This is a genomic window from Candidatus Accumulibacter meliphilus, from assembly GCF_036625345.1.
Lineage (GTDB): Bacteria > Pseudomonadota > Gammaproteobacteria > Burkholderiales > Rhodocyclaceae > Accumulibacter > Accumulibacter meliphilus.
In genome coordinates, this window is the sequence record NZ_JAZKTZ010000013.1 from 1 (window position 1) to 57671 (window position 57671).

At 64.0% G+C, this 57671-nt stretch carries 41 protein-coding genes and 4 pseudogenes; 15 read left to right on the top strand and 30 right to left on the bottom strand.

Annotation, left to right across the window (positions count from 1 at the left end):
- A partial coding sequence (gene recB, locus V5B40_RS21090; RefSeq protein WP_332356402.1) for an exodeoxyribonuclease V subunit beta occupies nt 1–2880 on the top strand: 2880 nt, incomplete at its 5' end.
- On the top strand, nt 2877–5018 hold the full coding sequence (recD, locus tag V5B40_RS21095; protein ID WP_332356404.1) for an exodeoxyribonuclease V subunit alpha: 2142 nt from the start codon (nt 2877–2879) through the stop codon (nt 5016–5018). The genes recB and recD, both read left to right, overlap by 4 nt.
- A gap of 35 nt (nt 5019–5053) precedes the next feature.
- On the opposite strand, the gene V5B40_RS21100 is transcribed toward recD, so the two are convergent.
- From V5B40_RS21100 to V5B40_RS21110, 3 genes are all read right to left on the bottom strand, one after another.
- Nucleotides 5054–6955, bottom strand: a complete 1902-nt coding sequence (locus tag V5B40_RS21100) for an acyltransferase family protein (RefSeq protein WP_332356406.1) — start codon at nt 6953–6955, stop codon at nt 5054–5056.
- 80 nt (nt 6956–7035) lie between these two features.
- Nucleotides 7036–7449 carry a type II toxin-antitoxin system VapC family toxin gene (locus V5B40_RS21105; protein ID WP_332356408.1) on the bottom strand — a complete coding sequence of 138 codons (414 nt, stop codon included), beginning with the start codon at nt 7447–7449 and terminating at the stop codon, nt 7036–7038.
- The gene (locus V5B40_RS21110; RefSeq protein ID WP_332356409.1) at nt 7446–7688 is read right to left on the bottom strand and encodes an antitoxin; all 243 of its coding nucleotides are present in this window, start codon (nt 7686–7688) and stop codon (nt 7446–7448) included. The genes V5B40_RS21105 and V5B40_RS21110 overlap by 4 nt, the downstream gene beginning before the upstream one ends.
- Before the next feature lie 312 nt (nt 7689–8000).
- Between V5B40_RS21110 and V5B40_RS21115 the strand changes: the two genes are divergently transcribed.
- The 4 genes and pseudogenes from V5B40_RS21115 to V5B40_RS21130 all read left to right on the top strand — a co-directional run bounded on the left by V5B40_RS21115 (nt 8001) and on the right by V5B40_RS21130 (nt 12792).
- Nucleotides 8001–10568 (top strand): DUF6600 domain-containing protein, encoded by a 2568-nt coding sequence (locus V5B40_RS21115; RefSeq protein ID WP_332356410.1) that lies wholly within the window; start codon nt 8001–8003, stop codon nt 10566–10568.
- A gap of 101 nt (nt 10569–10669) precedes the next feature.
- The gene (locus V5B40_RS21120) at nt 10670–11044 is read left to right on the top strand and encodes a PIN domain-containing protein (RefSeq protein ID WP_332356411.1); all 375 of its coding nucleotides are present in this window, start codon (nt 10670–10672) and stop codon (nt 11042–11044) included.
- 64 nt (nt 11045–11108) lie between these two features.
- Nucleotides 11109–12021, top strand: a pseudogene (locus tag V5B40_RS21125) (ABC transporter ATP-binding protein); the annotation flags it as partial.
- A 21-nt stretch (nt 12022–12042) separates the two neighbouring features.
- Nucleotides 12043–12792 (top strand): annotated as a pseudogene (locus V5B40_RS21130) (ABC transporter permease).
- On the opposite strand, the gene V5B40_RS21135 reads toward V5B40_RS21130, so the two are convergent.
- The 4 genes from V5B40_RS21135 to V5B40_RS21150 all read right to left on the bottom strand — a co-directional run bounded on the left by V5B40_RS21135 (nt 12789) and on the right by V5B40_RS21150 (nt 15448).
- Entirely contained in the window at nt 12789–13175 is a 387-nt protein-coding gene (locus tag V5B40_RS21135) for a putative toxin-antitoxin system toxin component, PIN family (RefSeq protein ID WP_332356412.1), read from the bottom strand. The pseudogene V5B40_RS21130 and the gene V5B40_RS21135 overlap by 4 nt on opposite strands.
- A 5-nt stretch (nt 13176–13180) precedes the next feature.
- On the bottom strand, nt 13181–13453 hold the full coding sequence (locus tag V5B40_RS21140; protein WP_169065687.1) for a ribbon-helix-helix domain-containing protein: 273 nt from the start codon (nt 13451–13453) through the stop codon (nt 13181–13183).
- 164 nt (nt 13454–13617) lie between these two features.
- Nucleotides 13618–14787, bottom strand: coding sequence for an aminopeptidase (locus V5B40_RS21145; RefSeq protein ID WP_332356413.1), 1170 nt, complete (start codon nt 14785–14787; stop codon nt 13618–13620).
- Nucleotides 14768–15448: an alpha/beta fold hydrolase gene (locus V5B40_RS21150; protein ID WP_332356414.1), complete on the bottom strand. Its 681-nt coding sequence runs from the start codon at nt 15446–15448 to the stop codon at nt 14768–14770. The genes V5B40_RS21145 and V5B40_RS21150 overlap by 20 nt, the downstream gene beginning before the upstream one ends.
- Before the next feature lie 197 nt (nt 15449–15645).
- Here V5B40_RS21150 and V5B40_RS21155 point away from each other — a divergent pair, with 197 nt between their 5' ends.
- Together V5B40_RS21155 and V5B40_RS21160 are read left to right on the top strand one after the other, a co-directional pair.
- The gene (locus tag V5B40_RS21155; RefSeq protein ID WP_332356415.1) at nt 15646–17124 is read left to right on the top strand and encodes an aminoacyl-histidine dipeptidase; all 1479 of its coding nucleotides are present in this window, start codon (nt 15646–15648) and stop codon (nt 17122–17124) included.
- Nucleotides 17121–17333: a DUF3820 family protein gene (locus tag V5B40_RS21160; protein ID WP_332356416.1), complete on the top strand. Its 213-nt coding sequence runs from the start codon at nt 17121–17123 to the stop codon at nt 17331–17333. The genes V5B40_RS21155 and V5B40_RS21160 overlap by 4 nt, the downstream gene beginning before the upstream one ends.
- Before the next feature lie 45 nt (nt 17334–17378).
- On the opposite strand, the gene V5B40_RS21165 is transcribed toward V5B40_RS21160, so the two are convergent.
- Nucleotides 17379–19760: a 2OG-Fe(II) oxygenase gene (locus V5B40_RS21165; RefSeq protein ID WP_332356417.1), complete on the bottom strand. Its 2382-nt coding sequence runs from the start codon at nt 19758–19760 to the stop codon at nt 17379–17381.
- A 151-nt stretch (nt 19761–19911) separates the two neighbouring features.
- Between V5B40_RS21165 and V5B40_RS21170 the strand changes: the two genes are divergently transcribed.
- From V5B40_RS21170 to V5B40_RS21190, 5 genes are all read left to right on the top strand, one after another.
- Nucleotides 19912–20304 carry a hypothetical protein gene (locus V5B40_RS21170; RefSeq protein WP_332356418.1) on the top strand — a complete coding sequence of 131 codons (393 nt, stop codon included), beginning with the start codon at nt 19912–19914 and terminating at the stop codon, nt 20302–20304.
- Nucleotides 20305–20379: 75 nt separating this feature from the next.
- Nucleotides 20380–21558: an MFS transporter gene (locus V5B40_RS21175; RefSeq protein ID WP_332356419.1), complete on the top strand. Its 1179-nt coding sequence runs from the start codon at nt 20380–20382 to the stop codon at nt 21556–21558.
- A gap of 202 nt (nt 21559–21760) precedes the next feature.
- Entirely contained in the window at nt 21761–22222 is a 462-nt protein-coding gene (locus tag V5B40_RS21180) for a hypothetical protein (protein ID WP_332356420.1), read from the top strand.
- Between the two features lie 114 nt (nt 22223–22336).
- Nucleotides 22337–23110 (top strand): hypothetical protein, encoded by a 774-nt coding sequence (locus V5B40_RS21185; protein ID WP_332356421.1) that lies wholly within the window; start codon nt 22337–22339, stop codon nt 23108–23110.
- A 37-nt stretch (nt 23111–23147) separates the two neighbouring features.
- Complete coding sequence (locus V5B40_RS21190) at nt 23148–24164, top strand: phospholipase D-like domain-containing protein (RefSeq protein WP_332356422.1); 1017 nt, start codon at nt 23148–23150, stop codon at nt 24162–24164.
- Nucleotides 24165–24245: 81 nt separating this feature from the next.
- Here V5B40_RS21190 and V5B40_RS21195 read toward each other — a convergent pair whose 3' ends face one another.
- Entirely contained in the window at nt 24246–25415 is a 1170-nt protein-coding gene (locus V5B40_RS21195) for an NnrS family protein (RefSeq protein ID WP_332356423.1), read from the bottom strand.
- 247 nt (nt 25416–25662) lie between these two features.
- Nucleotides 25663–26373: an RluA family pseudouridine synthase gene (locus tag V5B40_RS21200; RefSeq protein ID WP_332356424.1), complete on the bottom strand. Its 711-nt coding sequence runs from the start codon at nt 26371–26373 to the stop codon at nt 25663–25665.
- Nucleotides 26374–26612: 239 nt separating this feature from the next.
- Here V5B40_RS21200 and V5B40_RS21205 point away from each other — a divergent pair, with 239 nt between their 5' ends.
- Together V5B40_RS21205 and V5B40_RS21210 are read left to right on the top strand one after the other, a co-directional pair.
- Nucleotides 26613–27440: a crotonase/enoyl-CoA hydratase family protein gene (locus tag V5B40_RS21205; RefSeq protein ID WP_332356425.1), complete on the top strand. Its 828-nt coding sequence runs from the start codon at nt 26613–26615 to the stop codon at nt 27438–27440.
- Between the two features lie 22 nt (nt 27441–27462).
- A complete protein-coding gene (locus tag V5B40_RS21210; RefSeq protein WP_332356426.1) occupies nt 27463–28401 on the top strand; it encodes an AEC family transporter in 939 nt (312 codons plus the stop codon).
- Between the two features lie 336 nt (nt 28402–28737).
- Here V5B40_RS21210 and V5B40_RS21215 read toward each other — a convergent pair.
- The 20 genes and pseudogenes from V5B40_RS21215 to V5B40_RS21310 form a co-directional block, all read right to left on the bottom strand.
- Nucleotides 28738–29499: pseudogene (locus tag V5B40_RS21215) on the bottom strand (ISNCY family transposase); the annotation flags it as partial.
- 78 nt (nt 29500–29577) lie between these two features.
- A complete protein-coding gene (locus tag V5B40_RS21220; protein ID WP_332356427.1) occupies nt 29578–30156 on the bottom strand; it encodes a hypothetical protein in 579 nt (192 codons plus the stop codon).
- 29 nt (nt 30157–30185) lie between these two features.
- Entirely contained in the window at nt 30186–34367 is a 4182-nt protein-coding gene (locus V5B40_RS21225) for an eCIS core domain-containing protein (protein WP_332356428.1), read from the bottom strand.
- 327 nt (nt 34368–34694) lie between these two features.
- On the bottom strand, nt 34695–38351 hold the full coding sequence (locus tag V5B40_RS21230) for a DUF6519 domain-containing protein (protein WP_332356429.1): 3657 nt from the start codon (nt 38349–38351) through the stop codon (nt 34695–34697).
- Nucleotides 38348–40516, bottom strand: a complete 2169-nt coding sequence (locus V5B40_RS21235; protein ID WP_332356430.1) for a hypothetical protein — start codon at nt 40514–40516, stop codon at nt 38348–38350. The genes V5B40_RS21230 and V5B40_RS21235 overlap by 4 nt, the downstream gene beginning before the upstream one ends.
- Nucleotides 40513–44007: a baseplate J/gp47 family protein gene (locus V5B40_RS21240; RefSeq protein WP_332356431.1), complete on the bottom strand. Its 3495-nt coding sequence runs from the start codon at nt 44005–44007 to the stop codon at nt 40513–40515. Before V5B40_RS21240 ends, V5B40_RS21235 begins: the two co-directional genes overlap by 4 nt.
- 104 nt (nt 44008–44111) lie before the next feature.
- Nucleotides 44112–45302 (bottom strand): hypothetical protein, encoded by a 1191-nt coding sequence (locus V5B40_RS21245; protein WP_332356432.1) that lies wholly within the window; start codon nt 45300–45302, stop codon nt 44112–44114.
- Nucleotides 45295–45687, bottom strand: a complete 393-nt coding sequence (locus V5B40_RS21250) for a GPW/gp25 family protein (protein ID WP_332356433.1) — start codon at nt 45685–45687, stop codon at nt 45295–45297. The genes V5B40_RS21245 and V5B40_RS21250 overlap by 8 nt, the downstream gene beginning before the upstream one ends.
- Nucleotides 45688–45697: 10 nt before the next feature.
- Complete coding sequence (locus V5B40_RS21255) at nt 45698–46519, bottom strand: phage baseplate assembly protein V (RefSeq protein ID WP_332356434.1); 822 nt, start codon at nt 46517–46519, stop codon at nt 45698–45700.
- A 2-nt stretch (nt 46520–46521) separates the two neighbouring features.
- Nucleotides 46522–47640, bottom strand: coding sequence for a phage late control D family protein (locus V5B40_RS21260; RefSeq protein ID WP_332356435.1), 1119 nt, complete (start codon nt 47638–47640; stop codon nt 46522–46524).
- Nucleotides 47637–47942, bottom strand: coding sequence for a hypothetical protein (locus V5B40_RS21265; RefSeq protein ID WP_332356436.1), 306 nt, complete (start codon nt 47940–47942; stop codon nt 47637–47639). Before V5B40_RS21265 ends, V5B40_RS21260 begins: the two co-directional genes overlap by 4 nt.
- A 33-nt stretch (nt 47943–47975) precedes the next feature.
- Complete coding sequence (locus V5B40_RS21270) at nt 47976–48644, bottom strand: hypothetical protein (protein WP_332356437.1); 669 nt, start codon at nt 48642–48644, stop codon at nt 47976–47978.
- Nucleotides 48641–48874 carry a hypothetical protein gene (locus V5B40_RS21275; RefSeq protein WP_332356438.1) on the bottom strand — a complete coding sequence of 78 codons (234 nt, stop codon included), beginning with the start codon at nt 48872–48874 and terminating at the stop codon, nt 48641–48643. Before V5B40_RS21275 ends, V5B40_RS21270 begins: the two co-directional genes overlap by 4 nt.
- Nucleotides 48871–50190, bottom strand: coding sequence for an ATP-binding protein (locus V5B40_RS21280; protein ID WP_332356439.1), 1320 nt, complete (start codon nt 50188–50190; stop codon nt 48871–48873). Before V5B40_RS21280 ends, V5B40_RS21275 begins: the two co-directional genes overlap by 4 nt.
- Nucleotides 50187–51335: a DUF4255 domain-containing protein gene (locus V5B40_RS21285; RefSeq protein ID WP_332356440.1), complete on the bottom strand. Its 1149-nt coding sequence runs from the start codon at nt 51333–51335 to the stop codon at nt 50187–50189. The genes V5B40_RS21280 and V5B40_RS21285 overlap by 4 nt, the downstream gene beginning before the upstream one ends.
- A complete protein-coding gene (locus V5B40_RS21290; protein WP_332356441.1) occupies nt 51335–51613 on the bottom strand; it encodes a hypothetical protein in 279 nt (92 codons plus the stop codon). The genes V5B40_RS21285 and V5B40_RS21290 overlap by 1 nt, the downstream gene beginning before the upstream one ends.
- An 866-nt stretch (nt 51614–52479) precedes the next feature.
- Nucleotides 52480–53295: a hypothetical protein gene (locus tag V5B40_RS21295; protein WP_332356442.1), complete on the bottom strand. Its 816-nt coding sequence runs from the start codon at nt 53293–53295 to the stop codon at nt 52480–52482.
- A gap of 22 nt (nt 53296–53317) precedes the next feature.
- Nucleotides 53318–53827, bottom strand: a complete 510-nt coding sequence (locus V5B40_RS21300) for a phage tail protein (protein ID WP_332356443.1) — start codon at nt 53825–53827, stop codon at nt 53318–53320.
- Nucleotides 53828–53839: 12 nt separating this feature from the next.
- Nucleotides 53840–56296, bottom strand: coding sequence for a phage tail sheath family protein (locus V5B40_RS21305; protein ID WP_332356444.1), 2457 nt, complete (start codon nt 56294–56296; stop codon nt 53840–53842).
- Nucleotides 56297–56742: 446 nt separating this feature from the next.
- Nucleotides 56743–57544 (bottom strand): annotated as a pseudogene (locus tag V5B40_RS21310) (IS5 family transposase); the annotation flags it as partial.
- Between the last annotated feature and the right edge of the window lie 127 nt (nt 57545–57671).

A 57671-nucleotide genomic window follows, 5' to 3' on the forward strand; every position in this document is an offset into this window, starting at 1 on the left:
GTGCTCGCTGCCGAGCTCTCGGCACTCCCCAGTGCGCGCGAAGAGCTGCTCTGCCATGCTGCGCGTTGGGTCGCCGAACGTTTTTCGGTCGAGCAGGCGCGGCGCGCGCAGATGGGTTTCAACGACCTCCTGACCCGCCTCGACGCCGCTTTGCACGGTGCCAATGCGGCGCGCCTCGCGGAGATCATCCGTCGCCAGTTCCCGGCCGCGTTGATCGACGAGTTCCAGGACACCGACCCGGTGCAGTACCGTATTTTCGACGCCGTCTATCGCGTCGCGCAGAACGCTCCGGACACCGTGCTGGTCCTCATCGGCGACCCCAAGCAGGCGATCTATGCCTTCCGCGGTGCCGACATCCACACCTATCTGGCCGCCCGACGCGCCTGTGCCGACCGGCTGCACACGCTGCAGAAGAACTTCCGCTCGACCGGGGCCCTGCTTGCGGCGACCAATCACTGCTTTGCGGTCGCTGAAGCAGGCGCGGCGGGAAGCGGGGCTTTCCTGTTCCGCCGCGACGACGACAATCCGGTGCCTTTCGTCGCCGCCGAGGCCAACGGCCGCCAGGAGGAATGGCAGCTGGCCGGCCAGCCGCTGCCGGCGCTGATCGCCTGGTGCTTGCCAGCGAAGGCGGACGGCAAGCCCTTGAGCAAGACCGACTATCTCGAGCAAATGGCGGCCGCCTGCGCCAGCGAGATGGTGACCCTGCTCAATCTCGGCCAGGCCGGGCGGGCGGGTTTTGTCTGCGAACTGGGGGCGAAATGGCTGCGCCCGGCGGACATGGCGGTGTTGGTCAACAACCGCGGCGAAGCCGATGCCATGCGTGGCGCGCTGGCGCAGCGTGGCGTGCGCAGCGTCTATCTGTCGGACCAGGATTCGGTTTTCGAGAGCGCCGAAGCGGTCGAGTTGCTGCACTGGCTCGCCGCCTGCGCCGAGCCCGACGATGTGCGTCTCTTACGTGCCGCGCTGGCCACGGCGACGCTCGACCTGAGCTGGCAGGAACTCGATTGCCTGAACCATGACGAGCTCGCCTGGGAGGCGCGTGTCCTGCAGTTTCGCGCCTACCGCGACTGCTGGCGTCGCCAGGGCGTGCTGCCGATGCTGCGCCGGCTGCTCAACGATTTCCATCTGCCAGCGCGGCTGCTTGGCCAGGGCAGGGCGAGCGATGACGGCTCGCGAGGATCGAGCGAGGCCAATAAGGCCATCAACGCCAACAACGGCGAGCGCACCCTGACCAATGTGCTGCATCTCGCGGAATTGCTGCAACAGGCGAGCACGCTGCTCGACGGCGAGCACGCGCTGATCCGCTATCTGGCCGAGCAACAGCAGGACGCCGCGAGCGCTGGCGGCGATGCCCGGCAGCTGCGCCTGGAAAGCGATGCCGACCTGGTGCAGGTGGTGACTGTGCACAAGTCCAAGGGACTGGAGTATCCACTGGTTTTCCTGCCCTTTGCCTGCAACTATCGGCTCACCAAAGGCAGCGATCTGCCGCTGAAATGGCACGACGAAGACGGCTGCCTGCGCCTCTCGCTGGCCGCTGATGCGGACATCGTCGAGCGCGCCGACGGCGAGCGCCTTGGCGAAGATCTGCGCAAGCTCTATGTCGCGCTGACGCGCGCCCGTTACGCGACCTGGGTCGGGGTCGCGCCTTTGAAGGAGCTGGAGCGCAGCGCCCTGGCCTATCTCCTCGGCGGCGGGCAGGCGATCGCCGCCAGCGCCTTGCCGCAGGCGCTGCAGGACTGGGGCGATGGCTGTCCGGATATCCTCGTCGAACCGGCGCCGGAGCCCGGCAATGAACGCTTCGAGCTGAACGGAGTGACCCCGTTTGTGGGTGCGGCAAGGCAGTCGCAGCGCGTCGCGGGTGAGCACTGGTGGATCGCCAGTTATTCGGCGCTGAAAACCGAGGGCGAGAGCGGCGCTGCGCCAGCTGCGGCCGCGCCCGCGGCCGAGACAGCCAGCGAAGCGGTTTTTCAGGAGGCCATGGTGGCACAGCTGGCACAGCTGCCTCTGCTGGCTTTGGCGACGCAGGCTGGCATGCCGGAATCCGGGCTGTCGCCGCTGTCTGGCGCCCGGACAGCGCTTCCTGCGCTGGCCGTCGCCAGCGGCCTCGGCTCGCTGCACGGCTTCCCGCGCGGCGCCGAGGCGGGCACTTTTCTGCACGATCTGCTTGAAGCAGTGGCCAGGCAGGGCTTCGCTACGGGCGCCGGCGATCAGGCGCTGCAGCGCGACATGATCGCGCGCCGCTGCCAGGCCCGCGGCTGGGTGCACTGGATCGAGCCGCTGACGGCCTGGTTACAGTACTTCCTGAACACGCCGCTGCGGCTGAACGCCATGCCTGGTGCGCCGGAAACCTCGATCCGCCTGTCCGAACTGAATGCGGCCATGGCCGAGATGGAGTTCTGGCTGGCCGTGCACAGCGTTCCCACCACCCGCATCGACGCGCTGGTCTGCGCGCACACGCTCGCTGGCGCGGCACGCCCGGCATTGCTGCCGGCGCAGTTGAACGGCATGCTCAAGGGCTTCATGGACCTCGTTTTCGAACATCAGGGCCGCTACTACGTTGCCGACTACAAGTCGAACTGGCTGGGGCCCGACGATGCCGCTTACACGCCGGTGGCGATGCGCGCCGCGATTCTGCACGCGCGCTACGAGTTGCAGTACGTCCTCTACCTGCTCGCCCTGCATCGCCTGCTCAAGTCGCGCCTGCCCGATTACGACTACGACCGCCACGTCGGCGGGGCGGTCTACATCTTCCTGCGCGGGGTGTACGCGCCCAGTCAGGGTTTGCACGTCGAGCGACCGCCGCGGGCATTGATCGAAGCGCTCGATGCGCTGTTCAGGCGTCGTGGCGCGAGGACAAGAATGGCCGGAGAGCGGCCATGAATGCCCGCAGCTTCGACGCCCGCGAGCCAATGCAGGCGCTGTTGGCGAGCTGGGCAGCGCGGCAATGGCTGCGCCCGCTCGATACCGCCTTTGCCGATTTTCTGTGGCGCGAAGTTCCCGACGCGCCGCCGTTCCTGATCCTCGCCGCTGCCCTGGCCAGCCATCAGCTTGGGCGTGGCCATGCCTGCCTCGATCTCGAGGCGACGCTGAAAGCGCCGGCATTCGCCTTGTCGCTGCCACCCGAAGGGGACAGCGCAGGAAGCAGCCCGGCCGAGGCACTCGAGCCGCCACCGCTGCCCGCCGAAGTCCTCGCCGGCTTGAGCCTCAGCCAGTGGCAGCAGGCGCTTGCGCAGCCGCTGCTGGTCGGTGCCGGCGCCGGCAATACGCCGCTGCTGCGTGTCGGCGGGCGCCTCTACCTGCGCCGCTACTGGCAGTACGAGCAGGACGTGCGCGGCGCGCTCGAGCGCCGCCTGGCAATGTCGAGCAGTTTGCAGGCAGCGCTGCCGATTGCCGCGCTGCGCCAGACGCTCGACCTGCTCTTTGCGCCGGCTGCGGCTGCGGGTGGCGCCACTGACTGGCAGAAGATCGCCTGCGCGCTCGCCGCGCGCAGTGGCTTCAGCATTATCACCGGTGGCCCGGGTACCGGAAAGACGACGACCGTGGTCAGCTTGCTGGCGCTGCTGCAGGCGGTGGCCCTGAAACCGGCACTGGGCACGCAATCACCCGAGCAGCCGCCGCGACCCTTGCGCATCCGCCTGGCGGCGCCGACCGGCAAGGCTGCGGCCCGCCTCAACGAGTCGATCGCCAACGCCGTTGCCCGCCTGCCGCTGGCCGCGTTGCCGCACGGCGAAGCGGTGCGTGCGACGATCCCGGTGACCGTGAGCACCCTGCATCGCCTGCTCGGCAGCCGGCCCGATAGCCGCCGCTTTCGCCACCATGCCGGCAATCCGCTGGCGCTCGACGTGCTGGTGATCGACGAAGCGTCGATGGTCGACCTGGAAATGATGGCCGCCGTACTCGCCGCCCTGCCGCCTTCGGCGCGCTTGATCCTGCTCGGCGACAAGGACCAACTGGCCTCGGTCGAGGCCGGAGCGGTGCTTGGCGAGCTGTGCCAGCGTGCTCGCGACGGCCACTACACGCCGGCCACCTGCGACTGGCTGGAGCAGGCGAGCGGCGAGCGCGTGGCGCCGGAGCTGCTTGATGTTGCGGGCAGTGTCCTCGATCAGGCGGTGGTGATGCTGCGCCACAGCCACCGCTTTTCTGCGCGCAGCGGCATCGGGCAACTGGCCGAGGCGGTCAATGCCGGCGATACCGTCAGGGTCGGCCGGCTCTGGCAGCAGGCCCATGCCGATCTCGCCCTGTTGCCGCTTGGCGGCGGCGACGATGACGACGAGGCTGGCTTCAGCGCCTTGATCGTCGATGGCGGCCCGGCGAGGGCAGCAACAGCAAGCACCGTCGACGCTGACCGCGACCCAACCGCCGTGGCCTCGCCGCCGCAGCGCAATGGCTATCGCCACTACCTCGAAACCCTGCGCGAGCAGCAGCCCGCGCCCGCCGCCAGCCAGGAAGCGTTTGACGACTGGGCGCGTGCAGTGTTGCGCGCACACGGCCAGTTCCAGGTGCTGTGCGCGCTGCGGCGCGGGCCCTGGGGCGTCGCCGGGCTCAACCAGCGTATCGCGCGCGTATTACACGAGGCCGGTCTGATTCCGGCCAGCGACGGCTGGTACCCTGGTCGCCCGGTGCTGATCACGCACAACGACTACGGCCTGGGACTGATGAACGGCGACATCGGCATCACCCTGGCGCTGCCCGGCGCGAGCGATGATGAGTGGATTCTGCGCGTCGCCTTTCCTGCCGGCGACGCCAGCCAGGGCATCAAATGGGTCCTGCCGAGCCGCCTGCAGGCCGTGGAAACAGCGTACGCGCTCACCGTTCACAAAGCGCAGGGCTCGGAATTCACCCACGCCGCGCTGCTCCTGCCCGAAACGCTGAGTCCGATCCTGACCCGTGAGTTGCTGTACACCGGCATCACCCGCGCTCGCGCTTTCCTGACCGTGGCCATGCCGGGAACGGTGAAGCTCCTGGAAGAAGCGGCGCAAAGGCAGGTGCTGCGTGCGAGCGGCTTGTTGGCGGACTGACGGTGGGGTTTTTTGAGCAGTGCCAGACTTCCGATTTACAAGGGGCGAAGAATCCCTTTAAACAAACCTCTTAGCTGCACGTTACCATGATCAACCAAATGGTTGTCATCGTAATACAGGGATTCGCCGTTTTTTGAGCCCATGCATTGACCGTTTGGACAGAGGTAGGGTATCGGATCAATGATCTGTGCCTTACATTTTGCGGCCGCGGCATCAATGGCAAGATTGGCGACCCTGGTGCGTTTTTCATGGCGTTCCAGAGGGCTGGATATATCTGAACTGCTTTGAAACAGTCTCGCTTTCAGGCTTAGGCCCTTGTATGTGCTAAAAGGCATTTCCGGAATGGGTCTGACGATGTAGACCGGATGGTTTTCAGATATTTCACAAACTGTGTTGACGTACTCTTTTGAGAACTCGCTTTCCAATGACTGTCCATTTTCATTGGTTTTTCCATTGAAGTAGACGCGAAAGCGATTCTCCCTGCTGGGGTCCAAATAGATTCCTGAACGACTAAATAGAATGACTGGTGCTCCAGAGTATTTATTTTTCAATATATCCAGTTTTTCCTTGATGAAGCTGTGGCATTTCTTTTCCTGCTTTTTATCGTCCATTGCAAAGTTTTTCAGGGTTGGGCAGCCGGCAAGAGCCCAGCCTAATGCGGCATTCCGGTTTTCCAGCTGGACGGCAGCTGCCGTAGACTGTGCGTGACTATCGCCGAACAGAATGACAGAGATCTCGCCGGAATCGAGCTTGCAATCAGCTGCGCCAAACTCGTTCGGAAAACAGTCTTGCGTATAGAGTTTGCTGGTGTATTCGGGCTGACCCTGCTCAAGGGAAGCAAACCGGATGCCGGGATGATCTTTGGCTACTGCTGCAGTGATTGCCGCCGTTGATACGGTAGCGGCAGTCAGAGCCGCGTACCGCAAGACAACTTTTGCGGTCTCCCGAGGTTTCTTCCTGCGCTTCTCCACGAGGTGGAAAGAAAGCGCTCCCAAGGCGAAAGTGAGAAGAACTGCTGGGGCTACGTATGCCCAATTTTCGAGCAGCCCACAGAAGTAAAGGAGGACGACGATCGGCCAGTGCCAGAGGTATGTAGAATATGAAATCTTGCCAACGAACTGCAGGAAGCGATTGCGGCTGAAAACGGAGTTGGTGTTTCCGTAGATAAAAAGGAGAGCGCCAAGAACAGGGAGCGTTGCCAGATAACCGGGCCAATGGTTTTGCTCGGAAAGAAAAAACAAGCTGGCCATGATCACGGCCATACCCAAAAATTCGAGTGCATATCCTGCGCGTCTTGTTGTTCTCAGGGGGAAGAGGTATCCCAGCCCGCCGGCAATCAACTCCCATGCGCGTGTGGGAAGCATATAGAAGCAAAAGACCGAATGTGTCTTTGTGAAATATATAGAGGCTGCCAGCGAGGCTATCGCCAGCAGCACCAGCGTGGCTCTGACCTTTTTTTCTCCGAGGACTCTGAATATAGCCATCAGCAGGACGGGGTAAAGAATGTAGAATTGCCATTCCAGCGAAAGGGACCATGTGTGCAGCAGCCAATTCTCATGCACGGGGGCGTCAAAGTAGCTCCCTTCGCTGGCGAACAGGAAATTGGAACTGAACAACATGCTGCTTTTTACAGTTCTCAGCAGGCTTCGGTAATCCTGAATGGGCAAGTAGATGAATCCGAAGATCATCAGTGCCATGCACAAAACGAACAGTGCCGGGATGATTCTGTTTGCTCTGGATGCATAAAAACCGAGCAGTGAAAATCGGTTTTCCTGTAAGCCGCTGAAGATGATGCCAGTCATCAGAAACCCGGAGATAACGAAGAATATATCGACTCCTGTAAATCCGCCCTTGAAACCGTCAATCTTGAAGTGGAACAAGACTACCGCCAGGACCGCAACCGCCCGCAGAGCATTGATATTATTTTTGAATTGCATTTTTTTGGCTGTTCTCTAATCAGGTCGGGGAGTGAAACCGGGGAAGATCGTGAAACCGGGGACGGATCACGGTTTCCTGCTCACAGCTCACGGACCCAGTTCTCGACCTGAAGCCCCTGCACGCGCTCGAACTCGCGACTGTTGTTGCTGACCAGGATCAGGGCGTCGGCCGCGGCATGGGCGGCGATCCACAGGTCGTTGTTGCCGATGGGTGTCCCTGCTGCGGTCAGGGCGGCGCGTATGCGTCCATAGTGACGGCCCGCCGATTCGGGCAGGCCGAGGACCGGTATCAGCTCGACCAGCCGCGCCAGATTCCCAATGGCCTGCGCACTGGCCTGACTGCGCTCGGCCCCGAACACCAACTCGCCCAAGGTCACGACCGACATGGCCACCGAGCCGGGGGTCAGGTTGCGCAAGCGTTGGGCCACTTCCGGCGGCCGGGCTTTAGCCGTGTAAATACAGATGTCCGTATCCAGCAGATAACGGGCGCTCATGCCAGGGGCTCCCGATCCTGCGGCGGCGCGTCGTCGCGGCCTTCGGCGAAGAAGTCGTCCGGCATGGTGGCCAGCAGATCGAAAGCCTCGGACAGGTTCTGACGTGGCTTGCGCAGGATGACCTCGTCGCCGCGGCGGAGGATCTCGACCTCGTCCACATCGAACTGGAAAGACTTCGGAAGCCGTACGGCCTGGGAGTTGCCATTCTTGAAGATCTTGGCGGTCGCGGAGGTAGTCATGGGTGAGCTCTCATGTTTGTACATCCGTCTAGTCTATATTTCTGTGGCGATGCGCGCAACGCTCGCTCGTGCCTCCGTAAGGCGCGCGCGGCGACGCGGTGGAAACTACGCCGCTCCACTGCAATTTGGCCGGCGCCGAAGCGACGGCAGAACGGTCGGCGCGCGTGCGGACGAGAATGCCGCCACGCGAGCAGTCGCCAGGAATCGTGTAACAAACTGTTGCGCGTGTCCGACCAAGCACCTGCTCGCGCGTTAAGCTCCCATCCGTGCCCATCCGCGGTTGTCCACGCAGCGCTTTTCGAGACCGAAGCCATGTTCTTGTCGCTTGCCCCCTCGTGTCACCGTGCGGCCTTGCGCCGTGCGCTCCTCATGCCTCTCCTGCTCGTCGCGCTGCTATTGGCGGCGCCTGCTGCGGCCGACCCGACGGGTCGCGTCGGGCGTATCGCCTGGTTGTCAGGCTCGGTTCACCTGCATCGTGCGGACAGTGGCGAATCGACCAATGCCCTGCTCAACTGGCCGATTACCAGTGGCGATATCCTGTCGACCGCGGCTGGTGCACGCAGCGAAGTGCAGCTCGGGTCGACCTCGGTGCAGTTTGATTCGAGCAGCATCCTGGAGTTTGTCACGGTCGATGATCAGCGCGTTCGCCTGCGCTTGCTTGCAGGTAGCGTGATCATTCGCCTCCGCTCACCGGAAGCGGCCGCCGAATTCGAGCTCAGCAGTCGCGATGGCAGCTTCAGCTTTCCCGAGGCGGGCAGCTACCGTTTCGATACCGAGCCTGCCGCCACCGTGGCCACGGTTCATGACGGCAGCCTGCGCTTCGCAGCCAGCGACGGCGCGCTCGATCTGCGCGCCGGCCAGCGTGCGCAACTCTGGGACGATGGCGGGATCCGCTACCAGGTGTCAGCGCCCTTGGAGGACGCGTTTGTCCTGTGGAGTGCCGCGCGAGAGCAGGGGCCTGCCAGTGTCGCGTACGGTCGCTACGTGTCTCCTGAAATGACCGGCGCAGCCGACCTTGACGCACACGGGCGCTGGTACGACAGCCCGGAGTACGGTGCGGTCTGGTTCCCGCAAGCGGTTGCCGCCGATTGGGCGCCTTATCGGCACGGTCGCTGGATGTGGGTCGCCCCCTGGGGCTGGACCTGGGTCGGCGACGAGCCCTGGGGTTTTGCGCCTTTCCACTACGGCCGCTGGGTGTTCCACGCAGGTGCCTGGGGATGGGTGCCCGGCAAGCGTGTGGCGCGACCGGTGTACGCACCGGCGCTGGTCGCCTGGGTCGGCTCGCCGGGCGCCAGTGTCTCGGTACAGGTCGGCGCGCGGCCCGCCGTCGGTTGGTTTCCCCTCGCGCCACGTGAAGTCTATGTGCCGCCCTACCGGTCCAGCGCAAAACATGTCCGTGCGGTCAACGTCAGCCATGTCACCCAGATCAACAACATCACGACGATCACCAGCAATCCGCAGGCGGCGGTCGAACGCATGCCCTACGCGCATCGGCAAATGCCGCGCGCGGTGACCATGGTGCCGGCCGATGTCGTCGCCCAGCAGCGGCCGATCGATCGCGCCGCGATGCTGCCGCGCGACGGCAAGTCACTTGGCGCTCGGTCGGTGCAGGTGCAGGCGCCGGTTGCCGTACCGCCGGTAGAAGCCGGGCGCGGCGGCGAAGGGCGTCGACCGATGGCGCAGGATGGCCGTGAGCGCGGGCCGGTTGCGGAAAGGAGGGAGCCGTCAACGGGCGGCCTTCCCAGACAGGCACAGCCGCAGCCGCAGCCACAGCCACAGCCACAGCCACAGCCGCAGCCACAGCAGCGTCCGGCGGCCAGGCCGAACGACGTGGCGATCGGTCAGCCGCAGCACGCGCCAGCAACGGCAGCCGCGCCCGCAATAGCACCTGCAACCGCAACGGCACCTGCAGCCGCAGCAGTGCCTGCAGGTGCGCCACCACGGCAGCTGGGAGCACTGCCGGCGGCCGGATCGCCTTCGTCACTGCCTGCTGCCGGGCAGCGGCCCGATGCAGGGCAGGCGTCGGAGCGGGCGCGGCCTGAGCGGGAATCTGGTCGCGTTCCGCTCAGTGAGCCTTTGGCTGGGCGTGGCGAGCCGCCGCGGCTGAGCCCATTGCCTGGCGTAGCCTCGCCAATCGATCGCGGGTCACCGGCAGTACCGCTGGCGCCACCAGCCGTGTCGATGCCGCCCTCATCTCTGGGCGCGGCGAGCACAGCTGCTCCAGCGGAACGCCCTGATCGCTTGCCAGCGGCAACTGCTGGTCGCCGACCGCAGAGCGCGGAGCGACCGGTCACGGCTGTAGAGCGCTCGGTAAGCGGCGCCGCTTCGGGAAGACCTGAAGAACACGCCAAGCCGCCCGCTCCGCCTGTAGCGGCGCCACCGCTATCGCCGACGCTTCCGAGATTTCCCGAGCGGCCCACTGTAGCCGCGCCTGCCCCGGTGCAAGCGCCACGGTCGGCACCAGCGCAGGCTCCAGCGCAGGCTCCAGTGCAACCGCAACCGCAACCGCAACCGCAAGTGCAAGTGCAAGTGCAACCGCAACCGCAACCGCAACCGCAAGTGCAAGCGTCACGGCCACCGCAAGCGCCCGGCCTGGAAAGGTCTGCTAGCCGTGTCGAGCCGCGTCGCGCCGATGATGTTGCGCGTCGCGGCGAGGCGTTCGCTCGGCAACAGAAGCCAGAAGCGTCAGTCGATGCGCGGCCCGCGGCGATGCCACAGCGCTCAGTGGCACCCTCCGGCGATGCCAAGTCGCCGCCGCCGTCGCCCGATGGGCGTCAGTCGCGCCCTGAACGCTCGCGCGAGGCGGGTGGGCAGCCGCGCGAGGGGCGCGGCGGTGGCGGTGGACGGGGCGAGCAGTTGCCGCGTGGGGCGGACGGATGAGGGACAGCGCAGAAAGCGGGGAAGCCGTGACCGTCCCGAGAGGTACGGCCAGGAGCGCTCCACCCAGCGGTACAAGCTTTCAAGGGTCGGCTGCATGACGCGTGTACCTCGTCGATACCAATGTGATTAGCGAGGCGCGCACGGGAAAGAGGGCCAACCGTGGCGTGCAGAACTTCTTTCAGGCATCCGACGCCACAGAACTCTACGTCGCGGTGCAGACAATCGGCGAGATTCGGCGGGACCTGGAGAACATACGGCAGCGTGGCGACCTGCCCCAAGCAAAGAGGCTCGAGAGCTGGTTCGATCTTCTCGTCCCGGATTACGCGGACAGGATATTGAGTTTTGATGAAGGCTGTGCGCAGGTGTGGGGACGACTGATGTCGCCCCATCATGAACATCCGATTGATAAACAGATTGCAGCGATCGCATTCTATCGGAGCCTCGATCTTCGCGGGCGCGAGAGACATATGACGTGACGAGGGGGACGAAGGTCCTGCTGCGTTTTTGGATGAATCGCCGCGATCTGTTATCGTCGCACGGATGCAGACAATCATCTCCGTATCCGAACTTTCCAAGACCTACGAGTCACGCTTCCAGGCGCTCAAGGGCATCAATCTGGATATTCGCCGTGGCGAAATCTTCGCCTTGCTGGGCCCCAATGGCGCCGGGAAAACGACGCTGATCAGCATCATCTGCGGGATCGTCAATGCCAGCGAGGGCAGCGTTCGCGTGGATGGCCACGACATCGTCGCCGACTACCGTGCCGCCCGTGCCATGATCGGCCTGGTGCCGCAGGAACTGACCACCGATGCCTTCGAATCGGTGTGGGCGACGGTGTCGTTCAGCCGCGGCCTGTTCGGCAAGCCGGCGAATCCCGACTACATCGAAAAAGTGCTGCGCGATCTCTCGCTGTGGGACAAGAAAGACAACAAGATCATCACCCTGTCGGGCGGCATGAAGCGTCGCCTGCTGATCGCCAAGGCGCTGTCGCACGAGCCGCAGATTCTCTTTCTCGACGAACCGACGGCGGGCGTGGACGTCAACCTGCGGCGCGACATGTGGCAACTGGTGCGCTCGCTGCAGGCCACCGGGGTGACCATCATCCTGACCACCCATTACATCGACGAGGCCGAAGAAATGGCCGACCGCATCGGGGTGATCAGCAAGGGCGAGATCATTCTGGTCGACGACAAGGCGGAGCTGATGCGCAAGCTGGGCAAGAAGCAGATGACGCTGCAGCTGCAGACCCCGCTGGAGCATCCCGCCCGCGCTGGCCGCCTACCAGCTGGAACTGTCGAGCGATGGCAGCGAGCTGATCTACACCTACGACGCACAAGGCGAGCGCACCGGCATCGTCGCGCTGCTCAAGGATCTCAACGACGCGGCCATCGCCTTCAAGGACCTGCACACCACGCAAAGTTCGCTGGAAGATATTTTCGTCAGCCTGGTGAAGGAGAGCAATGAACTGCACGCCATGCGCGCGATTTACCTGCTTCGAGATGGCGCGTACCCGCCGCACGCTGCTGCAGAGCGTCGTCTCGCCGGTGATTTCGACTTCCCTGTACTTTGTCGTCTTCGGCGCGGCGATCGGCTCGCGCATCGACGAGATCGACGGCATCAGCTATGGCGCTTTCATCGTGCCGGGGCTGATCATGTTGTCGCTGCTGACGCAGAGCGTTTCCAACGCTTCGTTCGGCATCTATTTCCCGAAATTCACCGGCACGATCTACGAGCTGCTGTCGGCACCGGTTTCGTATCTCGAAATCGCAGCCAGCCTATGTCGGGCGCCGCGGCGAGCAAGTCGATCATTCTCGGCCTGATCATCCTGGCGACGGCAGGGCTGTTCGTTCCGCTCCAGGTCGCGCATCCGGTCTGGATGATCCTTTTTCTGGTGCTGACGGCGGTGACCTTCAGTCTGTTCGGTTTCATCATCGGCATCTGGGCCGACAATTTCGAGAAACTGCAACTGGTGCCGCTGCTGATCATCACGCCGCTGACCTTCCTCGGCGGCAGCTTCTACTCGATCAACATGCTGCCGCCGATCTGGCAGACGATCACCCTGTTCAACCCGGTGGTCTATCTGGTGAGCGGTTTCCGCTGGAGTTTCTATGACGTCGCCGACGTCAGTGTCGGCATCAGCCTGGCCATGACGCTACTGTTCCTGGCGGTGTTTCTGGCCATCGTGGCGTGGATCTTCAAGACCGGGTATCGGCTGAAGACCTAGGCCGCTGGCATGTGCGTCCGCTGATGGCGTGAGAGGGCGAGCAGGTCGCGCTTGTCACCGGAGACCAGAACGTCGACTTGTCCTGCCTGGGCCATCGCCAACAGAAAATTGTCGTAGGGGTCTGGTGAAATGTCTATGGTCGGCAGGTTCTCGATGGTCGCTGCCAAGCGGCGGAGATCGTTGACCAAGCGGCCTGCCTCTGCAGGGTGAATTCGGAATCGGATTCCGTCGCGACGCGTGACGCGGCGGATTTCTTCGATTTGCAGCTCTGAGGTAATTAGGGTGAACTGGCCGTCCCGCCATGCCTTATACAGCTGATCGGGTGGCGTACCGCGCGTGATCAGTGCTGCGATAAGTATGTTGGTGTCGAGAATCAAGCGCATTCCAACTACGAATCCTTCACTGGGGTCGGCCACATTTCTTCGCGTACTGTGGCGCAGGCCTCGTCAATCGCTGCTTGCAGGTCGTCAGGGTCGATATCAGCGTTGCGAGCTTTCATGCCTTGAACCGCCTGGTCGAACATTCGCCAGCGCACGGCGTCCTCGATGAACTTGGAAAGGTCGCCCTTGCGCATTCCCTGAGCCCCGAGAAAAGCCCGCAAGGCGAGGTCCGTTTCTCGCGAGAAGGTAACGGTTAGCCGCGTAGTGTCTTCGTTGGCCATTGGCTCTCATCCGTGTATAAGCATCTATCCGCTTAAGAGGATAGCACCCTGTCTGGCTATCGGGAAGCCTCTGCCTCGGTCGCTCCACTCCGAAAGGCTCGCCTGTTGCGTGTAACGGTGGACAGGGAGGTCGCGCCAAGGACTGCCGCGGATCAATGCTCTATTCACTGCGCAGCGCTCTTGCCTCTGCTGATGCCTGTTGTGGCGGGAACGATGACCGTTACGCGGCCTTGTGCCTGCCTGGCTTCATTGGCTGCCGGCAGGAGCTGCATCAGCGCCTCATGCCGCGCCGCCTTGTCGAGCGCTGCCAGGCTGGCGACGCGTTGGTAGAACTGCGGCAGATCGTAATCCTGCTGCGCGAGCAGGGCCTCGAAAGCCGGCACCAGTTCGTTGTAGAGGGCGAGCGATACCAGTTTGGCGTTGTTCAGGTCGTCGGCAAAGAACCGGTCATAGCCGGCATAGCCGCCCCAGCCGGCTTTCAGTTCGGCGTAGTCGCGCCGCAGGTCGTGGAACAGCGCCGCCTTGGCCGCGCGCTGCTCGACGGTCGGACGAGTGCTGTCAGCACCGTCAGCGTCATACAGCGCGCGAAATCTTTCGCGATACGCCTGCATCAACGCCGCAAAGGCCGCCTTGCGTGCCCGCTGCGTCTCGAAAACGGCGCGCTGCTCGGGTGCGGCGTTTGCCGCCAGCCAGCGGCGCATGCCTTCATTTTCCACGGCGGTGGCGAAGGACTCGTTGAACAGTGAGTCGTCCTTCACGAAGAGCTGCTGGTGGGCCAGTTCGTGAAAGATGATGCGTGCCACTTCCGGCGTGCCGAAGCGCAGGAAAGTGTTGAGCAGCGGGTCGTCGAAATAGCCGAGCGTGGAGTAGGCGGGGACGCCGGCGACATAGGTGTCGTAACCTTGCTCGCGCAGCTCGACGGCGAGCTCTTCCGCTTCGCGCTGCTCGTAGTAGCCGCGGTAGCTGACGCAGCCGACCATCCACAGGCACCAGGTCTTGGCCTGCAGCGACAGTTCGGGCGCGGCGAATACGTTCCATACCACGTAAGGGCGACCGAGGTCGGCGTAGCTGCGATAGCTGTGGTTCTCGGGCAGTGCCAGTTCGCGGCTGGCGAAGTCGCGTATCGCTTGCGCCTCCTGCAACTGGTTTTTCAGGCGTGGGTCGTCGGCCGGGTCGTGCAACAGCGCGTCGATCGGTGTGCTGGCACGCATCACGGCCAGGTGTCCGCCGACCGCCTGCGCGTAGTAGCCGGCGTTGCCGCAGCCCACCAGCAAGGCTGCCAGCAGTGGTAGCAGCGGCAGCCAGTGTGCGTTTCTACGTAGCCTGTTGAGCATGCCGAAAGCGACCCGTCTCCAGAAAAGACACGATCTGTGCCGCACAGGCGCGTGAGGCGAGCATCTCCGAATGCGCGACCGGCAGGGTGATGAAGTCGGCCGCACCGGGCAGGCGTGTTTCCGCCACGCTGACGACGCCATCATTGGGCTGTGGCAGGCTGGGGACGATGCGCCCCAGGCCGACGCTGCGCGTGCCGGCAAGTATGCCGACCGGGACCGCCGACGGCGGCAAGACTCTTGTCGTCGTCGGCCGCGACAACCATTCCATGATCGAGCGGCCAAGCAGCGTCGGCATTCCGGCGACCCTGGCCAGCCGCCGCGCGCAGTGACTGTCGAGGCTGGGCGTGCCGAGCAAGACCGCCCGGCGCAGGCGCGGGTCGGGCGCCTGCGCCAGGAGGTCGAGGATGATCAGGCCGCCCATGCTGTGGCCGACGAGGTGGATCTCGCTGGCGCTCGTCGCCGCGATAAAGGTCTTGAGCGCCTGCGCGTTCTGCGCCAGTGTCGCGCGCACGCTGGGGTAGCCGAAGCGTCGCGTGCGGTAACCGTGGCGCTGTAGCCAATGGCTATGCAGACTGAACACGGCGGCTGGCGTCCACAGGCCGTGCACCAGGATGACCGTGGCCTGCGTGTGTTGATCTCGAGACGGCGTGCTGTGCTCCAATCCTGGCTCCTGTGGGGCGTCGCTGTTTGCCAATTCTACGGCTTCGGCAGGGGGGCGTCCTTGAACAGCGAGCTTCGGGCAGGGCGCGGACGTGAATTCGGAGGCAAGCATCAGGCTTCAGGCTTCTGGAAGCGCAGGCCAGGAGCGCGTATCCTGCACACCACACATTTCCTGGCGCCAAGACGTGCGCATCCGCCATGACCAACACCCTCCCTGGAAGTATCGACCCCGTTTTCTCCACCCTCGAGCCGGCAGCCGTCTGGGCGCATTTCGCGACGCTGTGCCGTATTCCGCGCCAGTCGAAAGCGGAAGGGGGCTTGCGCGACGAGATTCAGGCCTGGGCGCTGGCCAGGGGACTGTCGGCGACGGTCGATTCGGCCGGCAATCTCCTGCTCCGCAAAGCGGCCAGCCGCGGCATGGAAGAGGCGCCGGGCGTCGTTCTGCAGGCGCATCTGGATATGGTCTGCCAGAAGAATAGCGACACCGTGCACGACTTCTCCCGCGATCCGATTCAGCCGCTGTGCCGCGATGGCTGGCTGCTGGCCGAGGATACGACGCTGGGAGCCGACAACGGCATTGGCGTGGCCCTGATCCTGGCCGTCTTCGCGGATGACTCGCTGACGCATGGAGCGCTCGAAGCGCTGCTGACCGTCGACGAGGAAGCGGGCATGGGTGGGGCGCACGGCCTGGAGGGCGGCTTGCTGCAGGGGCAGCTGCTGCTCAACCTGGATACCGAGGAGTGGGGCGAGTTCTACCTCGGCTGCGCGGGTGGTATGGATGTCAATGTGCATCGCGAGGGTCGCGCGGAAGCTCTGCCGGCCGGTTTCACGGCTTGGCGCATCGATCTGCGCGGCTTGCGCGGTGGGCATTCGGGTATCGATATCGACGCCGAGCGCGGCAACGCCATCAAACTGCTGGTGCGCGTGCTGCGTGATCTGGAGAGCCGCTTTCCGCTTCGCCTGGCAGCACTGAATGGGGGGTCGGCTCGCAATGCTCTGCCCAGGGAAGCCTCGGCGACGCTGGTCGTGCCGGTCGGGGATGGCGATGCCCTGGCAGCCCGCCTGGTGGCGTGGCAGTCCTTGCTGCGCGATGAATTGCGGGGCGTCGACGAGGCGCTGGAAATCGATCTCGCCGCGGCCTCGGTTGCGGAAGTGATGTCGTCTGACGATCAGTTCATCTGGCTGGCGTCGCTCGCTGCCGCGCCGCACGGAGTGCGCCGCCGGAGCCTGAGCGTTGCCGGAGTGGTCGAGACCTCGAACAACCTCGGCATGGTCAGCATCACGCCGAGCGGTGGCGGCTGCAATTTCATGGTCCGCTCGCTGATCGAGAGCGGCAGCACCGCCCTCGCTGACGAGATCGTGGCGCTTTTCGCCCTGTCGGGAACGGCCGTCGAGAAAGCCGGCCACTATCCGGGCTGGACGCCGAATCCGGCTTCGCCGCTACTGGCGCTCTGCCAGTCGGTCTACCGGCGGCAGTTCGGCGCCGAATCGACGGTGCAGGTGATTCACGCCGGTCTCGAGTGCGGCCTCATTGCTGCCCGCTACCCGGGTCTGGATATGGTCTCCTTCGGGCCGACCATCCGCGGCGCGCATGCGCCGGGCGAGCGTGTCGAGATCGCTTCCGTCGGACGCGCCTGGCAACTCCTGACGGCAATCCTGGCGGCTATCGGCGAGTGAACGCCGACGACCTGCAACTGCTGCTGACCTGGAGCATGCCCTACGGCAAGTACAAAGGCCGTTTGATCGCCGACCTGCCGGGCAATTACCTGAACTGGTTCGCCCGCGAAGGATTCCCGCCGGGCAAGCTCGGCCAGCTCCTGGCGCTGATGCACGAGCTCGACCACAACGGCCTCTCCGGATTGCTCGACCCCTTGCGCCAGCGCTGAGGCGACGGGGCCGGGCTGCGGGCGGGGCAGTCGAGGCAGAGGACTTCAGGATTCGGGCGGCGCACTGCGCAGGCGAGCCTGGTGTTCGAAATCCTTCTGGCGCTGCGTTCGCCGCCGTTCGTAGCTCGCCTGGTTCTTGGTGCACAGCAGACCATGCGGACTACCCTGGCGCCGCGTTTCGCGGTCCAGGTCGCAGCCATGAGTGCGAATCGAATTTTCCACGTGCTGGCGGTGCGTTTGGGCGGCCTTGAAAAGCCAGAGCTGACGGACGGGGTCGGCCAGAAAGGCAGAGAGCTCGGCGCAATACTCGCAGCGGCACGCAATATGACTCGCGCGGGTGAAATCCGTCGGTGCTGCCAGCGGTTCGGCGATGCGTTTTTCGAGATGCGCCAGGCAGGCCGCCTTGAGGCGTCGTGTCGGAGGCCAATCAACGGTGGCGGCTTCCTGGTTGAGCTGCAGGGCAGCGGGTACGAGGGTGGTGTCGAGAGCAAAAACCTGGGGCCAGGCGAGCAGGTGGTCGACGGCACGCTCGCCCATCGCCAGCATGCCAAGACGGCACATGGCGGTAAGCAGCTTGGTGACCAGCGCCGTGGTGATAGGCTCGGGTCGTGGCCAGACTTCCGGTCCGGGTGTCAGGGCCGGGTCGCCCGGCAGTGCGGCGAGCAGGGCTGCCGCTGCAGATTCGAGGAGCACGCCGGGCTCGTGGCCCGCGGCGGAGCTCGAACAGCCGGCGGAACTCTCGGCAGGAGAAAGGCGGATGGACACGCGTTCGAGCAGTTCAGCGCAAGCGTCGGCGTGGTAGGCCGTGTTACGGGCAAGGATAGGTTCGAGTAGTTCGCCGACTTGCCACGCTGGCAGCAGGCTGCTGGCTTCGGCGATTGCATCATTGTCGTCACGGCCGTAGTGGCCATTGGCGGTGACGCTGGCCAGGAAGGAGGCGATGGCATTGCTGTCGTGTAGCTGGCTCAGGCTGGCGAGCATACTTGCTGCCCGCGCCGGAGCATCGCTGGGGGGCCAGCGGCGCTTGCGCCAGTCGTCGCTGTTGGCGATCAGCAGGGTCGCCAGCTGGTGTGCCTCGTTCCAGAGAGCGGAGCCGATCTCCTCGGCGCCTGCGGCCCAGCGCTGCGCCAGATCTGCCAGGTAGGGCAGCGAGACGTCCAGGCCGCCGCCAACGATGACCTGCAGCCGCCCGGCTTGCGGCCAGAGCACGAAAGCGGCCCGCCGATAGCTGCGTTCGAAGCTGGCGCCTTCGTTGCCGGTGGCTTCCAGGAACATCTGCTCGTCGGGCTCTTCGTCCTGCAGTGCATCCGGTGGGCTGAGTTCCTCGTCCGTGAAGCTCAGGCTGGCGAGCGGCGGCCGGCTACCGTCGGGCGCCTGCCAGTCGGAAAGCGTCAGCGAGCGCTCGAACACTTCGCCGACCTCGAAGTTGTCCTCGTCTGCACTCTCGTAGTCGCCATAACGGCTGTATCGTGACGACCGGCTGGGATAGGTGAACTCGGCGCTGCCGCTTTCTTCGATGGTGAGCAAGGCCAGATAAAGCTCACAAGCAGCACTTCGGGCCGCGGCGGCAAGCACTGTCGCCATCGCCGCATCGGCGTTCTTCAGGCGTGCGAAACCGATCTCGGCGGGAGTGTAGGCATGCTCCAGCGGATAGACCAGTTTGTCGAGGGGATAGTCTGATGGGTCAGTTTCCGGCGCCGACGTGTTGGCGGCCTTGGCCCAGCGATGGAGCAGGTCGCTGATGCCCTCCTGCTCCGCGTCGTAGGCCGGCGGCTCGGGCAGGCGGCCTGGCCCCTGGCGAACAAGGTTGTAGATCAGGACCAGGCGGCAGCCAGAGGTGACGGGACGCACTTCGTGTTGGCAGTCGGCGTAGAAGGCGACAAAGCCCACCTCGGCGCTGTCCGCGCAGGCCAGGTCGAGGCAGACTTCGCGACCGCGATGGCGGATGAGCAACTCGCCGCCGGTGTAGATCGACGGCAGGACGATGGCCAGGGTGGCGAACATCCCCGGCACTTTTTCCGTATCCCGGTGGCTGAGGAAAAAGCTGCCCGTGTCATAGACCAGCATCTTGTAGAGTTCGGCCGAGACGGGCTCGCTCACTCCCAGGCCGGCGGTGCAGCGGGCAACGATGGCCGACAGGCTCTGCTGCCAGTGGCGCCCGTCGATGCGTATATGATCCGGACCGATCTGCCAGGTGCGCCGGACGTCGGTGTCGATCAGCGTGTCTGTGCCGCGACCGTAGGGGGCTTGCTCGGCGACGGCGGCAAGCTGCTCGGCCTGTGCCCGGAGGAGCGGCAATGAGATGAGTCCGACACCGGCGACCGCGATCTGCGGGGCAAAGATTTCACTCCTGCCAGTGACATGAAAGTCGCCCGGGCGGCGCACGGTTTGCAGGATTCTGGCGAGATCAACGGTGATTGGTGTCATTGAAGTCAGGCCCTCGAGTGGGTTCTTGGGGTTTTCGCGGCCAGCGCGCAACGAAGGCTTGCCGCTGGCCGCCGTGTCTTGTTCGCGGAGGGGGATTCCCGTAGATTCCGCACAGGTCCCTCCACTAATCTCGCTACAGCAGGGGAGTGTCGTGATGCTTGCCTACCTTGAAAGTGTTGTTCAGACCTTGTCCCAGTTGGGGCCTTCCTGGCAAGCGTATTTCGAGCTGCACGAGAAATGGATGGTCAGTGCCGTTTTCGCGGCGTTCACTCTAGTCAATTCCCTCCGCATTCTCGCCTACATCCCTCAGATCCTCAAAGCGGCCCGTGACGAGAACGGCGCCACGGCAGTTTCCTGTCTGACCTGGGGACTTTTTCTGTTGTCGCATTTAACCACTGTCGCCTATTCGGTCGCTTGTCTTGGCGACCTGGTCATGGCGGTGATTTTTTTCGGCAACGCGCTTGCCTGTCTTGCTATCGTCGCTGCCACAGTGCTGACCAGGCGTCGATATCGGAAGGGCCAGCTTTCCGGAGCCAGCGCTTGAGAGGCGCTGCTCCAGGCCCGGCACACAGCACATGGCGCTTCCCCGAGCACGGATTTTCATGCCACGATTGCCGCCATGACTACCGCATCCCCCCTGGGCGATACCCGCGCTGCCTGGTTATTGGCAGGAGTGGAGTTTTTCTTTGCGCTGAGTTGGGTGGTCTACGTCATTTTTCTTCCCGAACTACTGGCGCGCGGTGGTATCGACAAGCACTATCTGCCGTGGATCATTGCCGCTGACCAGTTGATCTTTGCGCTGGCCGACTGGTGGATGGGGGTGGCCGTCGATCGGGCGCGTGCAGCGTTGCGCAGGATCGGGCCGATGCTGGTGCTGCTGTCGGCGATTTCGGCGCTGGCGATGCTGCTGATGCCCTGGCTGGCCGCAACGCCGGTGTTTTTCCTGTTGGCCATCGGCGTCTGGGTGGCGACGTCGTCGGCCTTGCGGGCACCGCCGTACGTGCTGTTGTCGCGCTACGCCGGGCGGGTGACGCTGCCGCGCCTGGCCGGCATCCAGTTGCTCGGGCTGGCGCTGGCGTCGGCGTTGGCGCCTTACCTGGCAATCCTTCTCAAGGGAGTGGATGCGGCGCTGCCGTTCCTGCTCAGCGCCCTGGCAGTGGCTGCTTCCGCGCTGGCGCTGGTCTATGTCGAGCGGCGCTTGCCGGCTGCGGCGCCGACGCTGGCGGCAGCAGAGGCCTTTCCGACAGCGGGCGGCGCGGTGAAAGCCTCGTGGGCCTTCCTGCTGTTGCTGGCCTTGTTGCTCGCCTTCGGCCAACAGGTGCACTCGGTGCTCAACTCGGCGGCACAGTTCAAGCGGCTGGCGGACCCGGCGCTGCTGCCCTGGCTGATGCCGGTCTTCTGGATCGGCTTCAGCTTCGGTCTGCTCGGTGTCGGCCGCCTGGTGCGTGCGCGTGGCCCGCTGCAGGTGTTGCGGGTGGCGTGTCCACTCGGTGCGCTGGCGTTGGCCGGCACGGCGCTTGCCGTTTCGCTGGCGGCCTTGCTGCTGAGTCAGTTCGTCACCGGGATCTTCTGGGCCGCCATCCTCTGCGCTTCCATCGGTCTGGCCGCCGAGAGCGGCAATCCGCTGCACACCGGCCGCCATACCGGCGCCTTGATGGCGACACTGGCGGTGGCGGCTTTTTCACGCATCGGGCTGGCGGCTTCTGGCGGCGCAGCCGCTGCCGGGGCGCAGGTGCTCGACTGGTTGCCGGTGGCCCTGTGGTGTGTGGTCGCGGTGCTTGTACGCCGCATGCGTTAATGTGAAAGTTGCGTACCTGAGGGTACCAGAGCGTGCCGGAGAGGCGGAAAAGTAGCGCCGGCCGGGCGCTGGAAAAACCTGTCGTTCTCCTGCCGGGAAAGCAACAGGACAACAGGATGATCCCGCGCTCGTCGGGCTGTGTATAATTTTCCGGCAGTGCGTCACTGCAGAATGCAGCAGGGGAAAGGCCGAACCAAGTACGATGGAAGAGACTTTGTTGGAGTTGTGGGCTCTCCACTTCATCTACCTGAAGCAAAGCGCCAGCGCCCTCGTTCCGGTGACCATCTGCGTCGTCATTCATGCCCTTGGAATCGGTCTCGCCCGTTCCTTCTACCGACGCTTCGAATTGTTGGGGCGCCATTTCCGTGCCTTTGGTCGTTGGCTGGTTGTCGTGGGCGTCGTCGCCATCATGCTGGTGACCCACTGGGTAGAGGTACTGGCGTGGGGATGGTTTTATCTGCTGATGGGCATACTGCCGAAAGGCAGGGAGGCCGTGCTCTTTTCGGTCAATGCCTACACCACCCTGGGCAGTTCGGGCATCACCCTACCGCACGAATGGCAGGGCGTGTCGGCATTTGAAGCGATGACGGCGATGCTGATGTTCGGCTGGTCGACGGCGATATTGGCGGTCATCGTGCAGAAGCTCCACAGCGTGGACGAATAAACGAGTAGGCGAGTAGGCGGTGATCCCGGCGCGCACGAAATCCCGCGCTACCGGTCGAGTGAAGTCAATATAATCGGCAGATCAGCTTCTCGAACATTCCGGAGGAAACACGATATGTCAAAAGAAAGACCAAGCGTCGGCGTCGATGGCACCGCCTTACCGATTCTTCCCCCCGACCGTGATCCTCGCTTGTGGACCCGGCTGGTACGGGTGATGTTCTTCACCCCGGGCTTTGTCGCATTGCTGTTGATCAAGGCCGGCGAGCCCGCCGCATTCGGGGTCACCATCGAACTGCTGTTGCTTTCCTGTGCAACGGCGGTCGTTGCAGGACTCTTCATCGCTACGCAGGCAGCGAGTGGAGGGGCCGACACGCAGTCGCAGATCAGTCTGTGGTGTGGGGAACTGGTCATCGCATTCCTGTCTGTCGTTCCCTTTCTCTGCGCATTGCCAGCCTTGTTTCACCAGCTGGCGAACAGCACGCTGCTGCACGCCAAGGCACCCGGTGCCGCGGATATTGCGCTTGGAGCCTCCGAACTCATCCCCTTTGCTGCCATCCTGCCGTTCATGATCTACCAGCTGTCCGGCTTCGGCGTTCTTAGCTATCTGGTGTCCAAGACGACCAACTGGCTACTCAACCTGACCATGCTCGCAACCATTCTCGCCGCATATGTGGCCAATCGCACGGCGCACTTCCACGCCGAAGAAATGTTCACCGGCTTCCTCGTCATTTTCATGTCGATCACCGTGTTTTTCGGGATTCGCAAGCTGACGAGCATGCAGGAGGAATTCTCGGCAAATGCCCCAGCCAAGGAGCCCAAGGAGCCCAAGGAGCCCAAGGAGCCCAAGGAAGCCAAAGAACAAGCGATCTCCGACGCTTCGCCAAGCTGAGGATTCGCCGCACATCATCTGAATTCGAGGAGGTTTCATGGCTGCACGCTCGCTAATCGTAATGCCCGACGACACGGGCAAGCCCATCCTGGACGCCATCGAGGCGGCGCAGGAATCGATTCGCATCAAGATATTTCTGTTTTCCGAGCCGACGCTGCTGGCGGCGGTGATTGCCGCACATCAGCGTGGCGTCATGGTTCGTGTGATGCTGAATCCGGCCCGGCGCAGTGGCGAACCCGAGAACCAGAAAACGCGTGAGCTACTGGAGGAGGCGGGTGTCGCGGTGCTCGACAGCAACCCGGCAATCGACGTGACCCACGAAAAGTCGATGGTCGTCGATGGCGAGCTGGCATTCATCCAGTCGCTCAACTGGGAAACGCGGAATTTCACCGAAACCCGCGACTACGCGATTGTCACGACGCATCGCCACGAGGTGGACGAGGTCGTGCAGTGTTTCGATGCCGATTGGGAGCGCCAGCCCTTCGATCCGGGCCAGGACTCGCATCTTATCTGGTGCAACATCAATGGGCGAAACCGGGTCGCGCAGTTCATCGACGAAACGAAGGAAACCCTGTTTTTGCAGAACGAGCGCTATCAGGACGAAGTGATCATCGAGCGTCTGGTGCGGGCGCTTCGCCGCGGCGTCAAGCTGCACATCCTGGCACGCCCGGCGCACACGCTGAAGAAAGGAAAACTGGTGGAAGGCGTCGAAGGCCTGCGCATCCTGCAGGATATCGGGGCCAAGGTGCACAAGCTCAAAGGGCTCAAACTGCACGGCAAGATGGCCTTCGCCGATAGTGCGCGCGCGCTGATCGGTTCGATCAACCTGGCGCCGGGCAGCTTCGACAGCCGCCGCGAACTGGCCATCGCTGTGCATGATGAGGATGTCGCGAAGCCTTTGCGCCAGGTCGTTCATCATGACTGGGAGCATTCCACGCCGGTGGATTTGTCCGATGAAGGTTTGCTCGCCGATCTCAAGGACATCGAAGAAGAAGCGAGCAGGGAACTGGCGCTGAATCACCACGTTAACGGTGCTCATCACAAGCACGGATGAGCGTTACATCGTCACCGCCGCAGAAGTCCTGCGGCTGACGGCCGGCAAGCCTACAGCACGCACGATGTCGGCGCGCTTCGCTCAGTGTTCCCTGCCGTCGACCCGTGCTTGCAGCAGGTAGGGGATGTAACGCCAGCCGAGAATCGCGAAGCAGCTGAACCAGCACGCGGCGGCGAGATCGATCCAGCGCAGGTAGTTGGCCGGATCGATCTGCGGGATGACGATGCGGATCACGAAGCCGGCAATCATGATCCACAGTACGGCCTTGTCGAGACCATCGAAAACGACTTTCCGGCCGGTGTGACCGTTGACGATGCGGATCAACATGGCCGGGATGACCAGACCCATGGCGCCGAAAGTGAAGACGTGCATCGGTAGCGAGCCGACCCAGGCCGGCTGCGCAACCAGCGCCACGAACTCGAGCAGCAGTTGCGCGACGATCGCCAGGTAGCCGAGATACATGATGCCGATGTCCAGCCGGCGCAGCGCCAGCTGCGGCTTCCAGAAGGCGAAGCGGACGAGCAGCAGCAGCGCCAGCAAGAGGCCACTCCATGCCGAAACGGGGGCAGGCAGCAGGCTGGCAAAAACCAGTACCACGGCGAGCATCTTGATGCCGGTGTCGAGCACTGCCTTGCGCAGGATTTCGGCCTGCATCGCGTTCTTCATGAACTGCGTCAGCGTCCTCTCGAGCATGACCAGAAACGCCACCCGGAAGAGGGCCAGGGCCATGCTCGCGCCGGCCTGAAAATGCGCTTCGCTGAGCAGCAGGTTCTTGGCAACCAGGAAGAGCGGCAGGATGATCAGGAAGAAGTAGTTGTCGCGAAAGGAATCGCTCTGCCGGTGGCGGATCAGCGACCACAACAGCATGGCGACAATCGTGGCCAGGAAGAGGTTGTTGGAGAGGCGGAAGAGTAGCGGCGGCAGGGCGCCGGCAAACCACATGCCAGCGCGTTCGAGCAGCCAGGCGCTGACCAGCAGGATCAGCGCCGTGCCGTGGTAGCCGCGGATCTTCACCCAGTTCTTGGTCGAGGTGAGCAGGAAACCACCCATCACTGCCCAGCCGAAGCCGAAGAACATTTCATGTGCGTGCCACTGGGTCGGCGAAAATGGTGCTGTCGGTGCCGCCGGTGCCGCCAGAGTGCCCGAGAAGAGCAGTGCCCAGAGGACCGGCAGGGTCAGCCCCGACAGGCAGGCGAGGGCGAAGAACGGTCTGAAACCGACTAGCCAGAGGGGTTTATCCGAAAACCGCATGTTCAGCTTGCCTCGATGTAGGTGTTGCCTGGAAATGGCCGTTTAATGTGAAAGTCGCGCAAGCGACTCACGAAGCTCCCTTCTCCCCCTGCGGGAGAAGGGCCGGGGGAAGAGGGGGAAACGGTCATGACCTTCATGAGGTGGGGTGTCTCCAGCAGTCATGACCGTTAGGCAGACGAGTAGGGTGCCGACCGGCGCGCCTCGTCAGTCGGGGATTGTCGCCTGGCGGACAGCGCCTGGCTTTGATCTAGAACGGGGCCGGGCACAAAAAGCGCAGCGGCTGGTCGCTCTCGGGGTGGGCGAAGGCCAGCACCTCGGCGTGCAGCATCAGGCGTGTGTTCGCCACCGTGAGTTCGGCGCTGCCGTAGAGCGCGTCGCCGATGATCGGGTGGCCGACGGCCAGCAGATGCACGCGCAGCTGGTGCGTGCGCCCGGTCAGGGGAACCAGTAGCAGGCGCGAGCGCTTGCTGCTTGGGTCGTGGCTGAGCACCTGGTAGCGGGTGAGCGAGGGCTTGCCGGCGAGCGGGTCGACTTTCTGGCGCGGCCGTCGCGGCCAGTCGGCGCTCAGTGGCAGGTCTATTTCGCCGCTGGCCGCCGGCAGCCGGCCAGCGACGAGTGCGACATAGCGCTTGTCGACCTGGCGCTCGGCGAACTGCTTGCTCAAGCGCCGCTGCATCTCTTTTCCACGTGCCAATACCAGCACCCCGGAAGTGTGCATGTCGAGACGATGGACGACCAAGGCATCGGAGAATTCGGCCTGCACGCGCCTGCTCAGACAGTCCTGTTTGTCTTCGCCGCGACCAGGTACCGCGAGCAGGCCGGCCGGCTTGTTGACCACTAGCAGCGCCGCGTCGCAGTAGAGGATCTCGGCTGCGCCGGGGCGTAGGTCGGAAGCGATGGCGGCGGTAACAGCGGTGGTCGAGGTCGAGTGCATGCGCGAGTAGGGAGGGTAGGGCAAGGCAATGATTGAATGGGCCGAATGGGCCGAAGGGGATGAAGGGGATGAAGGGGCCGAAGGGGACGAAGGGGGCCAGTGAGGGGGCCATTGTCGCGCCAATTGGCCGCCGACGGCGCGAGCCGACAAATCAATTACACTGCACGGGCACGTGACTGCGACTGCGATTGCGACTGCGGCGCCCCGCCAGGAGTACGCAGGAAGCGCTTCGACCAGGTAATCATCACTTTCAGGAGAACCGCTTGAGCACTGCCATTCCAGAGTTGACGACCATGGCCATCGTGCTGAACGAGGGGCTTGCCGAAATCACCCTGAATCGCCCGGAGCGGTCGAACGCCATCAATCAGGCCATGTGGCAGGAACTGCGCATGGCCTTCGCCTGGGCCGACGAAAGCGATGAGGTACGGGTGGTGATGCTCAGCGGCGCCGGGCGGAATTTCTGCGCAGGTATCGATCTGGCGATGCTGGCTGGCGTCAGCGAGCGCGTCGCGCATCGCGACCCGGCGCGCGGACGCGAGCTGCTGCGCCGCGTGATCCTCGATTTGCAGGATTGCCTGTCGAGCGTCGAGCGTTGTCGCAAGCCGGTGCTGGCAGCGATTCACGGCGCCTGTATCGGCGGGGCGATCGACCTAGTGAGCTGTTGCGACATGCGCTATGCGGCCGCTGACGTACAGTTTGCGGTGCGTGAAATCGACGTCGGAATGACGGCTGACGTCGGCACCTTGCAACGACTGCCGCGCCTGATTCCGGACGGCATGGCACGCGAGATGGCCTATACCGGGCGCAAGGTCGATGGCTTCGAGGCCAAGCTGATCGGCCTCATCAATCAGCTTTTCGAGACTCCGGAGACCTTGCTCGACGGTGTTCGCCAGATCGCCCGGACGATCGCCGCGAAGTCGCCGCTGGCCATTCGTGGCAGCAAGGAAATGCTCAACTACGGACGCGATCATTCAGTCGCCGACGGCTTGAACTACGTGGCCACGTGGAATGCGGCGATGCTCATCTCGAGCGATCTCCAGGAAGCGATGACCGCCATGCGCGAAAAGCGTCCGCCGTGCTTCGGCGAGTGAGGCGCGCGCCCGGTCGGCGGTAATGGAGACCTTTGTCAGCCATGTCGGGCTGGCCGCGCCGCTGTTTGTTCTGGTGCTCGCCGGCTACCTGCTGATGCGCGGCTGTGGCTGGCCGCCGTCGATGTCCGAGAATCTCTCGCGCTTCGTCTTCTCGGTGGCCTTGCCGGCGATGCTTTTCCGGATGATGAGCGACTTCTCTAAGTTGCCGCCGGTCGACGCACGTTTGCTGATCGCTTTCTTTGGCGGTTGCCTGATCGTGTTCGTGATCGGCCGCCTGGTCGCCTGGCGCTTGTTTGCACTGGACGGCGTCGGGCAGTCCGTATTTGCCCTCGGTGGCGTGTTCTCGAACAATGTGCTGCTCGGTCTGCCTCTGGCCAAGGTCGCTCTCGGCGAGGCGGCCGTGCCGTCGGTGGCCCTGGTGCTGGTGTTCAACGCGCTGATCCTGTGGACCCTGCTCAGCGTGTCGATCGAATGGGCGCAGCACGGCAGTTTTTCGCTGCACGGCTTCGCCAAGACGGCGCGCGGTGTGCTGACCAATCCGATCGTTGCCGGCATTCTTTCGGGAGCATTGTTCGGCCTCACCGGCTGGCCGCTGCCGACCCTGCTGGCGCAGCCGCTTGGGATGCTGGCGCAGGCAGCGGCGCCGCTGGCGCTGATTGCCCTGGGCATGGGGCTGGCAGAATACGGCGTGCGCGCCGGCTGGCAGATCAGCGTTGCCATCTGCTGCCTGAAGTTGATCGTGCAACCCCTGGTGGTCTGGGCGCTGGCCCTGCTGATTGGTCTGCCGGCGATGGAAACGCAGGTCGTGGTGCTCCTCGCCTCGCTGGCCGTCGGCGCCAACGTCTATTTGATGTCGCGTCAGTTCAAGACGCTCGAAGGGCCGGTGGCCAGCAGCCTGGTCCTGTCGACGGCACTGGCGGCGCTGAGCACGCCGCTGCTCATGACCCTGACCGGAAGCTGAGAGCCAGGGCAGATATTCCGCCGGATGCGCATTGGGCGTGAGTGCCTTGGTGGTGACGGCAAGGTTATTGGCTGCGGTTTGCTGTGGCGAAAGAAAGCGCAAATTTGGCGGCAACCATTGGCGGCGGAATTCGCTTACATAATGCCTGACCGAAAACCCCGGTTTTTGGCGCGCGCGCCGCCTTGAAAACCTCGCTTGGTAAGGATTTTCTCGTTCGTCCCGCGTTGCGCTGGCAGACTTCAGTCGGTTGCGAGCCATAATACGCGAGTGTAATGGTGTTCGAGCAAGCCGTTCGGACAGCGGCCGGAGTGACTGCATGGAAAAACGCTTGGCGGGCTATGCCGCCATTTTATGGGGCCTGTCGCGATCTGCGTATCGGGTTTTGCGCTTCGCCCGCCGATTTTCCCGTTCCCTCAGGATGGCGCCAATGCGATGGATGTTCCTGGCCACTACAGCGAGCGCCACGTAGCGTTTGAATCCGTAAATCCCATGATCCGGACAGTAATCAAGACCATGGACCTCCAGTGCGTTGATCGCCGACTCGACCGCCGAGTGCTGACGTCGCGCCTTGACGAAATCCTCCGCGCTTTCCGCAGCTTGTGCCTGTTGCGACAGTTTGCCCTTCCGCGGTAACACCACCAGTTTCAAATGCGCCTGTAGTTCCTGCTGGTTTGCCGGTGAGTGAAATCCTTTGTCAAAACTACAGGCCTCCAAGTTGGCAAAATGCTGCTTGGTCGCTTTGACCATGGCCACTGCGACCTGCTCGTCCGTCTGCCTTTCCATGACCTGATGATGCAGGATGAAGCGGTGCTGGTCTTCCATGACGCAGACCCGTAAACCCAGTTCGACCGGCACGCCGGCTTTGCCTTTGCTGATCCATTCCGTGTGTGTCGCGAATACCGAAAAGACCTTCTCGGCATGCGGAATGGTTTCTCCCAGAATGACGCGCCGCCGGGTCTGGTCAATCTGCCGTACGGCATGTGCGATGAACTGTTCGATCTCGAGTTTGGCTGCCAGATGCTCAACGCCGCCAGCACCGCTACACGCAGAGGTCTTGCTCAGCGTCTCCTGTGCCTTGTCCAGGTAGGCTTGGGCTTTGGCCTCCTCGTCGATGGCGCAGACAATGACTTGGTGTAGGGATAGGAAGACAGGTTGTTGATTAAGTCCTGTAGGCTGCTAGGTTCCGACCTGCTGGCAGCCTTGCGGCCCTGCCTCATGGCGCTGGCTGCTGGTCCGGGTGATACCAGCAATATCCGCCAACGGTGTGCGATGCCCCAGGTCGCGCCGCATTTCGACGACGAGTCTACGAAAACCGGATTGCATCGCATCGCGATCGACGCCACTTTCAATCGCCCGCTCCAGTCGCTGGCGCGCATCCATGACCTGGCGATTGGCCAGCAACGCGATATCGACCTGCAGTGACTCCAGTGCGCTGGCCTGTTGTGCGCGTTCGCTTGCTGACGCCGCGCTCAGCAGGTTTTCGTAGTGCTCCAGCAGTCCGCGATACAGCTCCAGCCTTGCATCGAACAGGCGCGCCCGCTCACCGCCGCGCGCCGCTGACTTGATCGCACCGCTGATGATCAGCGCGCCGAGCAGAACCACCGCCAGCGATGACAGCAGCACCAGCCGCAGCGTGTCATCCAGCGCCATGACCAGCAGCCATAGCTGTTGCAGGGCCGCATAGCCACCGTAGAAGATCGCGGCGATCACCGCCACCACCAGTAATGCGCCACTCAAGGTCATGATCGTTTTCATTTTGTGCTCCTTTGTCTGCATCAGTTCGGTTATTCATCAAGGAAGAAGGTATAGGAGGCGTTGACCTTGCCATACCAGTTGGGACTGTTGCGGTTCCACCAGCTCGGGTGACTGTCGGTGGCGGGATCGTTGTAATCGGGGGCAAAGCCACCCGACCATGACGAGGTGTCGGTATGCTCCGGCCCCCAATAGCTGGACACCTGCCGATTCCAGTCGGCGTTGGCGGCTCGATCATTGCGGTGTCCGGTTTGGTTCCAGTAGCCGGCCGCGCCCTCGTGTTGCGAATCGTCATGCCCCATGATGGCCGGGCCCCAGCCAAAGAACGGGTTGCGCGTGCCCTTGCCATGGCGGCGGCGCGCGCATTCGAAGACGGCCGCGGTCTTGCGGAATCTCTCGTCACCCAGCGCCGCACTGAACCAGTTGGGGTCGGCGCGGACCTGCTGCGCGGTTTTGTAGCCGGTCTGGATGGCATGAGTCTGCGAGTGATCGCGGTCGATGGTCTTGATCATCACCGCCCAGCCGCTGGAGCTGTCCTTCTCGATATTGTTGCCGAAGCCGAACAGCGTGCGGCGGCTGGTGTTGGGGACGATGCGCTCCTTGCTGGCCTCGACGAACGAGAACTTTTTGTAGGGATCGTTCTCGTGGCTCTGCCAGGTGCGCACATCGTCGTTCCACGCATTGACGCGGTTGCCGGCGGTGCTGCGGCTGACGCTCTCAGTGTTCATGATGAACTGGTACAGGTCGCCGGGGCGGAACCAGCCGCTGCTGAAGTCGGGGTGGATCTTGGCCTCCGCCAGGGTATCGCTGCCCATCAGCGCCTGCATCTGCGTCGCCAGCTCGTCCAGCACCTGTTCCATCGGCCGTGGGTTGGTGGAGCTGTCGCCCTTGATGGTGTCGATCTCGTTGGCCAGCCGCTCGACGTTGCCCAGCGCCGTCTGTTTCTGTGCCGACAGGTTGGGGGTGGCGCGCTTGAGCGTGATCCAGCGGCGGATATCGACCGGATCGCTCTGCATGATCAGCTGCGCGCCGGCGCCCTGGCCCTGGAAGTGCAACGAATGACTCTCGCCGCTCTCGGTGCGAAAGTTCTTGCGCAAACGCCACCAGTCGACCACCGACGCCACCGCGTTGCGCCCCATGTTGAGCAGCGAACTGCCGGCGCTGACGGCTCGATCCACCAGCCAGCTCAGCGCGCGGTCGACCAGCGCGCGCACGCTCTCGATCATCTCGCCGATGCGCCGGCCGATGCCGCTCAACCCCACCTGGTTGGCGAGGAAGCCGATGGCCACCGGCATGCCCTGGGCGAGCGCGCCCTCCAGGTAGTTGGCGGCGCCAGCAACGCTGCCGCGCGCGATGTCGGCGACGCCGGAGACGAAGGAGTTGACGATCTCCAGCATCTCGCGCAGGTAGCGGATGAAGGATTGCACCGCGTTGTAGAAGGCGATGAAGCCATTGATAACGGCCATGATGCCGGTCGGGTCGAGCATGCTGAGCAGGCGCGTGACGACACGCTCGACGATGCGCGTGACGACCCAGTTGCGCACCGATTCGAGCACCGTATCCCACAGGCTGCTCAAGCGCTCCTGGATGTATTCCCAGATCGCCACCGGGCCGCGCGTGGCGACATCGCGCACGAAGCTCCAGATGCCGCTGAGGCGATCGATCATGCCACGGATGCGCGCCACCCGTTCCTCGCCGATGCGCTCGGCCAGCTTTTGCCAGATGCGCTCGACGGTGATGCCGAGCACCTCGAGCACGAAGCCGAGGATGGAGCGGAAGCTCAGATCGGTCGGCGGGTTGACGTTGGCCTCGCGCAGCTCGCTGAACAGCCAGCCGGTCAGGCCATTCAACAGGTGTTGCAGGATATTGCCGAAGAACTGTTCGAAGCCTGTCTTGACCGCGCGCAGCAGATTCTTGAGGAAGCCGATGGGGTCGCGCTGGATGTCATCGATGGCCTGCAACGCGCGCGTGATGATGTTGCGGATCAGGTCGATGGGGAAGTTCATAACCTCCATGATGACCTCGATGACGATGCGGATGATCTCGCCGACGAAGGCGACGAGGCGCAGGATCGGTGCGCCGAAGATCGCCATCAGCCTCGCGAATGCTTCCAGCGGCGCCGCCAGATCCTGTAGGCTGAAGGCATTCCATGCCCGCGCGAACAGGCCACGGATGTACTCCCAGGTGAAGTTGAGTACCGCCATCGCCGCCTCGATGCGCGCACTCATGCGCGCGATGGCGCCGCTCTGCTCCATCTCCTGGTACTGCTGCTCACCGTTCTCCATCAGGCTCAGGAAGCCGCGGATGATGTTGGGCGTGGTACGTTCCGCCGACTCCTGCGACAGCGGATCGCGGCCGAGGATGACGCTAATCAGCGGGTAGCCGCGCACCGTGTGCGCATAGGCGACGAGGCGACCGATCAGTGCATCCTTGATGAAGCCGAGTACGGCTACGGCGATCTCCCAGACAAAGGCGAGGATGCGCCCGACCGGGCCGGCGAAGATGTTGTACAACTCGACGAACAGCGCCGGCGGGTTGAGCAGGCGCTGGATGGTGACCGCCTCCCAGGCAGCGCTGAAGGTTTCGCGAATTACCTCCCAGGTGATGTTGAGGCGCTCCACTGCGCCATCCAGCCACTCGGCCGCGCGCTGCAGGCTGCCGCTTTCCTCCATCTGGCGCAGCTGCTCCTGACCGCTTTCCGACAGCTGCATGAAGCCGCGTAAAAGCGCGACCGGGGTGCGCTCGACGGCCTCGCCGGAGATCGGGTCGCGCCCCAGGATCACCGTCAGCAGCGGGTAAGCATTGGTATGCTCGCGGATAAAGCCGATCAGCGCGTTGACGACATAGTTTTTGATGATGCGCAGCAACTCGCTGGCGACGTTGATGGCGAAGCGGCGGATGCGCTCCAGCGGGTCGAGGAAGATGTTGGCGAAGCGCTGCATCACCTCGGGCAGGCGCGTCACATCGGAGATGCTGAGGCTGCTCCAGAACGCGGCGAACTGGCTGGCGATCTCGCTCGGGCTGAAATCGAGCGCCAGCAGTTCGTTGTCGAGCCACTGCGCCGCCTCGGCCAGCGCGCCTTCCTCTTCGAGCTTCTGCTTCAGCGACTCGCCGTTGGGGATGATGTCGAGACCGGCCTCGATGAAGTTGCGGCCGTTGCGCTCGACGCGCCCACCGCTGATCGGGTCGCTGCCGTAGACCACCGTGAACAGGCGGTAACCCGGCATGCTGCGCACGAACTCGGCGGCGCGCTCCTTGAGATAGTTGACGGCATCACCGACCGTCTCGCCGACCCATTCGACGGCGCTGCTGACGGCGTTGGAGATGGCGCTGATAGGGTTCCAGAAGCGCTGCACACGCGGCGTGGTGGCGCTGATCTCGCGCTGCGCGGCGCGCATGCCGCCGCGTTGCTGCACCACGTGGGTGGTTTCATGCGCCATCAGGTGCAGGTCGGATTGCGACTGCCCCTCGCCGAGCCAGATATCGTTGCCGTGGGTGAAGGCGCGCGCGTTGATCGCCGCGGCGGCCTGGTTGGCGCTGCTGTCCTCATGCACGCGTACGGTCGACAGGTCGGTGCCGATGCCGGCCTCGAGGCGTGAGCGCACATCCGGGCGCAACGGAGCGCCGGCGGAAGGGCTGTGGATGGCCTGCGCCGCGGCATGCGATGTGGTCACCTCGCCCTTGGCCTGCAGCGGCTCTTCCTCGGGCAGGCGTTGCAGCGGGTGGGTCTGTAGCGCCCCCGCTTCCTCGGCTTGGCGCTGGATGAGGCGGGCCTGACCCGGTTCTTCCTCTTCTTCCGGCTGGCGCTGCAATAGCCCGGTCTGGGCCGGCTCCTCTTCCTCGTTGTCCGCCTGACGTTGCAGCAGCCGGGTCTGCACCGCCTCCTCATCTTCCTCATTGCCCTGCGCCTGGATCTCGCCCTGCTCGCGTTCCTCGCGGTTGTCGACCTCGCTGGCGCAACTCACCGGGCTGGAGAAATGGCTACCGAGCGGGCTGATGTCGGCCACCGCGCGGTTGGCGACGACATGGTCGGCGACGCGGTCGGCCTCGCGCTCAAAATGATCGTTGGGCTGACCGATGCGCAGCTTGGGTTGGATGATGCGGCGAATCGTGTCGAGCTGACGGTCGACGCTTCTTGATTGGGGTCGGTGTAGCTGCCGCCGGGCGCCAGTGGCGGGCTTTGATTTGTTATCTCTGACCGAGAAGGTTTTCATTCGGGCGTCCGTGGCTCATTCAACAAGTGAAAACCATGAACTTCGACTTCTTGCTCGGGCGCGCGATGCTCGCGCGCAACGGCTTGAAAATCTGGCTGCCAGAAATCCGGTAAGGGAAGTTAAACGATTGCAGGGAGGGGGTGAAACAGGCGACCTGAACGGCCGCCCCGTTTGCGCTGGACTCAGAACCGAACTCACCCTCAAATCGGATAGCGAAAGGCATGAAAACACAGCCGCAGCCAGCGATCTTAGCGAGGGCCCCCCGTTACCAACACATATAGGGATAGAGCCAACGAATGAAAATATTAGAGTTGTCATCGAAACAAGTCAAGCATTGTTTTCTACCAGGAACATCGACCCCGGATCGACCTGGGTTTTGATCGCGCAGTTGTCGAGCAGGTTGTTGATCACCTGCCACAGCGGCTGACGAGTACCGTCGTCACCATTGGGGTCGTTTAGTATCGCTCTCACCAAGATACCGCGCCTGAAACCACTAAGATGATTGAATCGGATCAGCAACGCTCTGCCCTGGTAACCGTACAACCGGATACCATCCGCGCTTCTTGGCTTGCTCGCGGGGAAATGCGTGATGCTGATACGATTGGATTCGATATCCAGGCTGTCGCAGTTTCCAACCAGGATCCCATGCCTTTCACCGGCATACTCCGCCGACAGATAGCTGTGGATCATGTTGTCCCGGATTTGCACTCGACCACCTTTCAGGACTGCTGGATTCTCTTTGTCGTTGTTACTCAGGCCTATGTGGATGCCCTGGCCGGCGCCGATTATGGTATTGCCAAACAGGCGGATCTCATTGGCCTGGCGGCCAGCGCAAACGATACCCTGACGGGCGATCGCCGGCAGATTCGAGATCACCGTCGTGTACCAGTGTTTGAAGGCGCTGAATCCATCCACGTCGCCCTGCTTGAGCAGGATTTCGTCGGCGAGTCGCTTGACATGGCGGATGATGCCATAGGCTCCGACCCCTTTAGTTGGCGGATTCAGGGCCAGGTATGTGCGCCAGCTGTCAACCAGATCCGCATCGGTTGAAAAATAGAGCCGTATGCTTTCATCACTGAAATCGATAATTCCATTACGACGAATACCGGAGACCGCAGGATGATCACTACCGGAAAAGCCCTCACCATCGAAGGAGAAATTAGAGATCAACGTCCTGCGGAATGCCTGGCGGTACTTTTTCTCTTCGAGCTGCGCCTTTAGGCTCCAGCCTTTGGACTTCTTCCTGACCTGAATTTCATTGTCCTCGACCAGCGCACGATCGGCATTGACCAGCAAGATGCCAACCTGATTGCGCCCTGGATTGATCCGGCAACGCCGAATCCGCGTCGAGCGGCGAACGCCACTATTGGCGTCGCTGTGCATTACGCGCAAGCATGATGCCGATCGCTTGTCCGCCGCTTCCGCACAGGACAGCGTCGCGTGATCGACATCGACCTCGGCGACATCGACTATATCCAGCGTGCCTTTAAGGTTGCTTAGCGCTTTGCTGTTACCGGCCTTGCTACTGAGCATGGCGATATCGCGTACGCGCAGGCTGGCGCAGGCGATGATTTGCAGCGCGGATTCGCTCTGCGGCGCCAGCACCCGACTTTGCGGACCACAGCCATAGATCGCCACATGCCCCTTGTCCCGCAGCACCACGGTGTCCTTTACATGATGGTCTCCGGCGCTGAAATAGATCTCGACGTCCTGCCCATCCTGAAGGCCGGCCAGCCTGGCATGCACATCCTCATCGGGTTTGATCGTGATCCGATAGCAGGAGGTCGCTTTATTCCAGCACGCGAGTTGATCGATCGCTTCCTGCACCGTCGCAGGCTTGTTGGCGCCGTTGCCGTCGTCGATGGATTTCCAGCATGCCTGCTGAATCGTTGGATCGTAGGGCAGCATGCCAGCATCCAGATGGCACAGCAGCGCATTCCACATCGCGCGCACTCGGAAACTCCCGGAAGGATCGCCAGCGCGGTGTTGCAGCATCCCCTGCAGGTGCTGCAACAGCGTGTTGGTCTGCGGCGCGCAATTGGGCAGGCTGTACGGGATATCGTCGCTGTCGAGATTGTTGAGCAAGGCATCGATGGCCTGCTGAACGGTTGCCGGGCGGCTCGTGGACTCATTGACATCATCCCAGCGATTACCGTTTGGCAGGGCTTCGTAGGGAATATGTCCGGCCTTGAGTTCACACAGTAGCGCGTCGAGTACGTCCTTAACGCTGTAATAGCCGTCCAACCCGAGACGCGAGGCGTCCGGCCCCAGCAACAGGTGATGGACTGTCAGTGGTGTAGCGCTGGCAGGCTGGCAGGCCGGTGCATAGGCGACCTGGTCGGCGGATACCAGATTGGCGTAGAAGAACACCGGCGGCGAGAAATCCGCTGCCGGGCTGGCGGCATCGTACGGGGTGACAAGGCTGGCGCGAACACAGCATTTCTCGCCGATCACCGCGCCCGGTGTCCAGTTACAGGCGGCGATGCCGTGATCATTGGTGATACCGCCATCGACGAGACTGAGCGTACCGCCACCGGCCTCGATCACGAAGCGCACCGTGGCGCCCGCCACCGGCCATTCGCCGTTGGCGACACCGACGCGCAGCGGCTGCGGCAGCACCTGGCCGGGCACGATCTCCTGGCCGTCGCCGCCGGCCATGAACAGGCGCGTCATCTCGCTCAGGGTCGGGAAGGCATATTTTCGATCGAGCTCGGGGTTGGGTTGCAACGCACCGCCGACGACGCTGCCCAGCGTCAGGTAACGATGCAGGACGCCGCGTGGTGGTGCGCCGACGAGCAGCGTGCTGCCCTCGGCGTGGATCGCCTCGCGCACCTCGGCCAGCCAGTAGTCGCCGGCAACGAAGGAGTGGCCGCCGAGCGCCAGGCTGAAATCCATGGAGTTGAGGATCATGTCGAGCGTGGGGCCGACCACGACATGGCCGAGTGCATCCTCGTCGTTAACCTCGGACAGGTCCACGCCGCGATCGCGGCCTTCCAGCAGCGCATTGCCGTGGAGATCGATGCGGCAATAGCCGTCCCAGCGCCGCACCAGCACCGGGTTAGCGGCGGGGTTCGAATTGGGGATGGCCCGCACCGCGTAGCCGCCGGAGGATTCATCGAACACCGCCAGCGGGACGCGTGACGGCCGCCATGGGCCGGTGGCGAGCTGTACCCCGAGATGACGTTCGCTGGTCTCGTCATAGAATTCGTAGACCCAGTCGTTGCCGATGAAACCGGCCGGCATCAGCGCCTCGCTGGCCTCGGCGACGAACTGCTCGGCGCCGTTCTCGGTTGACCACTTGAGAGTGATCTCGCTGGGGTTGTCGGCCGGGCCCTTGACGTCGTGCACCTCGACGCGGAACAGGTAATTGCCGACACGTGAATCGATATCGAGCTCGGCGGCGCAGGGATCGCAGGCGTCCGGCTTGGTGGTTTTCTGCGTCAGTGTCAGGGACAGCTGCGCGTCGCCCCGGCGCGGGTTGTGCGGCGATTGTTCCGGATCTATGGCTACCGGGCACCACTTGACCTGCACCAGCATCTGCTGACGACTGCAGGTGTCTGCGCCATGCAGGCCGACATCGCGAAGGCGCGCGTCGCTGAGCTGGGTGACGGCACGTTCCCACACATCGGCATACAGGCGATAGTCGCCGGTAGTCGGCGGTGGACTGGGGAAATCGGGCTGGCTGCCGTAGTCCAGCGGCGCGGTGCCCGGCAATTCGGCGGCGGCGCCGTCGATATACACATGACCAGGCTGGATCTTGATGCCGGTGCTGTCGACGATGCGCAGCGGGCGATGGCGCGGCGTGCCGCCGATGCTGCCGGCACTGTTGCCGATGACATCCTTGAGCGCGTCGCCGAGACGCCCCTTGAGTATGTCCACCAGCTCGTTCCAGTCGGCATCGGTGAGCATGCGTCCCTGTTGCTGATAGACACCGGTGTAGTTTTTATCCGGTTGCAGACTGTCCCTGGAAATTTCGGTTTTCATGATGACCCCCCATTACTGGAATTCTTTATCTCGGGCGGCAGGCCGAGCAGGCGCCGGTCGACGATGAGCACCGGCTCCATGCCCACCGGCAGGAACTCGAGCAGCTTGTCCTGCATCGCCTCGAATTTGAGGCTGTAGTAGCGATGGTGATGCGCGCCCATCTCGCCGCCATCCTCCGCGCCGAAGCGGATGCTGTGCGGGGTGTAGCGGTCGAGCACGCCGTAGCCGGCTTCACCGTAGGCCGCGACACGCTGTTGATAGGTGCCGTCGCTGCAGTAATCGAAGCGCACGAATACCGGCATCTCGCGCGTATTGGTGCTGCTCCGCCCGGCTGTGGCGTTGAGCGTCGTTCCATCGACCGCGGCCGGGATACGCGAATAGCGCAGGCAGCCGGATTCCGGCTCGCCGCCGGCGCCGTCACCGATGTCGCCGACGAAGATGCAATCGCTGGCCTGCAGTTGCAGGCAATGCGCATGCTGCATGACGGTGCAGTACTCGAGCCGCGCCAGGCCATTGAGTAACGCGATATTGGTGAACAGGCAGTCCTGCGCATCCAGCGCCGGCAACTCTGCACCGTCAGCATCGAAGGCCAGGCCGCTCGCCATGCCCAGAGTAGGCAGCACGCAACGCCGCAGCCTGAGATGGCCGCTCGCCACCGCCACGTTGCCCTCGAAGATGACATCGCTCAGCACTTGGCCGCCCTCATTCGCCAGATGCAGCGCATCGGCGCCGGTGAAACTGCCTTCGAGGCGCACCGGCCGGCCCTCGCGACCGCCGTTGAAAGCGCCCATCTCACCGCCGTTGCTGGCGCCCTGCGAGATGCCCGGCGGGCAGTCCGGCGCCAGCACCGAGCGCGCCGCCAGCGCGGACTGATGGTCGAAGAACCGCTGCACGTCGGTGACACAGTCCTCGATTGTCATGCCATCGGCGCTGAACGGCGCATCCGCCGGGTAACGACTGAATTCGATCACGCCCTGGATATCGCTACCGACGATAGACGTGAACAGGCAGTCCTTGGCATCGAGCGCGGTGACGAAGGCATCGTCGCGCACTGTGCAGCGATCCAGTTGCACCATGCCACCTGACGACAGCTCGCCGAACAGGCAGTCGGCGGCGATCACCACAGGTGCATCCAGCGCCGGCGTCGCGACATCGACACGTACCGCCTCGACCGCGTTTAGGGTCAGCTTGCCGCCGCTCGCCACCTTCAGTTCAGCGGCGAAATTCAATCCTTCGATGCGATGCAGCTTGGCCGCAAGCTCGACATCATTGCTGATGGTGATGACGCGCGCAGTGTTGTTACGGATGACCTGCACGCCGTCCTCAACGGTCTCGCTGATCAGATGCTGGTACAGCGAATCGAGGCGCTCTTCCCATGTCAGCTCGATGGCGTCGAACGGGATCAGCCCATCGGGTGGCGCCACATACACCAGCACGCGCTTGTGATGGTACAGGCCGTGGCCGCCGTCGACGCTGCGCAGGTCGACGGTGCGGCGCGATACGTCGTCGAAGCTGCCCGGGAAACAGGGAGCGCCGTGGGGATTGAGCTGTCGCCAGGAAAGGCTCAGCCCGCCGAAGCGGGAGACGCGCGCCGCCGGATTGGTCGGCAGCGCCTCGACCGCGCGCGAGGGCCGGCGCAGGTCGACGGTGGCCGCCGGCAATGACGGATGGCGCGCCATACGCGAGGCAAAGCGCTGGTCGATGTCGAGCGCGTCGTCGACCACCGCCACCGGCATCAACGGCATGTCGATGCGCGGCGTCATCGCCACGCGCTGCCAGCCTTCCTGGATCTCCGCCTCCATGTTGCCGACCGCCTCGGCGATCTCCTCGGCCACCTTGAGGGTACCCTTGAGCTGGCGCCACGACACCGCGTGGGCGACCTCGTCATGCTTGCCCTGTGGGTCCGGCGACACGATGTTTACGGCCAGCAGCTGGGCAAAATAGGGCAACAGCCAGGACTGGCTTGTGGTCGGCAGGGTGTCGTCCAGCTGCTGGCGCAGCATGGCCTGGATCAGGTCGAGCAGGTGACCGTGGGCATCCAGGTAACGCGCCAGGTCTTCGCTACCGGCGCCGCCATGCTCATCATAGCGGTCACGGGTGCGATAGACCTCGGGCAGCATATCGTAGAGCCGGCGGCCAAGACGCGAATCGAAGCTGTAGCTCATGGGCGGTATTCCTTGGTGCCGACGAGCAGTGTCGAGCCGGCCGCAACATCCAGGTGGACTACCTGGTTGCGGTCGGCTGGGCGCACCACGCGGGCATTGTCATCCAGCACGCAGATCGAGTTCTCGACGCCATCGATGCCTTCCACCGCCTTGTAGATCTCGCTCAGGTAGAGCGGCTGGCCGAGGCCGCGCTGTTGCAGCGCAAACACGCGCTTGAGCTCGGCCTCGACGGCGGCGGCAACCTCGCGCGGCAGCCAGGCCGATGAATCGACGCGCAGCGTGATGCGCATGTCGACGAGGCGCGGCGTATAGGATTCGACGCTGACCGTTATGCCGGGCAGCGAATGGCGGCCGAGATGGGATTCGACGGTGTCTCGCAGGTCGTCGGTGAGTATGCCGCCGGCCGGCACCACGATGACGGTGATACGTTCCATGCGCCCGCCCTGATCCACCTCGCGGTAGGCGCGGGCCTGCCAGACATCGCTGCGCGCGCTGGCGAGATGGGCGAAATCGCTCAGCGACACCGCGCGCTCCAGCGCCAGCAGCGTCGGCGGTGCGTTCTCCCTCAGTGAGCTCAGGGCTTCCATGTCGCCACCTCCGGACGCGGGCATCGGCTGCGAGACAGTATCCACCAGCGGGTTGGGGTTGATCGCCTTATCGAGGTTGTATGGCGGCAGGTTGCCGGCGAGGCCGTTTCCGACGCGGTAGCGCAGGCGCAGGTTGTTGCTGCCGCTCGGCAAGCGGCGGCCGTTGACGCCGTCGCCGAAGATGACGCGTACGTAGCCGTCCTCGGTCATGCGCAGCTCGTAGTGCCTGTCATCGGACACCGAGTCGCGCAGCGTCGATACCTGCTGCCACACGCGCCCGGCCACCTTGACCTCGATATCGGCGGCGACCCCGGCAGCCTGCGTGGCGTCAGGGGTGAACGACACCCCGCTGACCTCGATGGTGAAGGCCTGGCCCGATTGCGCGGCATCGCCGCTGCCGAAGATCTTCTGCGGCTGCGACTCGCCATGCCCGGCCGGCGCCACGTTACCGAGCAGCACCATGTTGCCGGCGATGCAGGGCTGGAGGCGCGGCTCGAAGGTGATGCGGCCATCGACCATGTCGGTGATGCTGACGAGATAGGGATTGCCGCAGCCCGTCACCAGCAGCGAGCGGCCGATGGTGAGCGCCTCCGGCAGCAGCTCCAACATGAAGTTGTCCGGATCTATGGGCGCCGGGTTGAAGTTGGCGTTCTCGGCCACCAGCTGACCGCGAAAATCGGCCTGTACACGGATCAGCCCACCGCTGTCGTGCGGGGCATCGACCAAATAGAGGGCGAAGCTCTCGGCCTTGTCGGCGGCGACGAAGGTTTCGATAGCGTCGATCGCCAGTGCGCAAGGGCCGTTGGAGAATTCGGCCACCACCCAGTCGCCCTGGCGGATGCGGTCGGCCGCGCCGTCGAACATGTAGCGCGGATCGCTGGCCACCACGCGCGCCAACTCGCTGGCGCCCTCAGCGATGGCGAGCATCGGGCCCTGGAGTTCCAGGTCCTCGCGAATCTCCTGAAACAGCGGGGTATCGCCCTGGGCGGCGTTGACCAGCAGCTCGCGCAGCGCTTCCTTGCGTTCGGCCTCCGTCGGCAGTTGCCATACGACCATCGGCTCGCTGTCCTCATCCGAGCCGGCCTTCATATTGTCGAGTAGTACATATAGCTTGTCGGTGGCGTCATTCAGGCTGATGGCGGTAGCCAGGTCGGTGGGCGGGAAGCCCTTGATGACGAACTTGCCGCTGCTCGGGATCATCATCAGCCCCAGGCTCAGCATCAGCTCAATGGCGGCCTTGACCAAGTCGATGGGCAGGAACGGCGACGGGAACAGGAATGAACCTATGCCCGGCAACGCACCCGGCAGTGGGAAAGGAGTTTCCGTGGGTATGGAAACCTCCGGGAGCTCCTTGGTAATGGTGAAGATATCGCTGGTGCCAGTAGTATCCATCGCTACCGCCTCGGCCGGTGCCGGTACCGCACCGCCGGGGTTGTCACCATCCAGCAACACGACGACCTCAAGGTTGGCGCCGGCCCTGGTGCCGCTGATCGGGCTCAGGCTGTACAACCGGTCACCGGGCAGTGGCAACGGCGATGTGGTTTGCAGCCGCAGGTTGCGTGTATCCGCCTCGATGATCTTCGCGTAGCGCCATTGCCCAGACCTGCGCCAGCCGACATAGGCATTGGCGGCCAGGCCATGCGGCGCCGCGGTGCGAATCACGTTGGCGCCGTTGAGCCAGCATTTGCGCTGCCAGCGCGGCGCGTAGTGCAGCCGGGTATCACCGCTGGCCCAGCCGTGCCATTCGTTCTGCAACGGGCTGTCGCCTAGTTCGAGCGCCAGCGTCGGCGGCTTGCCGTCGATGGTTTCGACCCGGTCGATGGTCACTGCATTGGCGCGGTGGTGCGCATCATCGATCAGCATCGCCACCTCGCCTGCCTCTACAGCCGGCTTGGCCGGCATGATCCAGAGCGTGCTGTTGGATGCCGCTACCGATGCCTGCGCACCGATCAGCTTACGCAGGCGTAGTGCCACGAAGTGCGGATGATCGAGACAGACCTCGACCATGCGCAGCGCCTGTTGCAGCGCGGCAGCCTGATCCACGGTATTGCCGCTTTGAGTCGCCAGCTCGGTGCTGGACAGCGCGGTGATCTCACCCAATGTCGATTCGAGCAGGCCCGACCAGTCGCCCGGCGACGTGAACTGGTTGAGGAAATAGGCCTTGGCCTTCCACTCCCACAGCAGCGTGGCTGCTATGCCCAGCGCGCTGGTGGCCGGGTCGAAGCTCAGGAAATCGAAGATGCGAAAGCCATCCGCGGGTTTCAGTGCATCCAGCGCGGCGGCATGCACCGCCCCTACGCCCTGCAACGCGATGGCCGGGTCGAGCATGACCTCGGCCACCTCCACCGATACCACCTCGCCGTCACCGGCCGGTGCGCCGCCCAGCGGCTCGCCGGAGTGGTTCCAGCCGAGCGGCCGTAGCTCGTTGAGCGCGGCGTCGATGGCAATGTCCTGCAGCGTTTCGAAGATGACCTTGCTCGCGCCCGCCGGCGGGCTGTTCTTGACCTGGAAGCCCTTGGCGATGACGCCGGCCTTGCCCGGCTTGGCGCTGAAGGCGAGCCAGGTCGATGCCGACGCCGGCGGCGCCGGGTGGTAGTCGAGCATGCCGACGAGGCGACGCACATGCTCCCATTGCGTGGCGGTGCCGAGGAAGCACTCGTTGGCATAGGCGTCGGCATGTGCGGTCAGCATGTGGCAGCAGCGCGCGAAGCTGCGGCTGATCTCCCAGGCCCAGTCGCGCCGCTCCTGCTGGTAGGTTTCGAGCAGGCGTCTGTTGCGCAGGCTCAGGCGTTGCTGGCGTTCGACCAGGGTTTCGCCGTCCACTTCGATCTCACGCGGCGGTACCTGCTGCGGCGGGTTGATCCAGTCGCACAGGCCACTGGTCGGGTCGGCAAAATGCCGCACCAGTTGCTGGCGCAGCCTCTCCAGGTATTCGGCGGCGTTGCCGTCGACATACTCGAAGCGCGTCAGGCCGGCCCGGTTCCAGCGCGTCAAGTCCTTGCGATCGCTCATCCGCCGCGTCCTCCGTGCAGGCTCAGCCGGTAGTAGCCGCGCGCCGGGTCGACCGGCGAGTTGTCACACAGCGCCACCTCCAGCCCGTCGAGGGTGATGAAACCGGCCTCGACGCGGTCGGGGAACTGGCTGCCGACGCGCTTGAAACGATTGAGACAGACGTTTTCGACGCCATCCAGCGCCATCAACACCTCGATGATGTCGCTGCTGTACAGATCCTCGCCGAAGCCGTGATAGCCCGGCGCGAAGAAGCCCTGCTGTCCATGGCCGAGCGCCTGGGCGATGGCGAGGCGCACCTCCGACTTGAAGTGGTTGGCGCCGATGGTCACCGACAGCGCCATATTTATACCGACATAGCGCGGGTCGCGCAGCACCACCTCCTGGCCGGCCATGCGGAAGGCGTCGATATAGGGGCGCAGGATCATGCGCACGCTGGGCGGCGGGGTGGTGTCGAGATCGGGTGCGCGCAGGCCAGCACGCTCGTGGAAGTTCTCGATGAGCGGCTTCAGGTCATCATCGTAGGGCAGCGGCGTGCCGCCCGCCACGTGGTCGAGCTGGCGGCCGCCCGCAGCGATGACCGCCACGTGCAGCGTGAACCACGAGCCGCTCCACTCGCTCCAGGCGTGGGCGGCGGCCACCAGCGGGTGTTCGCGCAGGCGCAACGCGTAGTCCTCGGTGGTGACCATGCGTTTCTGGGTGTGGATCTCGCGCGGGCCGGCGCGGCGCGCCTGGTCCATGGCCGGAGCATGGCCGCGCCAGTAGTCCTCGAGCGCCTTGATGGACGCCTCCTCCGACAGGTCACTGGCGATCTGGTCTTTGCTGCGCGCCACCGCCACCGCGTCGTAGCCGATGAATTCGAGCAGGTTACGCACCCTCTCGGGACGGCGTGCGGTTTCGAGGAAGGCCTCAGCGAAGACGCGGTCCTGCATGTCGGAAAGCTGGTCGAGCACCGCCGCCAGCACTTCCACCAGTACCACCTCGAGATCGGCCGGGGTCCAGCGCTTGCGTTCCGGGAAACGCGCATGAAGCTCTTCGAGCATGAACATGCGGTAGCCGTCGTAGTCGCGAACGCGCCAGTCGAAATCATCGCCGGCATCCGGCAGTGCCGCAGGCAGTTGTGCCTCGCGCACGCCGCAGTCGGGGCAATGGCCCTCGAAGCGCAGGTGCAGGTGGGGTGCGTCAGCCATTGCCGGTCCCTCCGATGCTGAAGGCCTGGGATTCCTGGCGGTTGATGGCGGCGAGCTGGTAGGAGATCAGGATCACCAGCTCGGCCTCGTGCTGCTCCCGAGTGACCTTGAGGGTGCGCGAATCGACCTCGCCGTGCAGCGCCTCGGCCAGCGACGACAACAACTGTTTGTGCGTGATGTTCCACAGTGCGGCGTTGTTGGGCTCGAACACCAAACGGCGGATGCCGACGCCGAATTCGGGGCGAAACACGCGCTCCTTCGGGCTGGTGAACAGCAGCTGCTCGATCTGCTCGCGCACGTGGTCGGCGCGCGACGAGGTCTGAGGTCCGTCGGCGCCGATGGCGAACGGGAATTTCAGGTAATGGGTATCGCTCAGGCTTGCCATGTGCCGTCCCTTATATCGTCTTCACCGTGGTCGACAGGGTGCTTGCCTCGCCCTGCGGGATGGGCGGCGAGGTCGGCCCGCCCACCGTCGGCGCCGAGGTGTGGATGTGGCTGGCGAACAGCGACAGGAAACTCTGGCCCTTGATGACCGGTTCGCCGCCCTCGTCGCCGAGATGCACCTGTCCGCCCTTGAGCACGATCTTAGGCGCCTCGGCGGTGATGCCGGCGGCGGCCATCTCGATGACGTTGCCGTTGCTGTCTTCAACTTTGGTGCCGCTGCTGTTCATGGTCAGGGTGTTGCCGTTAGCGTCCTCCACCGTGATGACGTTGCTGGCGGCGTCCATCTTCAGCACCGCGCCGGAGGCATCGGTGAGGGTGATGGTGCCCTGCTTGTCTATGGTCATCTCGGCATTGGCCGGGTGGTAGAGGCGGAACTGTTCCTCGCCGGCCTCGTCGTCGAACTGCAAAATGTGTCCCGAGCTGGTCTGGATCATGCGCGTCGTCGGCTCGTCCTTGGAGGCGTCCTCGGGCACGTCATCCTGTTGCTGCCAGAAGCTGCCGACCCAGATCGGGCGGCTGATGTCGCCCTCCTCGAACTCGACCCACAGCTGGGCGTCGATGTCGGGGATGAAGAACATGCCCTGCTGGTTGAAACCGCCGTAGGGCAGGCAGGGCAGCGCCCAGTCGGAATCCTGATCGGCCAGCACCGACGGGATGCGCAGCTTGAGGCGACCGCGTTTCTGCGGATCATGGTTGTCGACGACGGTGGCGCGGTACTTGCCAAAGCGTTTCTCGTCGACGAAGCGGGCGAGGCGGATAACGGTCTCTTCCACCGCTATCTCACGCCGGCCAGGGCATCGCTGCCTTCCGGCTCGGTATGCCGCCCGGTGGCATTGCGCAACAGGCGGAAGGCCTGGCGGTACCCGGCCTGGGCGAACACGTGGGTGACCCTGTCGACATAGTAGAGGCCGCTATAGGTTTCGCCGATGCCGTAGACGCCGACCGGCTTGTGGGTCAGCAGCACGTGGCCGTAGAGCGAGCCGTCGAGCTCGCCCTCGGCGACAATCTTCCATGCGTTTTCATTGGCCTTGGCCTGGGCGCGTACGCGCACCTCTTCCAGCGAGCTGCCCACCGGCCGCGGCATCTGCCAGACGAACGGCGCGAGGCCCATGCTGGCGCTGCTCGCCGCCTCGCGCCCGAGCAGGGTCAGGTTGGGGCTGAAGGTTTCCTGCTCCAGTTCGGTGCCGGTTTCGGCGGCGCGCACCAGCGCTACCTCGTCCGGCTGGTGGCCGTCGTGGCGCACGTTGATGCGCAGGCAGTTGGAGCGCTCCCCCATGTAGGCCATGATCGAGGCCTGCGGGTCCTCGTCGAGCTGCGGCGGTTTGAAATGGATGACACCCTCGCGGAAGTACAGCTCGTAGCCGTTGGCCTCGGCGCGGTCGCGCAGGAAGCGGATGCTGGTGCCGTCCTGGTTGAGGGCGACGTTGCTGAGCCCGGTCTCGTGATCTGTGTCGAAATCGCTGCCGGCGATCTCGGCGAGGATGTCACCGTCGGTCATGGCCTCGTCCTCGGTCGACCACACGCGACGGATGTGCTCGCGGTCGAGCAGCAGGCTTTCATCCTGGCACAGCACCATGACCTTGGCGTTGCCCATCTGCTCGGGCGCGTCGGTGATCACCTCCTTGACGTAGCCGCGCATGACTTCCTCGGAATAATCACCGAAATGGGCCTCGATGCGGAATGGCTTCCACGGCACGAACACGCCGGCATCCTGCACCTGCCAGCTGTCGTCCTCGAGGCGGAAGTTGTCGAATACCAGCGTGCACACCGCGGCCGCGCCGCGGCCGGTCTCGACGGTGGCCTCGAACAGGTAGGGGCGCAGATCGACGACCTCCTCGTCATCGACGTATATCCTGCACAGCGCCGGCTGGCGGAAATCCTGCGACGCGCTCATTGGCCGCCTCCGGATTCGGTGGCGCGCGGGATCAGTATGGTGCTGCCGACATAGTCGTCGAGGCTGAGGTCGGCGCCGCACACGATCTCGGGGTTGGCGTCGAGGATGCGCCACCACTTGCGGCTGTCGACATAGAAGTAACGCGCCAGCAGGTCGAGGCGGTCATCGCCCTTGACGATGTATTCGAGCACACCGCTGGCGGCGCCGATCTGGCGCGCGCGACCGCCCTTGAACAGCGGCTCGCGGCCATCGGCGGCGACGAACCCCCGCACCTGTGCATAGCGGCTGCGGTTAGCGGCCATGCCCAGCTCCGTGCCGTTGCTCGCTGCGCCTCATCACACACCTCCGGTGGACTGGAAGCCCTGCAGCGAGCCGACCGCGCCTTGCGCGGAGTTGAACATGCGCTCGATCTCGGGGGTGTAGAAGTCGTTGCGGCTCTGGATGACCTGCAATGTCAGCGTGGCCTCGGCGCGATAGGGCACCAGGCTCGGCAGGTAGGCCTTGACCTCGAACTGCACCTGGGTCATGAACACCGGCAGCACCTGCTGGCCCCACGAGAACAGCAACACCGAGGGATAGGGCTGGGCGTCGCCGGAGTTGTCGGACAACGCCGCCAGCGTCGATGCGCCTCCCGGCGCCTGCAGCTTGGGTTCGACCATGCTGTAGAGGATGTCGAGCTCAGGCTGCACACCCTGGGTGCTGGCGTCAGCATCGTCGGCGTTCATGCGGTCGGTGGCGTCGAGCAGAATCTTCAGCGTGAAGGTCTCGGCCTTGACGGTGGCGCCCTGGGCGACGCGCGCGATCTCCTCGGTGCCGCTGAAATCACGTCCGCCTGCGGTCGACTGGCCCTCGCCGAACGTGATCTCGATGGCACGCGAGCGCGTGATCGTCGACGGATTAAACTCGAAATGCAGCTCCAGCGGGTTGTCGCCCGCGGTGTGCTCCTTGAGCAGGCCGCGCGTGACCTTGATTGCCGACTGGTTGCCGCTGGGGATACTGCTCATGTGGTGCCTCCGGTCTGTTGGGCGACGATCTGCAAGGTGATCAGGCGCGCGATCTCGTCATCGCTGCTGTGGAGGCGGATCTGCAGCGGCGACAGGTTCACTGAATCGATCTCCAGATCCCGGCTCACCGATTGCTCGGCCAGCATCTCACCGACGCGGCGTGCGATGGTCAACGCGCGGTGTTCGAAGCCGGCCGGCAGGCGCAGGCGCAGTCTGTCGATGCGGATCATGGCGTCGCCCCGGCGTTGAGGTACTGGGCAAAGTGGCCGAGGCTGGAGGCCGATTGTTCGCCGCCCATCTTCGAAAACTCGGTGCGCACCGCGCTGGCGATATGGGCGAGGCCTATCGCGCGGCCCTCGCCGGCGGCGAGGAAAGCGGCGTGCAGCGCGGCATTGCGGATCTGCCCGCCGCTGAGTTTGAACTCAGCACCGAGCCGGCGCGTATCAACCTCGGCCTGGCGCGGCGCACCGGGCGGGATATGCAGCTCCCACATCTGCGCGCGCGCCTCGGCCTCGGGGCGCGGAAACTCAATGATCATCTGGAAGCGGCGCGTGAAGGCGGCGTCTATGTGCTTGCGCAGGTTGGTGGTCAGGATGCACGGCCCGTTATGACGCTCGATGCGCGACAACAAGTGGCTGACCTCCATGTTGGCGTAGCGGTCACGCGCCTCCTTGACCTCGCCGCGCTTGCTGAACAGCGCATCCGCCTCGTCGAACAGCAACACCACCTGGCGACCGGCGGCGCCATCGAACAGCGCATTGAGATTCTTCTCGGTCTCGCCGATGTACTTACTCACTAGCAGCCCGAGATCGACGCGCAGGAGCGGCCAGCCGAGGGCATTGGCGACGACCTCGCTGGCCAGCGTTTTGCCGGTGCCGGACGGCCCCGAGAGCAGCGCCACCGGCCCGCCGTCGATGCGCGCGCGCCACTGCTGTTCGACTTGGCGGCGGTGGGTGACCCATAGGATGAACTCGCGCAGCTGGCGCAGGCAGTGCTCAGGCAGCACCAGGTCCTGCCAACCGGCCTGACTGGCAACCTCGACGGCGCCTGGCGCCTGCACGGGCTCGGTCTGCGCCCAGCCCAGCAGCTGCTGGCGCGCTAGTGCCGATGGTTGCAGCGGCTGAAACAGCCCGGGTGGCTCGCCCTGCATCATGCCGCTGCGCAGCAACGGCGCGCCACGCGACAGGCGCTGGTGGAAACGCTGCGATTCCTCGGCGCCGAGCACGAACATCTCGCGGATCAGCGCCGGAGTTGGATAGGGCGAGAATAGGCCCTGCTGCAGCTCCTGGTACATCCAGCCAAGGCGTGGTTTCACCTCGGGCGCCAGCGAGCAGGCCAGGATGTCTTGGTCAACGGTATCGAAGCTGTATTGCTGGCTCAGCGAACGCCAGGGTTCGCGCTCGCGCAGCGCAGCGACCTCACGCTGCACGTGTTCCAGACGCTCGGTGAGCTGACCGGGGATTTCGACCCCCCCGCGATAGGCGGAGAGGCAGGCGCCCAGCAGGTCGATGCGCTCCCATTCCGAAGCCAGTAGCTCGGAGTTCATGGCCTTTCTCCATAGAACATAACGGCATTGCTTCGGATTCGCGTGACCAGGGTGCTGGCAGGATTTGCCGGGTCGGGTCGGCTCCACTCGCGCTCGGCGGTCAGTACCGCCTGCCAAGTCTTGGTGTCTACGGCGCCGACCTCGGCGGGCAGGCGAACCTGGAAGACGCAGAGGTCGTCGATGTTGCCGGGGTCGATGCGGGACGGCGTGAAGTCGGCGGCGGGTGCGGCCAGGGTTTTCACGGCTGGCACCTCGGTATCGGCGATGTCTTCCCGCCAGGCCTCGATGCTGTTGTCGGTCTTCCGCCGCCACAGGTTCCAGTACAGCCGGATGGTGCTGCCCGCGGCGCCGGCAATGACGATGTCGAGCGGTCTACTACTGTTGTCGCCGGTCACCGGGAACACGTAATGCAGCTGTCGGCTGTCGTCCGCCAGCGTTTCCATGCTGGCGATATGCGGCATCCAGTCGGCGGCGGCCGTCTCCACCGTCACCGCTTCAACCCGGGGCCGCAGGTCGATGAGGCCGTCACGCTCGTGACCCGGCGCGCGCGTCATCGCCCCCCACGACAGCACGCCGGGACCGCCGACACGCGGCGCGCGCTCGACGCGCTGACTGAGCGGCACCGGCGCCAGCGTCATCTCGTAGGCCACCGACAGACGATAGGAGATGTCACCCTGCGTCGACCAAATATGGTTGAGGTCGTCAAGGTTTAAGGTGTGCGGCACGACCTGCAGCATGGCGATTTCCTCGCCCTGCTCGTCGTCGACCGCCAGCATCGGTTGCTCGTGCAGAACACGCATGATCTCGCCGATCATGCGCAACTCGTTCTCGCCTTTGCTGACATCACGCTCGGTGGCACTACCCGTTGACTCCGGCTCCCTGGTCTTGTGACCGACCGCGGAGATCAGGCAGTACAGGCGCACATAGAACGGATCGGCGCTGGAACCATCTGCGGGATAGCCGTCATAGCCGACGTTGTAGAAGAACAGATTGAGGCCGCTCTCTTCAGCGTCCGCCAGTTCCTTGACGTTGTCGGCCGGATGGCCGATGCGGATGTTATTGACGTCGACCAGTTCGTTGATGTTGTCCATGAGCACCCGGCGCAGGCTGTAGGCGGCGAAGGAAAGCGCACTGGCCGGCAGCATCACAACCTCCTCAGGTAGTGCCGGCTGGCCAGCGACACGCTTGGCCGGCTGCCGGCGTGTGACGGCGCGGATGCACGCACCGGGCGCTCGACGAACACATCGACCTGGCCGATGCGCACCTCGGGGCTGCGCGGCACCTCGATGATCGGCGGTTCGGCGCGGGGACGCTCAGCGCGCGCCAGGGCGGGTACCACCGGTCGGATCACCGAGGTGACGGCCTGAACCAGCGGTGTTGCCGCCGTGGAGTGCTGCGTTGGCGCCGGAGGTGCAGCAGTCACCAGCGGCGATGGCCTCGCAATTGGCTGACGTAGGGGTTCCACGTTATTCATCGGCGCTACCGACTCAGCGGGCAGCGCCGCTGGCGGCAGCCGCATCGTCGGGGCATGACCACGCGGAGGTGGCGCGTCGTTAATGGTAGCCTGCCGGGTCTGAGCTGTCGGAAGCTCCGCGTTGGCGGCGGCAAGCGGTGACCGAGGTCCGGCAGCAGGGACGCGGGGTTCCGCTGCTGGCGGATCGGCTGGAACTCTGTCCGCATCTGCGATCCGGGACTGCTGCTGTGGTCCGGACATAGGCATCGCAGCGCCCCATCCCCTGGCGGTGACCGGCTCCGGTGTCACCACGAGCTTGTCAGCTACCAAGGGCACCGTATCGGTCGTTGGCATCGACGCGATGGGAGGTGCAGCCTCGTCATTCGGCGGCGCCGGGGAGGTGGGAGTTGCAGGCATCACCACAGGAACGGGCATGCTCGCCGCCTCCTGCCCCGTGGATAGCTCCTGCGTCGGCGCCAAAAGCGGTGCCGACGGCTCGGGCGACATGCCATGATCGGCCGCTACCGCCACGGTTCGCACATCACGCGCCTTGGGCGGCTCCGTCACAGGCAAGGGTGCTGCCCGACGCCTTATTGCGGCTGACGGCATGTCACTGCTCGCTGACGGCGGCAGCGCTTGGTTTCCTGACAGGCATGCTTCTGGTCGCAAGGCGCGTCCCACCGGACTGGAATCGGTGGGGCCACTGTCGCGGACGAGTCGGTCGCCAAGCGGCTCTGCCGGATGAAATGCGGGTCGGGCTGCTGCCGCCGCCATGGCGCGTGGCACGGGGGCTACAGGTCGGGCATCCCGGATGACGGAACGGAACAGTCCCATACTCAACCCCACGTTGCCGCCTTGCGGCTGATCAGATCAATGTAGCGCTGACGCTTGGCGCGCGGAAGGTCGAGGATGTCGGCTTCACTCCAGTGATAGTGGCTGGCCAGGGTGTGGATCTCGTCGTAGAAGAGGTATTCATCGACGCCAAGCTGGGTGTAGTGATCGAGCAACGCCTGCTGGAGGCGATGGCATTCCGGGCATACAACCTGCAGGCGGTCGCAGACGGCCGGCGCCAGCTCTTCGAGCGCCTCGTCGATGGCCGCGATGTCTGCATCGGAAAGCTGCGCGAAGAAGTCCTCCGCCGGCGCTGCGCCATCCACTTGGCGCACACAGCGCCGCAGCAGGTGCTGCAGCGCCGCCTCGTCGTCGAGGCCCGCGATGTCCTGCTGATCTTCACCGCACGGCACCATGGCCTCAATGCGGTGACCACCCAGTTGCAAATTTAGCGACGGGTAGCCCGCACCCGCCGCCTTGACTGGCAGGTCGCAGCGCTGCACGTCGACATCGAACCACGCGTCGCAGGCAGTGCAGCGCAGCTTCAACCACACCAGCTCACCACCGAACAGTGCGCCGAGGCGCAGCATCAGGTACTGGCGGTCGGCGACGCTGAGCCGCGCCACCGTAGCCGCATCGACCGGTCGGCCGCCTATATTGTCCAGCGCCTCGCTGAGCACCGCGGTGACGTAGGACGGGCGGTCGGGGTGGTTGGCCGATTCGATCACCGCCTGTTCGATACGCCCGGTCAGCGGCCGGAACCGGGCATGGCGTTCAAGCCGTCCGTCGATGGGCATTCCCCCCGGCAGCAGGACTTCCATGGTTCGCCCGGTCAGGTTCGCATCAGGTTTCCGCCGGCTCGGTCATCGCCTCATCGCGGTCCCATCCTTCGTGTTCGAGCTTGATGGTCTGGATGCCGACGGTGTTGGTGGTACCGGCATCGAACTCGGGCAGCGCCTGATATTCCGATACCCAGGCACGTTTGACCTGGTAGCTGATGACCACGGTGCCCTGCAGATTGAGCACATTGATGACGATGTCCTTGCGGAAGTTGATCAGCGACATCGCGGCGTCGCCGTCGATGTTGTTGACGAGGTTGGCCCATTGCTCGAATACCGGATCATGCGTCAGGCCCTGCTCCAGCGTGATCGGTTCGTACTTGGTGCCGCCCGGCAACTTGCGCACGTGGGTCGGATCACCGCCGGTGCGCCATTCCACCGCCTCGGTGGTCTTTTTCAGCGCCCCCATCTTGCGCAGGCCGGCCACCGGCTTGGCGTCGATCAGTACCTGGAACTTGAAGGTGCGATATGGATCGTGACGATGCGCATTCGCGGGAAACATTGGTGCGGCCATTTCTATCCTCCTTTATTGCAGGGTGACTTTCTGTTGGATGCGCACGATGACAAACTCAGCCGGTTTGAGCGGCGCGAAGCCAACGACGACGATGACCTGTCCGGCATCTATATCGCCCTGCGTCATGGTGTCGCCGAGGTTGCAGCGCACGAAGTAGGCGTCGGAGGCCTTCTCGCCCTGGAAGGCGCCGGCACGGAACAAGCCGTTCATGAAGTTGCCGATATTGGCGCGCAGCGATGACCACAAACGATGATCGTTCGGTTCGAACACCGCCCACTGGATGCCGTTGTAGATGCTCTGCTCGATCATGATCGCGGTGCGCCTTACCGGCACGTAGCGCCATTCGGGATCGGCCTTGGTGGCCAGCGTGCGCGCGCCCCAGATGACGCGCCCACCACCGGGCATCTTGCGGTAGCAGTTGACGCCGAGCGGGTTGAGCTGGTCCTGTTCGCCATCCTCGACCACGTACTCGAGACCGGCGGCACCGATCAGCCCCGCCTCCATACCGGCCGGCGCCTTCCATACGCCACGCTTGCCGTCGATGCGCGACCACATGCCGGCGGCGAAGGCCGACGGCGGGGCATCCACGGTCTTGCTGGCGGTAGGATTCTTCTCGGCGTGATAAAACGGATTGGCGACCTTCACCCAGGGGTAGTACAGGACCGAGTAGGTCGATGACGGCAAGGCCAGCGTGTTGACGGTCGCCTCCTGGTCCAACTCATGGCCGAGCGGGGGATCGATGATGACCATGCGGCTCTTCATCTTTTCGCAATGCGCCAGCGTGGCCGAGATGATGGCGTTGCCACTACCGTCGCTGGCCCAGGACTCGCCCGGCACCAGCAGGATGCTGACATCGCGCACCTTGCGCAGCACGCCATCATAGAAATCGGTATAGTCGTTGGGGGTGGGCGGATTCTCACTGCCGCCGGTCAGTTGCGTGCCCTGACCATTCAATCCCGGCGTGGCCAGCGCAATGGCGTGCGCGGTACCTTGCGCCACGCTGCGACCAGCGAGCTGGGTGCCGGTGTCCAGTCCCAGTATTGTGCGCAAAGAACCGCCCGGCACCGCCAGCGACGATACGCGGGCCGAGCCATTGCCCGAGGTCAGTTTGAAGCCGCGCGCCGAGGCGGGGGTACCGATGTATGCGCATTTGAAATCCTTGTAGGCGGCGATCTCAGGGTTGAGGGCGCGCACCGCGTTCTGGATCGCCAGCGCCACGGCATCGCCATCATCCTGGTTGGAGGTGCCTTGCAGTCCGATCTTTGCCTTGGCCAGAGTGATGGTAATGACGCCATGACCATCGATGTTGAGCGTTAGGTCGCCATCCACCATGTTGTTGTTGAAATAGGTGGCGCCACCGAAGCTGGTCGGTGCGCCGCTGCCCTTGAATTCGGCCGGCTGGCTGCCGCCGATGCGGATCAGCCTGGCGAAGTCGCCGCTGCCGACCTCAAGGCTGGCCAGCGGTTTATCAGCATTCCTGAGCGGTTCCGGCGAGGTCAGCACGAAATGGTTGGTGCTGTAGGCACAGTTGAACGATTGGTAGGCCGGCTCGGTGCTCAGTGCACGCACCTCCTTCTGGATTTCGAAGGCGACGGATGCGCCATCGGTGGCATGCGCAAGCGCGGTGCCGGCCAGCGGTGTGGTGAAGCCGCCGGGATTCAGCGTGATCTGCTTGGCGCCAAGCGCGTTGATGTTGATGCTGAGACTGACCGGCCCGATCATGGCTGCGGAGAAGAAGGTATCCACCGTGGAATCCAGGTCGCCACCCGTCAGCACCGCAGGCTGATACTGTTCGCCCGCCTTCTCGGGATCGGCGGCATCGCCCAGTGACAGGCGCACACTACTGGAGGCTCCATTGACCACCGACAGCGCGTAGTTGGCGTCGCCGGCGCGCATGCCGAGTCCCCTGTAGCGCTCATCGACGACGAATTTGCCCTTGTCCTGTCGACCGATCTCAAGATCGAAGGTCAACGCATCCTGGTCCGGCTTGAGGATACGGAAATAGACATTGTTGCCCCAGTCCCCCTCGCTCGAAGCCGAGACGACCAGTACCGGGCTGGAGGTTGGGGTACCGCCGGAACCCTCACCATTGACGCTGGCGCCGGCGGCGCTCGAGCCTTCGCCGGCGAGGCGGCAGATGAAGGCCGACTTGCCCCCATTCAGATAGAACGCCTGCACCGCGATGCCCATGGCATCGTTTTCTGAGGCGATGTCGCCGTACAGGTTGTTGTAATCATCAAAACTCTGGATCAACTCGGCCTTGCCAAGCGGTCCCTTGGCCGCCTTGCCGATAAAAGCGGCAAGCGAGGTTGCCACGCCCTCGATCGGCTTCGAGCCGCTAGGGATTTCCTCTACGTATACGCCTGGGTGCAAATAGGCCATTGTGAACCTCCGGAGCAGTTGATTTGTTGACCGCACGGGTAATAGATTCGATATCTCGACTGGGCGCCGCGGATAAGCGCCAACCAAGGCCGATAAAGAACGCTCTTGCCGCTCCCACTTAGGCGTAAGTCGCCCGCTTCCAGCGCGGGCGCATAGTCTTGGGTGTGGATTCGGAGGGCTGGTTAGTTGCCATGGCCGGTTCTCCGTGAGGGCCGGTCTGATCTGATCATTCGGTGGGATTACATCCTGGACGGGGGACTGAGCCCGGCGGACGCACGCTGACTCTGGCCTCCGGCCCCGTGCTAGTCTGCGCCCCGGATGTGCGGTTGTTAGCGTTCTTCATGCTTGACCTCCCAAGGGAAACACTGATCGATTGACCGCCAACGCGCGGACCACCGCGTGGCAGCGGATTCTTCTAGAACTGGCCGGGAGTTTCGGCAATCCAGCCGAAACTCCTGTGCTTTTCTACTCTTTCGGCCCCGTTCCGAGCCTTTCGTCCTATTCAGAACGCAGAACGCACCCCGGGCATCGATGGCCAATCGTCGTCGCTTGGCCATCACCAGATTGGCCAGGCCGAACAGCGTGTCAGGTGTGCCGTATTCTTGGCCAGGCCTTTGTAACGTACCTTCCGGTAGTGGAAGAGGTTCTTCACCACGTGGAAGGGATGCTCGACCTTGGAGCGGATGCTGGCTTTCAACGATTCAAGCTGGCGCAGCAATTGGCCGACCAGGCTGTCCTCCGGGATAGCCTTGAGCTTGCCGCGCTTCATGGCGATCCCACAGGTGACGTCGAGGTCCTTCAGTTCGTCTCGCTTCACGGCACCGGTGTCGCCGGCATCCAGGAAGACGTCTTTTTCTTGCCCATGCAACAGATGTCCGATCAGCGTGACGTCCGCTTCGTTCGCCGCGGTACCAACGACGGTGTGGACCAGGCAGCTCTCGGCATCGACGCCGATATGGGCCTTCATGCCGAAGTACCACTGGTTTCCTTTCTTGGTCTGGTGCATCTCGGGGTCACGGGCCTTGGCTTCGTTCTTGACCGAGGGCGGTGTGGCGATGTCAATGCCGACAAAGGCCGCAATGCCTGGCTGTTGGTGATCGCGTCTTCGACCCCTTCGTCCGACAGGTTGTAGCACACCTGCACACAGTACACGCGCAGCATCCGCGCGAGTCCGACCGGCGGCCGACCTCGCGAGCTCTTCGGGTAATAGGGCAAGACGACAGCCAGCAATGCAGACCACGGGATGAGCTGTTCCAGCTCGGCAAGAAACACCTCGCGCTTGGTCAGCCGCTTCTTGCGTTCAAACTCAACCTGGGAAAAACTGATCTGCTTCATCGTGGGCGCTCGTGCATGATTGACCGACAGATTATACCATCCGGATATACGGCGATGTGATTAGTGTTTCCCTAAAACGAGTCCACGACAGTACGCTATACCGTTTCCAACGGTCGTCGTTTTCCTT

Coding starts and splice junctions, on each gene's coding strand:
- recD (WP_332356404.1), top strand. CDS start 2,877: ATGAATGCCCGCAGCTTCGACGCCCGCGAGCCAATGCAGGCGCTGTTG.
- V5B40_RS21100 (WP_332356406.1), bottom strand. CDS start 6,955: ATGCAATTCAAAAATAATATCAATGCTCTGCGGGCGGTTGCGGTCCTG.
- V5B40_RS21105 (WP_332356408.1), bottom strand. CDS start 7,449: ATGAGCGCCCGTTATCTGCTGGATACGGACATCTGTATTTACACGGCT.
- V5B40_RS21110 (WP_332356409.1), bottom strand. CDS start 7,688: ATGACTACCTCCGCGACCGCCAAGATCTTCAAGAATGGCAACTCCCAG.
- V5B40_RS21115 (WP_332356410.1), top strand. CDS start 8,001: ATGTTCTTGTCGCTTGCCCCCTCGTGTCACCGTGCGGCCTTGCGCCGT.
- V5B40_RS21135 (WP_332356412.1), bottom strand. CDS start 13,175: ATGCGCTTGATTCTCGACACCAACATACTTATCGCAGCACTGATCACG.
- V5B40_RS21140 (WP_169065687.1), bottom strand. CDS start 13,453: ATGGCCAACGAAGACACTACGCGGCTAACCGTTACCTTCTCGCGAGAA.
- V5B40_RS21145 (WP_332356413.1), bottom strand. CDS start 14,787: ATGCTCAACAGGCTACGTAGAAACGCACACTGGCTGCCGCTGCTACCA.
- V5B40_RS21155 (WP_332356415.1), top strand. CDS start 15,646: ATGACCAACACCCTCCCTGGAAGTATCGACCCCGTTTTCTCCACCCTC.
- V5B40_RS21165 (WP_332356417.1), bottom strand. CDS start 19,760: ATGACACCAATCACCGTTGATCTCGCCAGAATCCTGCAAACCGTGCGC.
- V5B40_RS21175 (WP_332356419.1), top strand. CDS start 20,380: ATGACTACCGCATCCCCCCTGGGCGATACCCGCGCTGCCTGGTTATTG.
- V5B40_RS21180 (WP_332356420.1), top strand. CDS start 21,761: ATGGAAGAGACTTTGTTGGAGTTGTGGGCTCTCCACTTCATCTACCTG.
- V5B40_RS21185 (WP_332356421.1), top strand. CDS start 22,337: ATGTCAAAAGAAAGACCAAGCGTCGGCGTCGATGGCACCGCCTTACCG.
- V5B40_RS21190 (WP_332356422.1), top strand. CDS start 23,148: ATGGCTGCACGCTCGCTAATCGTAATGCCCGACGACACGGGCAAGCCC.
- V5B40_RS21195 (WP_332356423.1), bottom strand. CDS start 25,415: ATGCGGTTTTCGGATAAACCCCTCTGGCTAGTCGGTTTCAGACCGTTC.
- V5B40_RS21210 (WP_332356426.1), top strand. CDS start 27,463: ATGGAGACCTTTGTCAGCCATGTCGGGCTGGCCGCGCCGCTGTTTGTT.
- V5B40_RS21220 (WP_332356427.1), bottom strand. CDS start 30,156: ATGAAAACGATCATGACCTTGAGTGGCGCATTACTGGTGGTGGCGGTG.
- V5B40_RS21225 (WP_332356428.1), bottom strand. CDS start 34,367: ATGAAAACCTTCTCGGTCAGAGATAACAAATCAAAGCCCGCCACTGGC.
- V5B40_RS21230 (WP_332356429.1), bottom strand. CDS start 38,351: ATGAAAACCGAAATTTCCAGGGACAGTCTGCAACCGGATAAAAACTAC.
- V5B40_RS21235 (WP_332356430.1), bottom strand. CDS start 40,516: ATGAGCTACAGCTTCGATTCGCGTCTTGGCCGCCGGCTCTACGATATG.
- V5B40_RS21245 (WP_332356432.1), bottom strand. CDS start 45,302: ATGGCTGACGCACCCCACCTGCACCTGCGCTTCGAGGGCCATTGCCCC.
- V5B40_RS21250 (WP_332356433.1), bottom strand. CDS start 45,687: ATGGCAAGCCTGAGCGATACCCATTACCTGAAATTCCCGTTCGCCATC.
- V5B40_RS21260 (WP_332356435.1), bottom strand. CDS start 47,640: ATGAGCGCGTCGCAGGATTTCCGCCAGCCGGCGCTGTGCAGGATATAC.
- V5B40_RS21265 (WP_332356436.1), bottom strand. CDS start 47,942: ATGGCCGCTAACCGCAGCCGCTATGCACAGGTGCGGGGGTTCGTCGCC.
- V5B40_RS21270 (WP_332356437.1), bottom strand. CDS start 48,644: ATGAGCAGTATCCCCAGCGGCAACCAGTCGGCAATCAAGGTCACGCGC.
- V5B40_RS21275 (WP_332356438.1), bottom strand. CDS start 48,874: ATGATCCGCATCGACAGACTGCGCCTGCGCCTGCCGGCCGGCTTCGAA.
- V5B40_RS21280 (WP_332356439.1), bottom strand. CDS start 50,190: ATGAACTCCGAGCTACTGGCTTCGGAATGGGAGCGCATCGACCTGCTG.
- V5B40_RS21285 (WP_332356440.1), bottom strand. CDS start 51,335: ATGCTGCCGGCCAGTGCGCTTTCCTTCGCCGCCTACAGCCTGCGCCGG.
- V5B40_RS21295 (WP_332356442.1), bottom strand. CDS start 53,295: ATGGAAGTCCTGCTGCCGGGGGGAATGCCCATCGACGGACGGCTTGAA.
- V5B40_RS21300 (WP_332356443.1), bottom strand. CDS start 53,827: ATGGCCGCACCAATGTTTCCCGCGAATGCGCATCGTCACGATCCATAT.